A 57671-nucleotide genomic window follows, 5' to 3' on the forward strand; every position below is an offset into this window, starting at 1 on the left:
CCCGCGTTATTGAACAGCACGTCGAGCCGGCCATAGCGCGCGCGAATCGCGTCGAAAAGCGCCGCCACGCTGGCTTCATCCGTGACATCGCACGCGACGGCCAGCGCGTCCTCGCCGCGTTGCGCCGCCGCTGCCGCGATGTCGTCGAGCGGCGCCTGCCGGCGGCCCGCCAGCACGACGCGATAGCCGCGCTCCAGCAGCCGCTCCGCCGTCGCGCGGCCGATACCGCTGCCCGCGCCCGTGATCAATGCGACCTTACCCTGCTTCGTGTCCGTACTCACAACGTTTCTCCCCATGTTTGCGCGCCGGACGTGAAGCCTCGATCGAAGCGCCCGCTAGTCGAGCGCCCGGTCGTTCGGGTTCGCGAGCAGCGACTTCATTTCCGACGACAGCGGATAGTTCAGGTTGATTCCCTTCGGCGGCACCGGCTGCGTGAACCACTTCTGATAAAGCGCCGCCGCTTCACCGGAAGTCTGCATCCGTGCGATCACACCGTCAGCCAGTTTCTTGAAGCCCGGGTCTTCCTTGCGGAACATGCACCCGTAGACTTCGGACAGCGGCGACGTGCCGGTGATCACGTATTCTTCCGGGTCCGCTTCCTTTGCCTTCGCACCATACAGCAGCGGATCGTCCATCACAAACGCAACCGCGCGATCGCTCTTCACGTTGAGAAAAGATTCAGCATGATCCTTCGCGCTGATCAGGCGCATGTTCATGCCCTTCTCGTTATTCATCTGCCGCAGCAGGCGTTCTTCCGTCGTGCCCGCCGTGGTCACAACCGTCTTGCCCGCAAGGTCAGGAAAGTCTTTCACGCCCGAGGATTTTTTCACGATCATCCGCATGCCGTACTGGAAGAAGCTGTTCGAAAACGCCACCTGATTGTCGCGCTCCTTCGTGTGCGTGGTGGAACCGCATTCGATATCGACCGTTCCGTTCTGCACAAGCGGAATCCGATTCTGCGACGTGATCGGAATTTCGCGGACCTTCAGGTCCGGCATCTTCAGTTCTTTCTTCACCTCATCGACGATCTTCAGCGCGATGGTCTGCGAGAAGCCGATCACATGCTGCTGCTCGTCGTAGTACGAAAACGGCACCGACGATTCGCGCACGCCCAGCACGATCACGCCGGTGTCGTGGATTTTTTTCAGTGTCTGGCTCTGCTCTTCGGCGTGTGCGCCTGCGCCCAGCGAGCAGGCGATGGCAAGCGACGTCAGTGTGGCTACCCGTTTCATGGTGTCTCCTTTTATCAGCAGTGTGTGGATTGTGCGTGTTACCGGTTCAATGCATATGCCGCCATATCGACTGACGGCGTGCGTCCGGCCAGCGTGTCAGCCACCGCACGCGCGCTGCCGCAGGCGAGCGTGAAGCCGAGCGCGCCGTGTCCTGTGTTGAGCCAGACATTGTCGTGGTGCGTAGCACCGAGAAGCGGTTTGCTGTCCGGCGTGGCGGGACGATGACCGCACCACGTAGCTGCGGCGGCGTAGTCGCCGGCCTCCGGGAAAATCTCCTGCGCCTGCTGCGACAGCAATGCGAGCCGGCCATCGCGCTGCGAAACCTTCGTCCCCGCAATCTCGACCATGCCGGCGATCCGCAGACGGTCGCCAAGCGGCGCGTAGACAATCTTGCGATGCAGATCCGTCACGCTGACGCGCGGCGTGCGGCCCGGTGCTCCGGGAATCGTCAGGCTGTAGCCGGTCAGCGGATAAATGGGCAGGCGGATGCCCAGCGAGGCCACCAGCGGCACACTGCCCATGCCGAGCGCGACAACGAACGCATCGGCTTCCACGTCGCCATGCGGCGTAATCGCAGCCACTGCGCGCCGCCCTTCTATCCGGATCCCACGCACAGGCGTTTCGTACTGGATCGCGACGCGATAACGCTCCTCAAGCACACGGGCAAGTGCGACGCCGAAACGATGACAGTCCCCCGCTTCTTCCGCCGGTGTGTGAATGCCGCCCGCGAGCAACGGCCGTGCGCGTTCGAGCGCAGGCTCCAGCGCGACACACGCAGCTGCGTCGAGCGCGCGCTGCGCCGAACCCGCGGCAACGAGAGAGTCCATCTTGCGGCGTGCGTGATCGAACTCCCGCGCGTCGCGATAAACAACGAGCTTGCCGTTGTGCACGTAATCGAAATCGATCGACTCGCGCTGCACGAGTTCATGCATCGATGCGCGGCTCGACGCGCCCAGCGCCAGCAGTTCCATCGCGGTCTGCCTGCTGCGCGTGGCGCGGCAGGCGCGCAGAAACGCGACGCACCAGCGCCACTGGTCAACGTCGAGGCGAGGCACGAAACGCAATGCGGAATCGCGCGCGAGCAGCCACGCAGGAAGTTTCGGCAGCACGGCAGGGTCGGCGAGCGGCGCGACGTAGCTGTAGCTCAGTTGACCGCCGTTCGCAAAGCTCGCTTCGAGCGCAGCGCCCCCGCGGCCTTCGAGCAACGTCACCTCGTGGCCGTCACGGACCAGAAAATAAGCGGTCGTTAGCCCTACGACGCCCGCGCCGAGTACACACACGCGCATGAATCATCACCGTCTGCAGAATCTGTTCGACGCAGTGTGACGCAACGAAAATGCGTCATCAAATGAGCAGAAGCGAGGCTGCATAACCCAGGGTTAAGTCGTCTCAAAGCGCGAACGGTGCCCGCAGTACATCGAGAAACGCCCGGCCTGCCTGCGAATCGAGGCCCCCGTCGCGCCATAACGCGAACACCCCCACCGACATCGCGGGCTCGACTGGACGGATCGATACCGGCTCACCACCCGCGCGCGCGGTCAATTCGTCGAGCAGCACGCAACCGACGCCGCGCGCCGCCAGCGCCCGGGCGACGTACCACGTCTGCGCTTCTATGGTCGCGACGTGTCCGTCGAGCCCTTGCGCCTCCAGCGCGTTACCGATCAATTCTCCGAGCGGATCGGTGTTGCCGATGCTGATCCAGTCACCTTCCACGATGGTTGCAAGCGCAACCGGTTCCGCTGAACTGTCCGGCCCGTCATGACCAGGCGGCCCGACGCACACCACTGCGGCACGACCGAGTTCCACGGCCGTAATGCCTGGACGCGCAGGCGGATTCAGCGCGACGGCGAAATCGAGATCACGCGTGAGCAGTGCGTTGAGCAGTTCTTCCGTATGGCGCGTCTGGATCTTCAGCGACACATTGGGGAACGCCTGCCGGAACGCCTGCACAGCCTGCGGGATCAGCCTCAAGCCGAGGCTCGGCAAACAGCCGATCCGCAGATGACCTTCCGGCTGCAACGCAAGGTTGCGCGCCAGATCACGAATGCTGTCGAGGTTGTTCTGCAGCTTCTGCGTTTCGGAAAACAGCAGTTCGGCTTCACGCGTCGGTTGCAGGCGGCCGTGCACGCGGTTGAAGAGCTCGATGCCGACGCTGCGCTCCGCGTGCGCGAGGATCTTGCTCACGGCGGGCTGCGAGACGCACAGCAGTTCGGCCGCTTTCGACAGCGACCCTGTGCGCATGATGGCGTGAAAGACTTCGATGTGACGCAGACGCATGACGTGTGGGGTATTGAGTCGTGAAAGACCGCATGAACCAGACGTCAAGGATAGCGTTTTCCGTCATGCCCCTTTCTGCACTGCGACTTCGACTGGCGTGGCCAGATAAAAAGAGCGGGCGATGGCCGCACGCCATCGTTTCGACTGGAACACAGTGACGTCTCCTTTTTGTTCGGAACGGGCTATCAGAGCTATCAGGACTGGCAGGGCTGCCAGGACGGGGCAAAAACCAGGCTGCAGGCCGGATTGCGGCACGCGAAGCCGGGCCATGACGAAAACAGGGAAACCGCAGGAACAACGTGGAACCGGAGAGGCAGAGGGATGCAGCGGAACGGCGCAAAAACGGTCTGAGGGAAGGTACGCGACCGGTATGGCGGAGATGTGTCGGCGTGGTCCGCCGCGCGCAAATGGTATCTTTGACAGTTCAGCGCAGTTTCGCGCGCACTCGCAGCCTTTCCTGGAAGGAGGAAGGCGGACAGAACGCATCATGATCGAATCCAGACCGGCCCTGCCACGCGGGCCACATCCCTCTTCCGCGCGACGCTGGCGGTACGATGGCTTTCCGCCGATGCTGAAGGCCACTATCGCCTGGCACGCACTCGCGCTCGCCGGTGTTCTCAGCGCGCCCCATGCGTGGCCGTGGTGGCTCGCGTTCGTGATGATCAATCACGTGATCGTGACGGTCGCCGGGCTGTGGCCGCGCTCATCGCTGCTCGGGCCGAACTGGACCCGGCTGCCCGACAGCGCGGGCAATGCGGACGCGATCGCACTCACCATTGACGACGGGCCTGACCCGGTCGTCACGCCGAAAGTGCTCGACCTGCTCGATGCCTGGGGCGTGCGCGCGACGTTCTTCTGCATCGGCGCCAACGCGCAACGTCATGCTGTGCTGACGCGCGAGATCGTCGCGCGTGGACACGCCGTCGAGAACCACTCGCAGGTACACGTTCACACGTTTTCGGTGACGCCGCCCGGCGCACTCAAACGCGAGATCGAAGCAGCTCAGCAGACATTCGAAACGCTCACCGGCGAGCGTCCGTACTTTTTCCGCGCACCCGCCGGGCTGCGCAATGTCTTTCTCGAACCGGTGCTGGGAAAACTCGATCTGCGCCTTGCCGCGTGGACGCGGCGCGGCTTCGACACGCGCGAACGCGATCCGGAAGTCGTCGCGCGCCGGCTGCTCGATGGACTCGCCGCCCGCGACATCCTGCTTCTCCACGACGGCAACGCCGCCGTGACCGATGATGGCGAACCGCTGGTGCTGGCAGTGCTGCCGCGCGTGCTCGAAGCGGCACAGCGTCAGGGGCTGCGCTTCGTTACCCTTCGTGAAGCACGCAACTGAAGCACGTAACTGAAGCACATAACTGAGGCGTACAACTGAAGCGCGCTACGCCACATGAAAAAGGGCGCGCGAGCCGCCGTCTGGATCAGACGACGCCATGCGCCCCAACCGACGCCCTACATACGTTTTTTGACGAAGCCGACGATCACAAGCAGGATGATCGCCCCGATCACCGAGGCGATCCATCCCGCCGCCTGGCCGGGCTGATACCACCCGAGCGCACGGCCCAGGTAACCCGCGATCAGCGAACCGACAATGCCCACGACGATAGTCATGATGATGCCCATGCTGTCATCGCCGGGCTTCACCGCCCGTGCGATCAGCCCTACGATCAGACCCACAATCAGCGTACCGATGAGCGAAAGCATGCGAATCTCCCAGTGAACAAGCTGTTACACACGAATATTGCCGGCCGGGAAACGCCACGCGACTGATTTGCCTTGCGCGTCGTGTGCCCGCGTCCGGCCGGACTACACGCGAAAATCGGCGGCCATGTCTTCGTCTGTGCGCGCTTCGAGATCGCCATTGCGGCACGCGTCAAGGAATACCTCATAGTCTTTTTCGACCTGATCGGCGTACGCGAAAGCATAGTCGGCCAGTGCTTCCGCAAACTGGTCACTGCGGCCAATGTAGGCGCTGATCTCGATCGCCTTGCCGCCTGCCTTTGCATGCGCACGCGCCATGATCCAGCCGCACAGCCGCGCGTACCCTTCAAGCAGGTCGTTGTCGAACAGTTCGATGTTGGCGGACACCTTCATGTCGCGCAACTGTCGGAAGTAGAAGTGTCGCCCTGAAGGACCCGTTGCCCAGCCGAGGAAGATATCGCTGACGGCCTGTAGCGCGCGCTGCCCGCGCACGACGCGCTCGCCATGATGCTTGATCCCCGACGATTTGAAGTGCTGCGGCGTCTTGTAGTACTGGCCGATGACCGACTGGCGCGCTTCCTTGATCTGGAGGAACAGGGGTTTATCGTGGGGGTCGGTGTTGAGCATCACAAGACACCGCGTGCCTACACTCCCCACGCCCACCACCTTGAACACCAGATCCTGCGGCACGAAGTGGTTGAGCAGTTCGCGCCGGTCGTGCGTCAGCGTCTTCATGTACTCGCCGTACATGTCGTCCACCAGCTTGTGCCAGTCGCCGAGCCTGAACCAGTCGTCTTCTGCGTCGAACAGCGTGTTGCTGCCGTGCACGTGAAAGAGACCCGGTGGTGCATCGCGTATCTGCCACGCATCGCCGACGCGTTCGGCCATCTTCTCCATCACGCTTTCCTGCGTGCGCGACGCCGCCTTCTCCATGCCGCGCCGCGTCTGGCGGCGGCGCTCGGGCGTAAGCGCCGTCTCGATCATCCGGTCGAAGGTGATGCGCTCGTACCAGAGTTCGAGCGTGCCGTACTCCGAATATTTCTGCATCCAGTCGCGGTACATCGTTACCGCTGACATCACGAGCCCGTGCGCCATGCCGCGGCTCAGCCGCATATGCCGGGCCGCGACGACGAGACTCGCCGTCAGACGCTTCAGGTCCCATTCCCACGGGCCAAAAGCGACTTCGTCGAAGTCGTTCAGATCGCAGACCAGTTGCCGTTCGGGGGTTGCGAAGCCGCCGAAGTTCATCAGATGTCCATCACCGCAGATCGGGATGGCGATGCCCGTGTCCGGCACCTTGCTGAGGTCATGCGCCTGCAGGATTGCAGTGCCGCGAAAGAACGTGAATGGCGACACCGCCATACGTCCATAACGCAACGGCACGAGACGGGACACACGCCCTTCGCTGCTCTTCTTCAGCAACGCAATGGGGTCGCGGTCGAGATCGCCGATCGCGCGGTGACTGGACCGCCTGCTATGTTCCCGCGCGGCACGACCGGCCGCTTCCCGTTCAGCGATGGTGCTCGACGTCATGCATTTCTCCGTTTTTTCGAATCATCATGGACTGGCATGCGCCGGTCGCGCGTCCGGCTGTGTACGGATAGCCGCGTTCGCGCTATCGCCATCGGGCGCCTCCCGGGTTCGGAAAGCGGCCGGAATGCGCTGACATCCTGGCGGCGGGCATCGCCTGTATTAAATCCTGCGACGGACGCCAGCGCAAGGGGCCGGAACATGGCGCCGCACTTTATGACAATCGAGCCCTCTCGCTATGCGCTTTCGCACAAAGATCGATGTGTTTTTTTCGATTGTTTAGAATCGACACCGGACGGGACGAAATCAACCGATCAGGACAAACCCTTTCTCATGCGAGCGCCCTTGCCTTTTCGGACACATCTCATTTCACAATCACGTCGTCTTGCCGACACTTCGACCTCTTTTGAGAACCGTATGCAACGTGGCGCATCGCACCAGGTCTGCATCCATCGAACCGGCGAGCCTTTAACGACGTGAACCTTTCCCTCTTCGCCCGCAGCGGTGCACTCAGCTGCGTGATGTTGCTGTCGGCCTGCTGCTTCTTCCCGAGCTATCGGCACAAGACCGACACGATTCCTCCCACGACGGGCTCACTGAGCGTCGCGCCCGCGTCCGAATTCGCGTATCTGCCCGCGCAGGCCGGCCAGTTGTCGCCGAACCGCATCCAGAACACCGCAGTGTCCAGTATCACGCTCAAGAGGAACGTCGATGCCAGCGTCCGCGATGCTGTCGCCAGAACGCTGACGCGCGCGGGCGTCGATACCGCCGACACCGCGCGCATCCTGAGCGCGCGCATCGAAGCGTTCTCAGTGGAAGACGCGCGCTCGCCCGCATGGTGGACGCTGAAGATGCACTACGTCCTCATCGAGGCCGACACGAACCGCGAACTCTACGCGTCGACGAAAACGGTGCGACGGCAGTTCCATACGTTCACCAACAACACGATCGCGCTCGAAGATACTGTCGCGGCCAATGTGTCCGCGCTGCTGGTCGATCCGGATTTCGTCCGCGTTCTGCATTGACCCGGCATTGACCCGGCATTAACCCTGCATTGATCCTGCATTGATCAGGCGCGGCGTCGCCAGTTCGGTACAATCGGCCAGACCTGCCTTATGGCCGGTTGCTTCCCCAGCGGAAGCAACCGGCGTTCATTCAGCGAGCCGCTTATGTCACTCACCGCCTGGCTGTTCTTCCTGCCCGCCTGCTTCGCGCTGAATATGGCGCCAGGCCCGAACAACCTGCTCTCGATCAATGTCGCAGCGCGTCATGGCTTTTTGACGTCCGTCATCGCAGGCACCGGCCGGCTCGTCTCGTTTGCCGCCATGCTCGCGCTTACCGCTACCGGGCTTGCCGCCGTACTGCATGCTTCTGCATGGGTATTCCTTGGCATCAAGCTGGCAGGCGCGGGTTATCTCATCTGGCTTTCGATCCAGTTGTGGCGCAGCAAAGCGACATCGTTCGAGTCCACGAAACACGAAGAGGCATCGCTCTGGCGCCTCGCGCGACACGAATGCCTCGTTGCCGCAGGCAATCCGAAGGCGATTCTGGTTTTCACGGCCTTCCTGCCGCAATTCGTCGACATCACGCAGCCAGTGCTGCCGCAGTTCACTGTGCTCGGCGCGAGCTTTCTCGTACTCGAATGGATTGCGATTGCGCTCTATTCCGCGGCCGGCATGTGGCTCGGGCGATGGCTCACGCGTGCCGATGTGCGCCGCTGGTTCAACCGCTGCTGCGGCACATTTCTGGGTGCGATCGGCCTGAGCTTCCTGCTCGTGCGCCACAGCTGACCCTGATGGCCGCACACGACGCACCAAAACGACAAACCATAAGTCTTTGCTAATGCTTCAGGTCAGCAACTTTAACTATCATCAATCGATGCATCCTTTTATTCTCGAATCATCGCCTGAGCTGGCCGCGTGATCGCGCATCGCTGACGTAACGGCACTTCCCGCGCGGGCACGCTGAATTTGCAGCAACGGGCAGACGGCTTTCAATCGTCACTGGGGCAAACCATGAAGATCTGTGTCTTCGGAGCGGGAGCAATAGGCGGGCTGATGGGGGTGCAACTGGCGCGGGCAGGCGCCGATGTGAGTTTTGTCGCGCGTGGCCCGCATCTCGCGGCGATGCGTGAGCACGGCGTGCGGTTGCAGATGGACGGCGAGGAAATCTCCGCCAAAGTCCGCTGCACGTCGGATCCGCGCGAACTCGGCGTGCAGGACTACGTGATCATTACGCTGAAAGCGCATTCATTGCCCGGTGTCGTCGAATCGATGCAGCCGCTGTTCGGCAAGCACACGGCCATCATCACCGGCACGAACGGCATCCCTTACTGGTACTTCTATCAACACGGCGGCAAGTTCGCGGGCACGCGTCTGAATAGCGTCGACCCGGACGGTTCGCAGTGGTCACGGCTGGGCCCTGAACGCGCGATTGGCTGCGTGCTCTACCCTGCCGCGGAAATCGCTGAACCGGGCGTGATCAAGCATGTGTACGGCAAGAAGTTTCCGATCGGCGAACCCAGCGGCGAACGTACGCCGCGTATCCAGCAGTTTCACGAGATGATGCAGGCCGCCGGCTTCGATGCGCCGATTCGCGAGAACATCCGCGATGAAATCTGGCTCAAGCTGTGGGGCAATCTGTGTTTCAACCCGATCAGCGCGCTCACGCACGCGACGCTCGATGTCATCACGAGCGATCCTGGCACGCGCGCGTTGTCGCGCGCGATGATGATCGAGGGAAAGCAGATCGCGGAACAGTTCGGCGTGCATTTCCGCGTCGATGTCGAGAAGCGGATTGATGGCGCAGGTGCTGTCGGCGCGCACAAGACCTCGATGCTGGTCGATCTGCTGCACCGGCGGCCGATGGAGATTGACCCGCTGCTGACCGTCGTGCAGGAGATGGGGCGTCTCGTCAACGAACCCACGCCGACCATCGACATCGTGCTCGCGCTCGTCAAGCAACGCGAAAAGATGGCAATGCAGGGCGATTGAGTCCGTAGCGTGGCCGTTACCTTACGTTCGTGAAGATGGGGTCCGGATGCGTCGCATCCGGGCCCCTTTGCTTTTGATCTCGGAGAATCAACGAACAGCGACGCTCAGTGATCGAGCGAGAGCCACACGCTTTTCGGTTCCGTGAAGTTCTCGATTGCAACGTCGCCGTGCTCGCGACCGAAGCCCGAATCGCCCGAACCGCCCCACGGCAGACGTACATCGGTATAGCCGTACGTGTTGATCCACACCGTGCCCGCCCTCAGCTCATGCGCGACACGATGCACGCGACCGATGTCCTTGCTCCACACGCCTGCGGCAAGGCTGTAAAGCGTGCCGTTCGCAATGCGGATCGCGTCGGCCTCGTCGTTGAAACGAATCACGCTTGCCACCGGCCCGAAGATCTCCTCCTGCGAAATACGCATCTCGTGTTCGACGTTCGCAAACACGGTCGGCTCGACGAAGAAGCCACGCTCACCGATCCGCGCGCCGCCCGTTACCAGCGAAGCGCCCTCTTTTTTGCCCACGTCGACGTAATCCAGCACGGTCTTCATCTGCGTGGCCGACACGAGCGGGCCCATCGTCGTTTCGCGTTCAGTCGGGTCGCCGACGCGGATCGATTTCGCACGCGCCGCCAGCCGTTCGACGACTTCGTCATACACATTGCGATGCGCAAGAATGCGCGAGCCGGCCGAACACACCTGCCCCGTGTTGAAGAAAATGCCTGACGCAGCGGCGCGCACGGCGTTGTCGATATTCGCGTCGTCGAAAATGACATTCGCCGACTTGCCGCCGAGTTCGAGCGTCACACGCTTGAAATTGCTCGCGGCGCCCTGCAGGATGCCACGACCCACTGAGGGCGAACCCGTGAACGTCACCTTGTCGATGCCCGGATGCGCGACGAGCGCGTCGCCCACCACGCGTCCCTTGCCCGTCACGATATTCAGCACGCCGGGCGGCACGCCCGCTTCGAGCGCGAGTTCGCCGATGCGCAATGCCGAAAGTGGCGTGATTTCAGCGGGCTTCACGATCATCGTGCAGCCGCACGCAAGCGCAGGCGCAATCTTCCACATGCCGATCATCAGCGGGAAATTCCACGGCACGATCGCGGCCACCACACCGACCGGCTCGCGAAGCGTGTACGTGAGCGCGTCGGGACGCACCGGCACGACCTGACCGTTGATCTTGTCGCACCAGCCCGCGTAGTACGTGAGCGTATCGATGGCAGCCGGCACGTCCTGACGCATCACCGACGCAACAGGCTTGCCCGCGTCCAGACTTTCGAGCGCGACGATTTCATCCTGATGCGTGCGCAACAATTCGGCGAAGCGGTTGAGGATGCGTCCGCGTTCCGCCGCGCGCAGCCGGTTCCATACCTTGAGCGCAGCACGTGCTGCCACGACCGCCGTATCGACATCCGCCGCGCTGCCCTGCGCGACCAGCGCGATCGGTTCCTCGGTGGCGGGGTTCAGGTCCACCGAGTATTCGCCCGTACCCGGCGGCAGGCGCTTGCCATTGATCAGCAGATCATGACGTTTGAGGTCCGCTGTTGTTTGAGTGTCCATTGTCGTGCTCCTTGCAAAAGATGATTCATTGCGCGTCCCGAAGCACAGGACCGCGCGGGCTACGGCATCCTTAAAGGGGTGCTTAAGGCCGTGCCATTGCCCGGCGTCACCGCGGATGCGCGGGCGCCGATGCCGGGCCACGCCGAACCATTGGCGTGACCTTGGGGATGAGCTTCCTTGAAAAACTGCGACCAGACGGCTTCTGCGTTCGGTCGGAGTGAGCGGTTCTTGCGACGCACGAGCATCGTCGTGAGCGCGACTTCAGGTAGTAACGGGCGCGACACGGTACGGCCCGAATGGGCGGGCCAGTGCGCATCGACCGGCAGAATGCCGACGCCGAGCCCCAGTTCGATCATGCGCAATACGGCAGCCACGTGTCCCAGTTCCTGAATTGGACGCCCACGCGTGCGCAGCGCACCGAGCGCGCGATCCACGCTCGCGCGGCTGCCGGCATCCGCATTCAGCGTGACGAGCGGTACGTCATCGAGCGCGGTCCACAAAAGCGTCGGACGGTGTGCAAGCGGATGGGCTTCGGGCAACACCGCGCAGAGCGGCGTGGAAAACAGCACCTGCGCATGCATGCCGGTGCACGCGGCAGGATCGAAATCGGAGACGACGCCGAAATCGACCTCGCCATGTTCGACGCTCGCGAGCACGGCCGCCTGCGGCACGTCCTTGACGGAGATGATCAGATCGGGGAAAACCGCCGCGCAGCGCGCGAGACCGCCCGGCAGCCAGCTCGACGACAACACCGGATTGCTTGCGATCACAACGACCCCGGTGTGGCTCTCGTGCGCGGCGCGACCCTCGCGCAATGTGATGTCGATTTCGTCGAGTAAACGGCCGATACGGCGTTCGAGACTCGCGCCGGCCGTCGTCAGCTCGACCTGACGCGTCGTGCGGTCAAAGAGTCTGAGCTGGATCGCGTCTTCGAGTTCGCGCACGCAGCGGCTCACCGCCGACTGCGTCAGATCGAACTCGCGCGCCGCGCGAGTAAAGCTCCGCTGGCGCGCGACGGCGACAAACACCTTCAATTGATGCAGCGAGATATTCATGGCGCGAGAGGCCGTGCGTTATTCACCCGTCTGCTCCGGCCAGTGGCTCAGACGCGAGGCACTTTTGGTGTGCACGACCGGGTTGTCGCTCGCATCCACCCAGCGGGCGCGCATCGGCGCGAGGATGAACTTTGCCGAGATACCCGCCGCAATCGTGATGACCGCCGCGACGATGAACACCAGGTTCCATCCGCCCGTCGCCGATAGCACCGAAGCGATCGGCACGATCAGCGAAGCCGTTCCCTTCGCCGTGTACAGCGTGCCCGCGTTGGCGGCCGCATATTTGCTGCCGAAGGTATCGGCGCAGATCGCCGGGAAGATCGAAAAGATTTCACCCCAAAAGAGGAAGATCAGCGCGGCGAACGTCATGAACGCATACGGATTCGTGCCATATTGCATCAGCCCGAGCAGCGCCAGCCCTTCGCCGATAAAGATAAAAAACATCGTGTTTTCACGGCCGATCTTGTCGGAAATGAACCCGCAAAAAGGACGCGTGAAGCCGTTGCAGATGTTGTCGATCGACAGCGTTGCGGTGAGGAGCGGCAGCGTCATGCCGAAGAATGTCATCGGAAGTTTGGCGAGGCCCCAGTCTTTTGCGATGGGGCCGATCTGCGCGGTTGCCATCAAACCGCCAGCAGCTACAGCGACGAACGATGCGTAGATGATCCAGAAAACCGGCGTCTTGATCATCTGGCCCGGCGTGTAATCGATTTTCGATACTGTGAAGTTCTTTCTCGGCGCAGCGGCTGCACGCGGCTTCGGTTTCTTGAGCAGCAACGCCAGCACGAGAATGCAGACGCCCTGGAAGATGCCGAAGAAAAAGAACGTGTCCTCGTAGCCCTTGCGCGTGATCATGGTCGCGATCGGGATGACGGTAACAGCAGCGCCCGCGCCGAAGCCTGCCGCTGTCAGACCGGCAGCAAGCCCGCGCCGGTCGGGAAACCACTTCAGCGCATTCCCCACACACGTACCGTACACACCGCCCGCGCCGATCCCCGCGATGACCGCCGCCACGTAGAGTTGCGGCAAAACGGTCGCATACGAGTTGATGACCCACGCGACGCCTGCGCACACCGCGCCGACGGCCACCACAGGGCGTGGACCGAACTTGTCGACGAGCCACCCTTCCACCGGAACAAGCCATGTCTCCGTCAGGATGAAGATGGTGAAAGCGAGTTGAATCGAGGCTTCGCCCCAGTGATGCCGCGCGTTCATCGGCGCGACAAAGAGTGTCCATGCATATTGCAGGTTCGCCACGAGTGCCATGCACACCATGCCGATGACGAGTTGAGTCCACCGGTTCCCTATAAAAGAAGGGGCCGGCGGTTGCTGGGTGAGGTCGTCCATTTGCCTTGTCTCCGCTATCTATTCAGTGCAGCAGGCCTGATCGCCATACTGTATGCATTTCACCTTATAGTTATGACCCGAAAAGTAATGTCTTTTGGGGAGTATTCAGCACCTGCATTGCCATAATTAAATTCCATATAAAAAGCAATGCAAAAATCGTCAAACTGGCAGGACGGTCTTTCTTTAATCCGACTTAACCCGGTTTCGCCTTGCTACGTATGCTCCAGACCCCTACACGTTAACCCGGTGCGCTCGCACGGAAAATCGCCGTCTTACAGAACCCATGCTAGGGTCATTGCTCAATAACTAATAATTAAAGTTTGTTATTATGTAGATTCACCTTTGCTTATACATCGGCCATGACGATGAGAAATGCAACACTTCGCCAGTTGAAGGTCTTTGAGACCGTTGCCCGGCACCTCAGCTTTTCGCGCGCCGCGGAGGAATTGCATCTCACGCAGCCCGCCGTTTCCACCCAGGTGCGCCAGCTTGAAGAACACGCGGGCCTGCCGCTCTTTGAGCAGCTCGGCAAGAAGATCTATCTGACGCCGGCAGGCACCGAGATGCTTCACTACAGCCGCGCGATCATCCAGCAGTTTCATGAGGTCGACGAAGCGATGGGCCGGCTCAAGGGTGTATCGGGCGGCACGCTCAACGTGGCGGTGATCAGCGCCGGCGACTATTTCTTTCCCCGCCTGCTCGCCGAATTCACGCGGCGCTATTCGGGCGTCGCGCTCAATCTTGCCGTGCATAACCGTGAAGAATTGCTGCATCAACTGTCGACCAATCAGACCGATCTTGCGGTCATGGTGCGTCCGCCGCACGAAATGGATTCGATCAACGAGCCGTTCGCGCCGCATCCGTATGTGATCGTGGCCGCGCCCAATCATCCGCTCGCGAAAAAACGCAACATCAAGCTGAACCAGCTGGCCAGCGAGGCGTTCATCGTGCGCGAGCGCGGCTCGGATACGTGGAATTCGATGGAAGAAGGCTTCGCCGGCCGTCTGACGAATCTCAAGATTGCGATGGAGATCAAGAGCACCGAGACCATCAAGCAGGCGGTCATCGCGGGCATGGGCATCGCGTTTCTGTCCGCCCACACCATCAGTCTCGAACTGCAGGTCGGCAATCTGGTGGTGCTCGACGTCGAGGGCTTTCCCGTGATGCTCAACTGGTACGTGGTGCACCGGAAGAACAAACGCCTGCCGCCCGTTGCCGAAGCGTTCAAGCGCTTTCTGATGGAAGAAGGCGCGAACCTGATCGAGCAGATCACGAAGCTCAAGGAATCGACCGTGTATACGCGATAGCGTATGGTTTTCCAATAAAACTTTAACTATTGCCGATCGGTGCTCATGCCTATGCTTGAGTCGAGCCATTTCACTCGACCGCCTGGGAGCACGATGATGATCAACCACGCTTCGGTTCTGTCTCATTCCACCACGCGTGCTGCCCGCACCATTGCGGACAGTCCTGACGATGCGCACCTGAGCGCCTGGAACGCAGCATTCAGCGACCTCGGACTGCGGTTTCGCTGGGACCGCGACACGCTCGATGCGCTCAATGAGTTCAGCAGTGAACTCGCCCGCATTACCGCGTACATCGAGCGGTTTCACGCCCATCTGCACAAGGCATACGACGCCGACTTTCTGGCCCAGTTGATCCTGCAGAAAAAGAGCCAGTACTTCGCTGCTTTCACGCCGCAACGGAGCGCTTGATACGTACCAGCACATGCCTTGCTGCACGCGCTTGAATGATTGCGCGTGCAACCTTTCCCTGCCGGTCACCTTTCGACCGGCGTCCCCACCGGGTGACGCATTGCGCGATAACGCTGCCTTCCGCGATAGCGCCACTCGACGCCGCGCCGGTATGCACCCGAGCGCTGCACATCGCAATCGTCGCGCAGCGACCAGCACGGCGTCGAGAAATCGTCGCCCGCTACGATGTGCGAAGGATCGCCGCGCAATTCGATGCGCTCCAGGATGCCGCGCCGGTGAATGACGCCGCAGCGTGCATGAACGCGCGCACCTGGCGTCGCGAATGCGTGCGCGTGCGGCTCGTCGTCGGCGGCGGTCATCATGTGTGCGCCAAGCGCAGCGGCCAGCAGACTCATCGCGAGCAGCGCGGCCACGTCGAAGTTATGAGTGTCTTCGGTGACGAACGCGTAGCCGAGCCATGCGCATAGCAGCAGCGCGACGACGTTGACAATCTTGTAGCCGGGAAACGCGGCGTTGCGATCCACCAGCAGGCCGCGCAACTTGAAGAAGGCGATCACGGAGCCCGCAAACACAAGGCCGCCGATGAATACCGCGACGCATGATTCGACCCGCTCGATCCCGACGGGCATCGCCGAAAGCAGGTATCGCGCGAAGCCCGCGCCGATCACCATCAGCCCGACACCGCTGCCCAGCAACGTCAGGAAACCCGGCCGATGCAGCAGATCGCGGCGGCGAACCGTCCGCGCACAAAAAGTTGCGCCCACAACAGTCAACAGGATGCCGAGAACTGCATAGACGGCATTGCCCAGTGCTTCCGGCATGTCTCCTCCTTCCCCGACGCCGTTGTACGGCGTCGCCCAGATCAGACGGAAATACTCGCGGCCGTGATAGCGGCCTGTACTGTGCTCGCGCCTGCAAGCGCGAGCGTATTGCTCAACGTGCCAATGCCCTCGATCGAAATCGACACGGTCGCACCGTCCTTGATTGACCCGACGCCCAACGACGTTCCGCAGGCGATCACGTCGCCCGGTTCCAGCGTCAGGTCATGCGAAATCATGCTGACCTGTTCCGCCGGCGAGAACACCATGTCCGACAGCGGATAGTTCTGCCGCTCCACCCCATCGACGGTCGTCACGACATGGCACGCGTGCCAGTCGAGACCCGACACAATCGCAGGACCGACACAACAGAACGTATCGAAGCCTTTCGCCCGGCACCATTGCGGAAAGTGCGGATTCTCGTTGAGCAGCTCCGCGGCCGTCACGTCGTTGATGATCGTGTAACCGAAGATCGATTCGGCGGCTTCTTCGACGCTCGCTGCACGACAGCGCCTGCCGATTACGATACCGAGTTCACCTTCGTACGCGATCTTGCCGCTGTAACTGACTGGCCGCTGGATCGGATCGCCTGATCCGATCACCGATTCTGCCGGCTTGATCAGAAAAAGCGGATGCGACGGTACCGGCTTTTCGAGCTTTGCAGCCAGCGCGTGGAAGTTGTTCCATAGCGCGACGACCTTGCCAGGCGCACAGGGCGCGATCTGCGTGAGTGCGCGCGTCGATAGCACGGCGCCTGTGGGCACCGGATGATGAAGGCCCGCGTACTCGTGCAGGTAGCCGTTTTCAACACGACCGAAGACGATGTTGCCGTCGTTCGACTTGAAGCGCATCCAGGTTTCCACGGTCAGTTCCTCGTGAGTGAGTGCAATCTTCTCGTGTGAACGAAAAGCGTCAGATGGCGCCGGCCACGCGCAACGCGCTGATCTGATCCAGCGAGTAGCCGAGTTCGGCCATCACCTCTTCGGTGTGTTCACCGAGCAACGGCGAGCGCGTCACTTCAGTGGGACTGTCCGACAGCTTGATCGGATTGCCGACCGTCAGATACTTGCCGCGCAACGGATGATCGACTTCAACGATCGTGCCCGTCTTGCGCAGCGACGGCTCCTCGGCGATTTCCTTCATCGAGAGGATCGGGCCGCAAGGGATGTCGTACTTGTTGAGGATTTCCATCGCCTCGAACTTGGTCTTCGTCATCGTCCAGCGCTCGATTTCAGCGAAGATTTCCTTCAGACGCGGCAGACGCGCGGCGGGTGTCGCGTATTCGGGATCGGTGGCCCATTCTTCCTTGCCGATCACGTTGCAGATCTTCGCCCACACGGGCGCCTGCGTGATGAAGTAGATGTATGCGTTGGGGTCGGCTTCCCAGCCCTTGCACTTCAGGATCCAGCCTGGCTGGCCTCCACCTGACGCATTGCCGGCGCGCGGCACCGCTTCGCCGAACGTGCCGTTCGGGTACTGCGGATACTCCTTCATGACGCCGGTGCGCTCGAGGCGCTGCTGGTCGCGCAGTTTCACGCGGCACAGGTTCAATACGCCGTCCTGCATGGCGGCGAGCACCCGTTGACCGCGGCCCGTCGACACCCGCTGAAAGAGCGCCGTGACGATGCCCAGCGCGAGATGCAACCCGGTGCCGCTATCGCCGATCTGCGCGCCGCTGACCACCGGCGGACCATCGTCGAAGCCCGTTGTCGAGGCCGCGCCGCCCGCGCATTGCGCGACGTTCTCGTAGACCTTGCAGTCCTCGTAGGGTCCCGGGCCGAAGCCCTTGACGGACGCGACGATCATCTTCGGATTGAGTTCCTGGATGCGCTCCCAGGTGAAGCCCATGCGGTCAAGCGCGCCCGGCGCGAAATTCTCGACCAGTACGTCGCATTTCTGGATCAGCGCTTCGAGAACCAGCTTGCCTTCGGGGTTCTTCGTGTCGATCGTGACCGAGCGCTTGTTGTGATTGAGCATCGTGAAGTACAGGCTGTCGACGTCTGGAATATCGCGCAGCTGCTCGCGCGTGATGTCGCCTGCACCCGCCCGCTCTACCTTGATCACATCGGCGCCGAACCATGCCAGCAACTGCGTGCACGTCGGACCCGATTGCACATGTGTGAAGTCGAGAATCCGCACGCCGTCGAGCGCTTTGCCCATGTCATGTCTCCTTCAATGATGTCTGCGTGTTACGTGCACACCGGTTCGTCGTGCGTCACTGCGTCTTTCGTGAGATCGACCTGCCTTGACCGACACGGTATGTGATATATCACATTCATTCAAGCGTAATTTCGATGCTGTTTTTGTGGCCGGATATCCGCTTCAGCGGCTTGTGGCGCGGGTTTCAGACTCAAATCCCACCGCAGAACCGCGATGCGACTGAGGGAAAATACCGAGCCGCATTCATTCACGATCCGTTGTGATATATCACATACCGGATTTCATGACGCGTCAAGGGGAGCTTTCCCGGCTTTTCGGTCGGAGAGACGCGGAACGGGCCAGGTCAGGAAGGAAGGAACGAAGGTCAACGCGGACACGGATACGTCGACAGGAACGCACAAAGACAACAGGGCCAGCGGTGAAGCCACCGCTGGCCCTGTTGTCTTTCACTCACCGTCAATGAAACCGGTCAGTCGAGAAAATCGCAGTTCGCTTCGACAAACGTGGCGAGATCGAGCGAATGCTGGCGCGTGAGACGCTCGGCCAGTTCGGTATCGCGCTTTTCAAGTGCCTCGATGATGCGCAGATGGTCGACGATCGAACGTGCCGCACGGTCACTCTGCGAAATCGTCATACGACGGATCGCGCGCACGTGGATAAAGATGTTCTTGATCGTATCGAGGATGATCTGCGACTTCGACAGCTCGACAATCGCCTGGTGGAACGCAATATTCGCGTCCGAGTATTCAGCGATGTGCTCGGCCGGCGTGGCGTCGCGGAAATTGTCGAACATGTGCCGCAGCCGGGCGATTTCCGCGTCGGTCGCGTTCTGCGTGGCGAGGCGCGCGGCCATGCTTTCGAGCGCCGCCCACATCTGGATCATCTCGACAATTTCACGCTTGCTCTTGCGCACGATATAGATGCCACGCCGCGGCACCATGCGCAAAAAGCCTTCCTGCTCCAGCAACGTCATCGCTTCGCGAACGGGTGTACGGCTCACGCCGAGCGTTTCGCTCAGCACGCGTTCGTCGAGGCGGATTTCCTCGCGCGACTGGTAGATGTCCGCGTCAGCAATCGCCTGACGCAGCATTGCGTAGGCCTGATCGCGCAGGCTGGCGGTCGCATTGATGGGCTGGAGTGACAGCGTCAACGATGCGACCGGATGTGCAACCGCGGGTGTAGCCACTGCTTCAGTTTGAAGTTCTGACGACATTCATCGCCTCTTGTTGAACACGCGCACGATGCGGCGTAGCGGCGGGGGCCGTTTCACCGAGGCCGACGTAACGGCCATGCAACGCGGCCAGTTCGGCAACCGGCTGCGGAATCCATTTTGTCAGTAAAACCGTGGCAGCGGAACCCAGACCAACCATACCGATGGCAAGCAGCGATAGAGAAACAAAATCCATTTGAAGCTCCGAATGATTGAGTGAATGACTCAATCATATGCTGCATCGCCGCAAAAATCAATATTTGGTATGTGATATATCACAAAACTGTTGCTTCCAGACATCACCGCACACGGTAGCACGGGCGGGATAGTGCGCAACGGCTTCGCGCCTCTTGCGCGGCGCACGCCGAAGCGGGCGCGCGCAGACGCGCTCGACATCATGCAGCCGCGCTGGCTTCGAGCCGGAATACAGCGACCGCCTCCTTCAGCAGTTTCGACTGCGACCTCAGCGATTCCGCGGCCGCGGCCGCCTGCTCGACGAGCGCCGCGTTCTGCTGCGTCGACTGATCCATCTGCGTGACCGTGACGTTGATCTGTTCGAGGCCGTGATGCTGCTGCTCAGCTGCGTTCGATATCTCCGACATGATGTGCGTCACGCGCTGCACCGAAGCCACGACATCGCTCATCGTCACGCCGGCGCGTTCGACGAGCGCTTCGCCGGACCGGATCCGCTGCACCGAACTGCCGATCAGCGACGCGATTTCCTTCGCCGCTGCGGCCGTGCGCTGCGCGAGGCTGCGCACTTCGGCGGCCACGACGGCGAAACCCCGTCCCTGCTCGCCCGCGCGCGCCGATTCGACGGCTGCATTGAGCGCGAGGATATTCGTCTGGAACGCGATGCCGTCGATCACGCCGATGATTTCAGCAATCCGCTGGGAATCGCGCGAAATGTCGCGCATCGTACTTACCGCTTCGTGCACTGCCCCGCCGCCCGCGACCGCCGTTTCCGATGCCTGCTGCGCGAGCTGGTTAGCCTGCTTCGCGTTGTCGGCGTTCTGGCGGACGGTGATCGTCAACTGTTCCATGCCGACGGCGGCCTTCTCTAGCGCGGCGGCCTGCTGCTCCGTACGCGAAGACAGATCCGTGTTGCCATGAGCGATTTCCTGCGCGCCCGTGTGAATCACGTCGGTGCTGCTACGCACCGTGACCACCGTGCGGCGCAAACCATCCTGCATCTGTCTGAGCGCGCCCAGCAGCGCGCCCATTTCATTGTTGCGCTCGTTATGGATTTCGCCCGACAGATCGCCGCCCGCGATCAGACGAAACTGCGCGATCGCGTGCTCGACCGGACGGATGATCGCGCGCATCAGCGTCATGCGGCCAGCGATGCTCACGGCCAGCAGCAGCACCGTGACGCCCACCAGCACTTCCACGGTCAACGCAAAGCGGCTTTGCGCCTGCAGGAAACGCCCTTCCTGACGCTGCATCAGACGCGCTTCGAGCGCGGCGACCGCGCGCGCATATTCACCGGCTACCGCTTCGGTTTCCTTGCCCTGAAGTGTCTTGAAACTGATGAAGTCGTTGGTATCGAGTGCCTTGAAAGCGGGCAACAACGCCTGCGAAACGAGCTTCGCACGCGTGCCGCCGAGACGCTCCACGTCAGCACGTAGATCGGCGTCTTCCTTTGCGATGCCATTGAAACGTTTGAAGGCAGCATCGGCGACCGTCACGGCACGATGCGACTCTACGAGCAGTGCCGGATCCGGCTCGCCGAGACCATAGAGTGCGTAATAGCTGTTCATCAACAGACGCGCGCGCAGTAATTCTTCCGAACTCTGATGCAGGGCGACCAGCGCACCCGTGTCATCGCTATACATTTTCTGTAGCGCAACGTTGCTCATGCGCGTCCCCGCAATGCCCATCGCGCCGATCGCAATTGACATGAGTGACAACACGCCGATAACGGCGGTCAATGTCGCCCGGATAGACAGTTTTCTGAACATGCGCTTCCTCGCAGGATTGGTCTTGCACGCCTTGCTAGCGACACGCGCCCGACAAACTGCATGCTCGGAAACCCTAACCGTCCTGGTATCTGAATTCATCCCCGAAAATAAGGCTCAAAACACACTATGTGGGTCGAAAAATCAGCGCGCAGCCCACTGCCAGCAAGGCTTTAGTCGAGCAGCGAACATCTACGGGCAAACCAGTTATGCATTCCCGTCTCATATTGCCAACGCGAGCCACACCTCATATCGTTGAGCGCGCAACTTCGAGGCCCCGCTAAAGAACCAGCGAAAAAGAGCCGATAACAATCAATTACCCTTTAGAGAGACCGACCATGAGCAGCACGACCGACCACTCGGGCAGTCCGGACTCGTCCGGCTTCTTTTCCAAACAGGCTACCGTCGCACGCGCGGGCTTCTCACGCTGGATGGTTCCGCCCGCGGCACTCGCCGTCCACCTTTGCATTGGCCAGGCCTACGCGTTTTCGGTATTCAACGGTCCGCTCACGAAAGTCATCGGCATCACACAGTCCGCCCCGGACGACTGGTCGCTCACGACACTCGGCTGGATCTTCTCGCTCGCCATTGTGTTCCTCGGCCTGTCTGCCGCGTTTGCAGGCAAGTGGCTCGAACATGTCGGTCCGCGTCGCACGATGTTCACTGCGGCGTGCTGCTTTGGCGGCGGTTTCATCGTGTCGGCAGCGGGCGTATGGCTGCATCAGATCGCACTGCTCTATCTCGGCTACGGCGTGATCGGCGGCATCGGACTCGGGCTCGGCTATGTGTCGCCGGTGTCGACGCTGATCCGCTGGTTCCCGGACCGTCGCGGCATGGCAACCGGCATGGCGATCATGGGCTTCGGTGGTGGCGCAATGATCGCTGCGCCGCTGTCGGTCGCGCTGATGAACCACTTCAAGAGCGCAACGAGCAACGGCGTCGCCGCGACGTTTGTCGTGCTCGGCATCGCGTACTTCATCTCGATGACGATCGGTGCATTCGCGATCCGCGTTCCGGCAAAGGACTGGAAGCCGGCTGGCTGGACGCCGCCAGAAACGTCGCACAAGATGATTACGCGCAATCACGTGCACATCGACCAGGCGTTGAAGACGCCGCAGTTCTATCTGATCTGGCTCGTGCTGTTCCTGAACGTGACGGCCGGCATCGGCATTCTTGGCCAGGCATCGGTGATGATCCAGGAGAGCTTCAAGGAAACGGTCACGGCTGCAGCCGCGGCGGGCTTCGTCGGGCTGCTGTCGCTCTTCAACATGGGTGGCCGCTTCGTGTGGGCGTCGACCTCGGACTTTATCGGTCGCAAGACTACGTATTTCATCTTCTTCGCGCTCGGCGCCGTGCTGTACTACGCGGTGCCTGGTTTCGCCGCGTCGGGCAACATCGCCCTCTTCGTGCTTGCTTATTGCCTGATCCTGTCGATGTACGGCGGCGGCTTCGCGACCGTCCCCGCGTATCTCGCAGACATGTTCGGCACCGTATTCGTCGGCGGCATTCACGGCCGTCTGCTGACGGCGTGGGCCGCTGCGGGCGTAGCTGGCCCGGTGCTGGTCAACTACATCCGCGCATATGAAGTGGCCCATGGCGTGGCCAGGGCCGACGCGTACACGATGACCGTGCACATCATGACCGTGCTGCTGGTGGTGGGCTTCGTCTGCAACCTGCTCGTCAAGCGCGTCGACGACAAACATCACATGAGCGAAGCGCAGCTCGCCAGCCAGTAAGGAGACTGACATGACCCAATCGAACGCCACGCATCCGACCAGCAAGGGCCAACTGGTCATCTTCTGGGCCTACGTGCTGATTCCCCTCACGTGGGGCGTCGTGAATACGCTGATCCAGGCCATGAAGCTGTTCAGCTAGGCACCCTTTGAAGTTTTCTTACAGAAAAGCCAGGCGCGATGCCTGGCTTTTTTATTTCGAATTTTTCCCCATAGTTCCGCACGAAAAGTCTTAAATATTCTGGCATTTGCAGCTCAACTGCCAAAAGTCAACCTCGCCTGACCTTCACCTTGACGCAATACGCCGATTTCGAAATAATCACCAAGATCATTTAAGCTTTCGATAGTGTTACAAATTATTCGTGTAACGCTTTGGAACGTTTGTTAGTATTTGCAAACCGTCGGGACATACGAACCCATTTTTATTCGCCGCATCAAGTGCTGTCTATCCTTTAAGGAGGCTCTCTGTATGTGCGTGAGAACGGTTCTACCTACACCCTCGTAGCGGGTATGCCGGTTATGTCCAGACCGGCCTGCGGTCTCTTGTTACTGTTGCTGGAAGTTTATTCTGCCGTGTCCTCGGCGGAATGGATCTTGTCCGGCCACTAATCAGTCCAGTCAATATGCTTAATGCGTATTCCGGTTTGCGAAAGCAAAGGGATACACACGCCCAACGCAGTTGTCTTTTTTATTGAATATATGAACCTTGCTCAACGATTTATCCGGGTGGCGTTACTTTCAATATTATTTTCCGCTCAGGGCGCGCAAGCTCAGACCGCGGAAGACGCCAACAAGAGTAACAACCCGCTCAATCTTGCTGCATCGTTCAATGTCCAGAACTATTACACGCCGAGCGTTTTCGGCACGAGTGCACACACAAACGATCTTCTGCTGCGTCCTACCGTGCCGGTCGCGCCAGGTCTGATCGGTGTCCCGCAGATCTTCCGCGGCACGCTGCCGATCAGTACCCGTCCTGACCCGACGGGCGGCTATAACACCGGCCTCGGCGACATCAATCTGTTCGACATCTTCCTGCTGAGCCAGGGCGACGTCCAGATCGGCGTCGGCCCGCTGCTGACCATGCCGACCGCCACCGACCCGAGCCTCGGCACGGGCAAATGGCAAGCCGGCCTTGCCGCGGTCGCCGTGAGCGCGACGAAAGCCCGGCTGCTTGGCGCGCTGGTTCAGTGGCAGCACTCGTTCGCCGGCCAGAGCGGCCGGCCGACCACGCAGTCGCTTACCGCGCAGCCCTTCGGCATCTTCAACCTGCCCGGCGGCTGGTATATCCGCTCGACCGACACGTGGACCTTCGACCTTCAGCACGGCAGCTATTACATCCCGGTCGGCCTCGGCGCCGGCAAGGCATGGAAAGGTGGTTCGACCATCTACAACGCGTTTATCGAACCGCAGTACTCAATTGCCCACTCGGGCGCAGGGGTTCCGCAATTCACGATTTTCGCGGGCCTGAACATGACCTTCGGCAAATAGCCACCGAGCCACCGTATCTCACAGGATGATCGGAACGATGAAATTTTCGACTGTCATAAGCGCCGCAGCGCTCGGCTTAAGTCTCACGATGGGCAGCACCGCAAGCGCTCAGGCGCAGGACACGGCCTCTCCGGAAGAAGCACGCGCGATCGCGAAAGACGCGTTCATCTACGCGTATCCGATGCTCTTCAACTACAAGACGATGTACCAGCAGGCCATCGATCCGAAGTCGAAGTCGTACGTCGGTGGCTTCGGCAGGTTCAGGAATTACTCGCATCCCTACGGTCCCGACAACAAGGAAATCGTCACGCCGAATAACGACACCCCGTATTCGTGGGCGTGGCTCGATCTGCGTCGCGAGCCGTGGGTGCTGACGGTGCCCGAAGTGCCGGACAACCGCTACTACGTCTTCCAGTGGATCGACTTGTTCACGTACAACTTCGCGTACGTCGGATCGCGCACGACCGGTAACGGCGCGGGTCATTACCTGCTCGCAGGTCCGGGCTGGAAAGGCGAAACGCCGAAAGGCATCGACAAGGTGCTGCGCCCGGAAACCGACATCATCCTCACGCTGGGGCGCACCGCGCTTGGTGGCCCGAGTGACGTCAAGAATGTGCAGGCGATCCAGGAAGGCTACAGGCTGACACCGCTGTCGTCGTTCGAACACACCGCGCCGCCACCCGCCGTGCCGAAGCCGACGTTCCCGAAATGGGACGAAGCAAAAGCGACCTCGATCGATTTCATTTCATACCTGAACTTCCTGCAGACGTTCACGCAACCGCCCGCGCCGTCCGAAGCGGAACTGCTCCAGCGTTTCGCGAAGATCGGCATCGCACCGGGCAAGCCGTTCGATGCAGCGGCGTTGCCGCCCGAGACGCGCGCGGCGATCGAAGCCGGTGTCGCCGACGGCAAGGCGGCGCTCGCCGACGCCGAAAAGCACACCACGAGTTCGTTCGGCATCTTCGGCACCCGCGAGGACCTGAATGGCGACTACATGAAGCGGGCCGTCGCGGCTGCGATGGGTATCTACGGCAACACGAAGGAAGAGGCGGTATACGTCGGCGCCCACGTGGACGCGGATCATAAACAGCTGGTTGGCTCGCAGCCCTACGTCCTCCATTTCGACAAGAAGGATCTGCCGCCGGCAAAGTTCTTCTGGTCGATGACGATGTACGACCTGCCGGGCCGTCACCTGGTGCCCAATCCGCTCAACCGGTATTCGATCGGCGACCGCACCCAAGGCCTGAAGTACAACGCCGACGGCTCGCTCGACATCTACGTCCAGCACACTTCCCCCGGTACCGACAGGGAAGCGAACTGGCTGCCCGCTCCGCAAGGCGCTTACGACGTGATCATGCGCATCTACGGCCCTGGTCAGGCGGTGTTCGACGGCACGTGGAAATTTCCCGAGCCGAAAAAGGGATGACGTCGCATGGACGCCGCGGAGCACAACGCGAACCGAAAGGCTGCAACGTGGCTGACCGCCACGGTGCTCGCTTCGATCGCCGCTCCTATTCTGGCGAAACCTCAAACCGGCATGGCCGTGGCGCAGCGCGTCGCCGCGGTGCCGGCGCCGGTGGCGGGTTATTCGGTCAGCGAGGCTTACGTGCGGCTCGTCGCGCGCCAGATCTACGTGTGGGCCTGGCCAATGCTCAGTATGTATAACCGCGTTTCCGTTCTGAAGCAGGTGTCGAAAGCCGGTCGGGCTGGCGGCGTCGTGCCCGTCGCCCCGGTAAATCGCCTGGCGATGCTGCACGACTACGTCGATCCGCACGCGCGCCATGTCGCCTGCCCCGATCAGGATGTCGTGTGCGGGTCGGCGATGCTGGATCTCGACGCGTCGCCGGTGGTGATCCAGGTGCCGGAATTTGGCGAGCGCTTCTGGATTTACCAGCTGGTTGACATGCGCACCGACGGCTTCGCCGCGCTCGGGCAGATGTACGCCACGATGTCCGGCTTCTATCTCGTCGTCGGGCCGCACTGGCAAGGCACCGCGCCGAAGGGCATCAACAAGGTGCTGCGCGCGACGACGTCGATAGCGGCGTTCGTGCCGCGCGTCTTCATGGAAGACACCCATGCCGACCGCGTCGCCCTCCGGTCGGTCATCAACCTGATCGCCGTGTATCCGCTGGCGGACTACGACGGCGCGATGAAAAAGACCGACTGGTCCGCGCTGCCTTCGCTCCCTGCCGTCGTTCCGGCAACCCCCCTGGCAACCCTGTCATCGAGCGTCACGTTGGCCATGTCGCAGGGCGACGACGAAATCCGCTGGGTCATGCCGGAACATTTCCTCGACCAGTTGCCGCTCGTGCTCGACCGCGTGCCACCTCTGCCCGGCGAGGACGCGTTCTATACGCAGGCGCGCGCGCTGCTCCACGCGACGCAACGCAACGCGACATTGAAAGCCGCCGCGCAGGACGAAGCAGTCCAGACGCAAGCCGACGTGATCGCGCCGGCCATCCGCTTCAGTGCGTACGGCACGAAGCTGGCCGGCAACTGGACCACGCTCGAGAACGGCGCCGCGTTCGGCACCGACTATTACACGCGCATGGCAGCGGCGAAATCCAATATTTTCGTCACCAGGGCGAACGAAGCGCGCTACTTTTATCTGGACGACGATGCATTGGGCGCGCCGTTGAACGGCGCGAACGCTTACGCAATGACTTTTCCCGCGGGCAGAACTCCACCCGTCAAAGGGTTCTGGTCACTGACGCTCTATGACGCACGTCACTTCCTTTCGCCGAACACCGAAGAACGCTACTCGCTCGGCACCCGGAACCGGGCGCTGCACTACAACGAGGACGGCTCACTGACGCTTTACATCCAGGCGACGCCTCCCACCGAAGACAGACAGCCGAACTGGCTTCCCGCTCCCGAGGGAAAGCCTTTCTCGCTGTCGTTGCGGGCCTGGTGGCCACCAGCAGACGTGACGACGGACGGCACGTTGACGCCGCCGCCTGTCACGCGAATCAGTCAGGGTGTAGTCGACATCATCGACATTGTCGATATCAATGACAACGCCAATAGCAAGGAGAAGGAAACTTGAAACGTGTACCGATTGCGGTCATGCTCGTCACGGTGAGCTGCGCCGTATTTGCACAAAAGCCCCCGGTTTATCCCGCGAAGGGACAAAGCCCCTCACAGCAGGCATCGGACGATAGCGCCTGCTACAGCTGGGCGAAACAGAACACCGGTATCGATCCGGCGGTCGTTGCGCAGACACCACCGCCGCCGTCCGGGCCGACAGGCGCGCGGGTCGCTGGTGCGGCGCGCGGCGCGGCGGCGGGTGCAATCGTCGGTGATGTTGCGAATGACAACGCCGGTCACGGCGCGGCTGTCGGCGCTACGGCCGGCGTGCTGGCCGGTGGCGCAAGAAGCCGCCGCCAGCACGCAGCACAGGCGCAGGCGGCGCAGAACACCCAGCAATCAGAGTTGACGACCTACTGGCACGCGTACGGCGCGTGCATGCAGGGTCGCGGCTATACGGTCTCGTAACGTTGCCGACACGGAAAGCTCACAGGGAGTCAACCAGGATGAAAAATTTCATTCAACACTTCGGACGGCCGATGCGCCACGCACGACGCTCCGGCGCGACCGTCACGCTCGCCGCCGGGCTCGCGGGCCTCGGCTTCGCGCCGCTGGCTCAGGCAACGGAAGGCGGCGTCGGCCGGCCGATTACAGGCATGCAGGTCACACCGTACGCCGGTGTCGTGCCACCGACCTCCGACTGGATCGTATCGCTGTCCACGATCTACTACCAGGGCTCGCTCGGCGCGAGCAAGACGCTGCCGGTCGCGGGCACCGTCACCGCGGGTCTGAACTACCAGATCGTGTACACCATTGCCAATGCGGTCAAAACGTGGGGCATCACGGCGGGCGGATGGAACTTCGCGTCGTCGTTCGGTGTACCGGTGCAGTACACGAACGCGTCGTCTTTCCACGGACGTCTGCCTGACGACCACGCCACCCAGTTCGCCGACATCTTCTTTGTGCCGGTCGTTGCGGGTTATCACCTGACGAAGACGGATCACATCGCATTCAGCGTGCAGATGTATGCGCCGACCGGCGCCTATAACACCAGCCGTCTTGCCAACGCCGGCCAGAACACGTGGACGTTCACGCCAACCGTCTCGTACACGAAGCTCTTCCCCGCTCAGGAGATCGAACTGTCGGCGAACTACGGCGTCGAGTTCTACACACCGAACGACAAGACCCACTATCACAACGCGCCGATCAGCGTGCTCGACCTGCTTGCGCTCAAGCGCTTCAACGGCGGCTGGGGCGTCGGCGTGGTCGGCGGCTGGATCCAGCAGCTGGGCGACGACACCGGCGGCATCGCCAGTCTGACGGACGGTGCACGCGGTCGGTATCGGTCCGATCGTGACGTGGTCCGGCAAGGTCAGCAAGACGCCTGTATCGGCGTCGCTGCGCTGGGTCAATGAGTTTGCGGTGCAGGCGCGCCCGAAGGGGAACGCGGTCCTGCTGTCGGTCAGCGCCACGTTCCAGTAGAGGTGACTCGTGCGCGAACAGCACCTGCACCTGCATCTTCTCTCGCAACACAACGCAGTAACGTAAAAGGAGTAGTCATGAAGTCAACCCTGAAAACCGGTCCGAAACGCACGACGATCAAGGCAGCCATGCTGTTGACGGTGGCCCTGTCTTATCCGGCGTTCGCGCAGAACGCCAGTTCAAACGACGCGCAGAAGGCCGTCGGCGCCGCCGCGCTCGTGCACGTTCAGGCAACCGTCATCGGCATCGACCCCGTGTCGAACAGCGTCTCGCTGCGTGGCCCGCGCGGCAACGTCGCGGTGATCGACGTGGATCCGCAGGTCGGCGACGTGAAGAAGCTGCAGATCGGCGACAAGGTCGACATCGCGTACAGGAACGCGATCCTGCTGGCCGTCGACAAGACGAAGTCGAACGGCATTCGTGAGCGCGTCGAGACGAACGCGGCGTTGCCGGCGTCCGATGGCGTTGTGGCGTCCGCGCGCCGGGTCGAAGTGCTGGCCACCGTGCAGAAGATCGATCGCAAGAAGCGACTCGTGACGCTGCGCGGGCCGGTTCGCACGGAAGTGCTCGAAGTGGGGCCGGACGTGTCGATCGACAAACTGAAGGTCGGCGATACCGTACACGCCGTGTTCGTCTCTGCTGCGGCGGCCGAAGTCATGCGCGGTGGCACCCAGGTGAAGTAAGTGCGATGCCCGGTGCTGCGTCGCCGGGCAGCTGTTCGCCATGTAGAAAGGGGCGCGGTCGACGCGCCCCTGATTCGCCGGTCCGCCGGGCCAGTTGCGGCTTGCCCGTTCGCCGGGTTCCGACGGTCAGTCGACTACGCGGGCCATCGGCCGGACACGGTCCCGCCAGCGCGCCGCAGCAGCCGTTCCCGCGGGCGCGTTCTGCGCCACCGGTTGTGCGCGATGCATGCGCCCCGCGATCGCTTCGCACATCGCGTCGCCGGCTTCGCCGTAAAGGTCATGCATTGCACGCTGCAGCACGCCTGATTCGAACCACACCTTGAAGCGTCGGTGGCAGGTGCGGTAGTCCGGGTAACGGGTAGGCAGCGCGGCCCACGCGGCGCCGCTCGACAGCACCCAGAGCACGCCGTTCAACACCATTCGCGTGTTGCGTGGCGGTCGCCCGCGCGGATCCTTGCGGGCGCGAAATGCGATAAAGAGCGCTTCCACGCTGCTCCATTGCGCGTCGGTCAGGTCGCGGTGCAGTGCCATCTGAACTCCGTATCTGAACAGTTCAATCACAATACCGGTTGCCTCACCGGTGTGACATCTGGCGAATAGGAGAACTGTGGTCTGGCACGCATTAGGTGCGCGCGATGTGCGGCCCGGCGAACATTCGTCCTTTTAGCCGCCCGGGATTCTGCTCAAGTGTCTCAATCCCAGCGGCCTGCTTCCCCCTCAGGCATGAACGACGCGAACGCCGGATCAGCCGCCCTCTTCCAGCACGAGCAGATTCTCGTGAGAAAAGCCCAGCGCGACAGGCTGGCCACGCTCCGGCAAGCTGCGATTCGGATCGTTGAATACGTCGAGCGAGATGACCGCTTCCTGCACGCGTGCGCGAATCCGCACAACGGCGCCAAGAAAGCTGACGTCCTCGACCGTCGCGGCCAGCGTGTTGCGGCCCGGCGAAGGCGCTTCGAGCACGATTGCCTCGGGCCGCAAGGCGAGCATGCGCTTCTTTCCGGCGTCATCCGGTGCCAGCGTTTGAGTCGTGGTCAGTTCCTGTCCGTCGACGGCCATTCTGCCGCTCGACGGATCCACGACATGTCCCGTCAGGATGTTAAGCGTGCCGACAAACGACGCGACAAAGCGCGTGCGCGGATAGTTATAGATTTCCGACGGCGTACCGACCTGCTCGACGCGCCCTTCGTTCATGACGACAATCCGGTCGGAGATCGACAGCGCCTCTTCCTGATCGTGCGTAACGAAAATCGACGTAATACCGAGCTCGCGCTGCAGCGTGCGAATGTCCTGTCGCAGCGAGATACGGATCTTCGCGTCGAGCGCCGACAGCGGTTCGTCGAGCAGCAGCACCTGCGGTTTGCCGGCGAGCGCGCGCGCCAGCGCCACGCGTTGCTGCTGTCCGCCCGACATTTGCCACGGGTAACGGTCAGCGAGATGCGGCAGCTTGATCAGTTGCAGCATTTCGTCGACACGCTCGCGGATCTCCGCGTCAGGCCGTCCCCCGACACGCAGACCAAAGCCGATGTTGTCCGCGACCGTCATGTTCGGAAACAGCGCATACGACTGAAACACCATGCCGACCTTGCGTTGACGTGTGCGCAGATGCGTGACATCGCGTCCATCGAGACGGATCGTGCCGCGTGTCGGACTTTCGAAACCCGCGATCATGCGCAGCACGGTTGTCTTGCCGCAACCGGACGGCCCAAGGAAAGTGATGAATTCGCCGCGATCGATCTGCATGTCGAAGTGATGCAGGGCCGTGTTCGATCCGAACGTCTTGTGCAGGTTTGCTATTTCAAGGAATGCCATGACGGGCGCCTTCATTCATCAGGGTTTCTGTGCGGCGAGCGCCGGTCCACGGGGCGCTGTACGCGCGGATCCGAACACCTGGATCAAACCCATCGACGCCCACGTAATGGCAAACGCAATGATCGCGAGCGCCGAAGGCTCATACGCGCGATTCGCACCGATCAACTGCAGATACGGGCCGAACGCCGGCCGGTCGAGCAGACTCGCGATCGTGAATTCACCGATCACCACTGCAAACGTCAGGAACGCGCCCGACAGAATGCCCGAGCGGATATTCGGAAAGATCACCTTGAAGAGGATCGTCGGCCAGTTTGCGCCGAGACATTCGGCGGCTTCCGTCAGCGAGCGCACATCGACGGCGCGCAGACCTGCATCGACCGCGCGATACATGTAAGGCAGCGAGAGCGTCACGTACCCGAACACGAGCAGCACATCGGTCGCACGCTCGTTGCTGGTAAGCGGCAGAATCGAACTGCTGTTGTACATGCGCAGATAACCGAACACGATCACGATCGCCGGAATCACGAGGGGCAGCAGCGTGATGAATTCGACGATCGGCCGCAGCTTTGGCAAACGCAACTGAACCCAGTACGCGGTCGGCACCACCAGCAGAATGCCGACGACAATCGTCAGCAACGCCATCAGGATCGAGTAGCCAAACGAAGCCTGAAAATGCGCATCGGCAAGTACGACGCGATACGCTTCGAAGCTATACGTGCCGCGCTTCATGCGCAAACTGAACTCGAACGTCGCGATCAACGGAATCAGGAAATACAGCGAACCGACGATGATCGCGATCCACGCGCCTGCTCGTGACTGGGATTTCATCGACGCCCCCTTTCCGCGCGCGAACGCAGCCAGATATAGCCACCATTCGAAATGCCCGTTACGAGGATCATGCCGAGTGCGAGCGCATAGCCCAGGTTCGGGTTATGCAGCACGTCACCACGAATCTGCGCGTACAACAGGATCGTCACGATGTTGAGCGAACTGCCTGTCAGCGCATACGCAGTCGCCACCGCGCCGAACGAGTTCGCAAACAGCAGCAACGCGGCGCCCAGCACGCTCGGCCACAACACCGGCAACGCCACATAGCGCCAGTACTGGAAAGCCGTGCCGCCGAGGCAATCGCAGGCTTCACGCCATTCGCGCTTCAGGCCATCGAGCGCGGGTGTGACGATCAACACCATCAACGGAATCTGGAAGTACAGGTATGTTAGCGTCAACCCCGAAAAGCTCAGGATGCTGAAGCCGGTCGAATACAGATTCAGGCCTGTGTATTTTTTAAGCAGCACAGTCACAAGCCCGACGCGCCCCAGTGTGCAGATAAACGCGAACGCAAGCGGCACGCCGGCAAAGTTCGACGCGACGCCGGAAAACGTCATCAACGTCGGGCGAATCCAGCCGGGCAGCTGGCCATGCACGGCGGCCCACGCGAGCAGCGAACCGATCACCGCACCGCCGAACGCCGATGCGGCGCTGACCTTGAAGCTGATCCAGTACGCGTCGATGACGCCCTGCGAGAAGAGGTCGCGGAAGTTCACCAGCGTGAAATGGCCCTGCGGATCCTGGAACGCACCGACCATCAGGAAGGCGGTTGGCAGGATCAGAAACAGCAGCGCGAATACGAAGAACGGCAGCACGCCGATCCACGTCCACAACGACGCGGACTGTCCCGCGCCCTTCGCGGGCGGCGATGGCGTCAGCGCAAGCGGCGCCTGCAACTCCGGCGGCACAGAGCCAACATTCGGTGGACTGCTCATAGGTCAGGGAACCCTCAGACAAAGAAGCCAGCGCGCGTCGCGATGGTTGCGGCCGCAACTTGACGACACACTCCGGATGAGCCACGGCCACGGGCGACGCAGACCGCGCGCCGCCCGCTGCTTCCGTCGCCGTGCTGCGCTAATACTATGACGGCGGGCGCTCGTGTTACTTCACGTTGGCGCCGACTGCGGCATCCCACTGCTTCGAAATCGTCTCCTTGTACGCGTCCTGTTGCTGGAGCGTCGGGAACACGGCGTTCTTATAGAGCGCTGCGGGCGGCAGTTTGTCGAGCAGCGCCTGCGGCACCTTCTTCGCAGCCGTCAGTTCGTTGTAGCGGATCGGATGGCAGTAGCCTGTCAGCCAGCCGATCTGGCCTTCGTCCGAGTACAGGTATTCCATCCACAGTTTCGCGGCGTTCGGATGCGGGGCGAATGCGCTGATCGCCTGCACATAGACGCCCGCGACAACGCCCGTCTTCGGCACCACGACCTGCACCTTCGGGTTGCCCTTCAGTGTGTCGCGGTCGGCGAGCGCGTTGTAGTCCCATCGCACAATGATCGGCGTCGTGCCCTGCGCAAGCGATGCGGCCTTGCCGATCACAGGCACGAAGTTGCCGCTTTTGTTCAGATCAGAGAAATACTTGAGACCGGCCTTGTCGGCCTTCGATGCATCGCCCTTCGAAGCCGAAAGGCCCGCTGCATACACGCCCATGATCGCCTGATTCGCCGAGCGCGGATCGCCCGCAAGCGAGACTGCGTTCTTGTACTCTGGCTTCTGCAGATCCGACCAGTCGGCCGGCGCCTTGTCGATCATGTCCGCGTTGATCTCGAAGGCCAGCACGCCGTAGTAATCGCCATACCAGTTGCCATCAGCGTCCTTGACCGCGTCGGGAATCGACTTCCACGTCGACACCTTGTACGGTTGCAGCAATCCAGCCGCCTTTGCCGTGGGGCCAAACGACAGGCCGACGTCGATTACATCAGGCGCCTGGGGACCCTTGTTGCCCTTGTTCGCCTTGATCGCTTCGAGTTCATCGCCTGAACCCGCATCGGGATTCAGCTCGTTGATCTTGATGCCATATCTGGCCTGAAAGGCCGCGATCATCGGGCCATAACCACACCAGTCGTGCGGCAGGCCAATCACGGTCAACTGACCTTCCTGCTTTGCGGCCGCGACGAGCGCGTCAGGCGGCGCAGCGGCGGCGCTGTTCATGCAGATTGCCGCAGCGGCGGCGATTGCCGACACCGAAATAAAAGAATGTGCCCAGGTCCGGTTCATGTTTTTTCCACCCTTTGCCGACATTGCTACGTTGGGAAAACTGCTATACGTATGGGTCTTCGGTGCTGCGTCGCGCCTCTTTTGCGCGTGTCGCGTCTATCCCGCGGCCGGCGCAGCAGCCGCGCCGGCCCGGATGATATCGATGCGATCTGTACAAATTATGTCAACGCCCCATTCAGTCAGTTCGCTCGCGCGCAGCGGTCCGTTGACCGTATAGGCGAGCACGCGCAGACCAGCGGCGTGAATATCCGCAACCAGTCGCGCGTTCAGGTGCCGATGGTCGGCATGCAGCGATACGCATTCGAGTTCACGAACGATGTGTAGCCAGTCTTTGGGCACCGCTTCGAACAACATGCCGCGCGGCAGTTCGGGCACGGCATCGCGCGCGGCGGCAAGCGCTTCGATAGAAAACGACGACAGCAAGGGCTGTGTCTGCGTACGCCAGAGATCCAGTGCGGCGCGCGCGACAAGATGTCCCGTTTCCACTTCCCGGCCTGGGCACGGTTTGATTTCTATATTAGCGGCGAGGGTGTCGCGCGCACAACGCTCGGCCGCTTCGGCAAGCGTGGGAAGGCGAACACCCGAAAATTGCGGATTGAACCACGCGCCCGCGTCGAGTTGTGCAAGTTCCTGCCAGGTGCGGTCGACGGCCGGACCGAAGCCGTTCGTGGTGCGCTCCAGCGTATCGTCGTGGAGCAGATAGATTTCGTCGTCGGCAGACAGCTTTGCGTCGAACTCGACCATGCGATAACCGTAGCGCACGCATGCGTCGAACCCGGCAAGCGTGTTTTCAGGCGCCAGCGTGCCACCACAGCGATGGGCAACCAGCGGCGGATATGGCCAGCTCGAAGAACCAGCGCGATCGTTCGAATTTCCCAAGTCTCTCTACCTTCGTCTACCTTCGCCTACATTCGATCCACCAGCCGCGCCGGCACTCAGACATGCGACATGTTCCGGGTTCGGAGCAAGGCTAGGAGCAATTACACGAATTTGCAAGCTGACAAAAAAATGCAATATTGGTCGGGTAAAACCGGTTGATAATCGAGCGCGCGGATGCCCGCTCACCTTTCCAGACGCGCTTTAAACGTCGTGGCTGAAGGCGTCTGGACAGATTCTATTGCCGGGGAACAGAATGTGGCAGGAAGACCGACATCAGCGCATTCGCGCACTGCTCTCGACGCTGCAACGGGTATCGACCGAACGCATCATGGCCGATCTCGGTGTCTCGCGGGAGACTGTGCGGCGCGATCTGCTCGATCTCGAAGCGCTCGGCGAGCTAAGGCGCGTGCACGGCGGCGCGATCAAGCCTGCGGACGAAGCACCGATCGCCGAACGCGCCCAGACGCACGTCAAGTCGAAGACGGCTATCGCGCGGGCGGCCACGGGCATCATCAGCAGCGGGCAGACGCTCTTTATCGATGCCGGCACAACCACCGCGCTCCTCGCCGAGGAACTGGCCAAGCTCGCCAATCTTACGATCATTACCAATTCGATCGATGTCGCGCTCAAACTGCGCGGCGCGACTGAGTCAGGCGAAAGTGCGAATGAAGTCATCCTGCTAGGTGGCACGCTTAGCGAGCGCGCGCTGGCAACCATCGGCGGCACGACGATCGCGGAGATCCAGCGATACCGCGCCGATGTTGCATTGCTGTCGCCCGTAGGCATCGACCATCGCAGTGGCGCAACCAACTTCGATCATGCAGAAACGGAAGTGGCGCGCGCGATGGTCGGCAACGCGGACCGCGTGGTAATTCTCGCGGACTACAGCAAGATCGGGCAGCGCAGCCGCATCGCGTATTGCCCCGTCAACCGTATCGATCTCTTGATCACGAATCGCAAGGCCGCCGAGGCGGCGGGGTTTTCCGCGCTGAAAAAGAAGCTGGAGCAGGTGATGCTGGCGTAGGCGCCCGACTCGCGCGGCCTCACTCGGCGGCAACGTGGATCGCATCGAGCGTGCGCTTGCGAAGTCTTGTATCGTGCAACGCGCCGGCTGCATCCAGCACCGGATACGCCGTCGAACAGAACAGCGAGTTCAGGCGTTTCATGTCGCTGATCATGTCCAGATGCAGCGCGCTGGTCTCGATGCTGCGCACCGTCTGGCCCGAAAGACGGTCGAGATGCTTATAGGAATAGGCACGTTCAAGATCGCGAAAACGCTCCTTCTCTGACAACAGCAACTCCGCGCAGCGCAAGTCGCTGTTCAGGAACACAGACAGTCCGAGTTGCAGGTTGCTGACAAGCCGCCCATGCAGGTCTTCCAGTTCGCCCAGCCCTTCCTCAGAAAACGCAAGACGGTGCGAGATTTTCTTCTCTTCGATATCCGCGACGATCCGCTCAATGATGTCGCCGGCGTGCTCCAGATTGATCGTCAGCGAAATGATGTCGGTCCAGCGGCGGCTGTCGGTCTCGTCGAGCTGCTCGCGTGAGATGCGCGACAGGTAGTCCTTGACGGCTGCGTAGAGAAAATCGACGTCGTCGTCCATGCGTGCGGTGTCGCGCGCCTTCTGCAAGTCGTTGCGATGGATGAGATCGGCGACATTGTCGAGCATCGTGCGGACGATATCGCCGATACGCAGCACTTCGCGGGCCGCGTTTGCCAGCGCGAGCGTCGGTGTGGGCAGCGCTGCAGGATCAAGGTGAAGCGCACGCAGTTCGCCGTTCGGATCGGGCCGGTCTGGCAACACGCGGCAACAGAAGCGCGCGACTGGATCGATCAACGGCACGCAGGCCAGACAGCGCAGCGTGTTGTAGATCAGGTGAAACCCGACCACAGCTTCGCGCGGCAAGCTGATCAACATAGGCAAACCGGCTGCGAGCGCCGAAGTGAACGGCAGGATCAGTAGCGCGCCAGCCAGCTTGAACGCGAGGCTGCCAAGCGCGAGCCGGCGCGCGGCAGCATTCTGTGCAATCGTGCCCGTGAGCGCAAGAAGCCCGCTTCCGAGGTTCGCGCCGATCACGAGACACAGCGCCACCTTCAGCGAAATGACGCCCGACGATGCCAGCGTCGCAGTCAGCAACACCGCCGCGAGGCTCGAGTATGAAATCATCGCGAAGGCTGCGCCGACGAGCGCGTCGAGCAGCGTATCGCCGGTGAGCGCGCCGAACATGACCCGCACGCCGGCGCCATGCATCATCGGCTGCACGGCTTCGACAATCAGATGAAGCGCGAGCAGGATGAGACCGAGACCGATCGCGGTGCGGCCGATCTGGCCGGCGCGCGTCTGCTTGCGCGTGAGGAAAAGCGGCACGCCGACGAGGACGAGAATGGGGGATAACCACGAGAGATCGAGCGTTAGGATCCGCGCCATCAACGCAGTGCCGACATCGGCGCCGAGCATGATCGCGAGACCGCTGGTCAGCGGCAGCAGCCCTTGAGCCGCAAAGGACGTCACGATGACGGCCGTTGCATTGCTGCTCTGCACGAGGCTCGTAACCGCGACGCCGGCCCCGAACGCCCTGAACCGGCCGTTAGTGCTGCGGCCAAGCACGCGCCGCAGGTCCGCGCCCAGCACCCGCAGGATGCCCGTGCGCACGATGTGCGAGCCCCAGACCAGCAACGCCACACCCGACAACAGGTTAAGAAGAATCAGCATAAGGCAGTACGATGCTCAGGCAGTGCGACGCGAGAACGGCTCCGGTCATGAGCCCTGCCTCCCGCGCAAGCGCGCCGGGCGCAGCGCTCATAGCTGCTAGTGTTGCACAATTTTGCCTTTTTGCGATTTTGTGTATTTAAAACCACGCCCTGCCCACTCTATCGACGGCCACGGTCGAGGCAGTGATCGAAGCTGCTGTTCGCATTCTGGAAACGGGAGGCTTCGAGGGCTACACGTGAAGCAGCACACGATGTGCTGGCGATCGCCTCGCCTCGCCGCTTGCGCACGCCAAAGACACGGACCGCTAATGAGGCATCATGGCGATTCATCGCCGCAAGTCCGGCGCAACAGACAGACATCGCAATGAACCCGGAACACCTGGAACTTCTCGTCACCCGCGTGATGCCCTATGGCAAATACAAAGGCCGGCTGATCGCGGATCTGCCCGGCCCTTACCTCAACTGGTATGCGAACAAAGGGTTTCCGCGGGGCGAGATTGGCCAGTTGCTGGCGCTAATGCAGGAAATCGATCACAACGGCCTTTCTTCGCTGCTGGAGCCGTTGCGCCGGCGTCACGCGAGCGGCCGTGAATCGCGCGGTGGCTGATGGGGACCTGGCACGCCAGCGTATGGACGTCAGGCAAAGTATTCCGCTTCATACAGCAGCTTTCCGGCCGCGTCTTTGGGCGCAAGCACCGGATCGAACTCGATCGGCCAGTCGATATTGATTTCCGGATCGCACCACAGGAGGCTGCGTTCGTGTTCGGGAAACCACACGTCCGTCGTCTTGTAGACGAACTCCGCCGTCTCCGATAACACAACAAAGCCATGTGCAAACCCGGGCGGCACCCACATCTGCCGACGGTTTTCCGCACTGAGATGCGCACCCGTCCATTTTCCGAAGGTCGGTGAACTGAGGCGAATATCCACCGCCACGTCGAATACTTCGCCAGCGATCACGCGGACGAGTTTTCCCTGCGGATGCTGGATCTGATAATGCAAACCGCGCAGCACGCCGCGTGCCGAGCGCGAATGATTGTCCTGCACGAACTCGACGCCACTGGCGACGTTCTCCGCAAAGTCGCTGGCGTTAAAGCTCTCGAAGAAAAATCCACGCGCATCACCGAACACATTCGGCTCGATCACCTTGACTTCGGCAAGCGCAGTGGGGATCACCTTGATAGCCATGCCGACCCCTCCGTTCAAAGGTACTGGATTAACATTCCGCTGAGATTCCTCATATCGCGCGCAATACGTGATGCGTTCCGTTCGCTTGAGCACTTTCGCCGCGCCGTTACGCACTTTTCGCGTAATGGGTTTCCACCCATTTGCGGTAATCGCCCGACGCTACCTCGCCGACCCAGTGCGGGTGATCGAGATACCACTGCACCGTCTTCGCGAGGCCGCTTGCAAACGTCTCGGCTGGCCTCCAGCCGATTTCGCGTTCCAGCTTGCGCGCGTCGATTGCATAGCGCCGGTCGTGACCCGGCCTGTCCGGCACCCATGCGATCTGGTCCTTGTAAGAGCCGACGCGTTTTGGCCTGAGCTCGTCGAGCAGATCGCACAGCGTACGCACGACCTCGATGTTCGTTACTTCGTTCCATCCACCAATGTTGTACGTTTCGCCCGGATGCCCCTTCGACAGAATCGCTCGAATCGAGCTGCAATGGTCGCCGACGTAGAGCCAGTCGCGGACGTTCTTCCCGTCACCGTAGACGGGCAGCGGATCGCCAGCCAGCGCCCGCGTGATCATCAGCGGGACCAGCTTTTCCGGGAACTGGAACGGTCCGTAGTTGTTGGAACAATGGGTCGTGAGCGTGGGGAGTCCATAGGTGTGGTGCCACGCACGCACCAGATGATCCGAGCTGGCCTTTGAGGCCGAATAAGGACTATTGGGCGCATACAGGGACCGCTCCGAAAACGGCGCGTCGCCGGCGTCGAGCGAGCCGAAAACTTCATCCGTCGATACATGCAAAAAGCGGAACGTGCTCTTTTCGCCGTCCGGCAACGTGCTCCAGTAGTGGCGCGCCGCTTCGAGCAAGGTGAACGTGCCCATCATATTGGTCTGCACAAAGTCTGCGGGTCCGTGAATCGACCTGTCCACGTGGCTTTCTGCCGCGAAATGCAGGATTGCGCGTGGCTGGTATTCGGCGAGCAGTACATCCATCGTCTCCCGATCGCAGATGTCGGCACGCACGAAGATATGGCTGAGATCACCATGTAACGACCTGAGCGTGCCGAGGTTGCCGGCATACGTGAGCTTGTCGACATTAACGACAGCTTCGTCCACGCCGTCCAGCCAGCCGATTACAAAGTTTGCGCCGATGAAGCCGGCTCCGCCCGTCACGAGAATCATGAAATTCCCCCTAAGCCTGTGGTGAGCCTCAAAAGAATGGCCAAAGAATCCAGTCGGCCCGCTCCGGCACCCGGGTCCGGCGAGACAGCAGACCATTTCGCATCCTTCGTTCTGAATCGCCCGCTGAAAAGCGTGTACGCAACCGCACAGAACGATGTTGCCCCGCTACCTAGCATCAACTCCAATTTTCCGACTTAAGGAGGACATGATTTCCACAATGGAATTCTTACGGGTGGCACGTCCCTGTGCGGAAGCGTCACAACCGCCTGGTCCGACGTTTCCGCTTTCTGCTTCCTGATCCCTTGAACGCATACTTCAAGCTGCCAGCTCACTTCGGGGCCTGCCGTGGCAATATCGACAGAAAAACTTGAATTTGAAGAACAAACCCGATCCTCCGGGCCACTAAGCGACGAGCAGCTGCGAATCCTGAATGAACAGGGATTTGTCACGTTGCCCTCAATCGCGCCCGCAGCCGACGTTGCAAAGATCGACGCGACGATCAAGGATCTGCTCGCGCGCAAAGTCGGGTTCAAGGAAGGCGCGCGTCGCGATCTCGTCGACCCGGACGACGGACCTGGTTCCGACAAGCTGACCGAGCTGGTCTGGCCTCACAATTACGCGCCCTCGCTGCATAAGAGCGATTACTTCAAGGCAGCGCTGGCGATCGCACGTCAGGTGCTTGGCCCTGATGCAACCTTCGCTTTCGATCACGCCATCTTCAAGCCGCCGCATCACGGCGCCGAAACGCCGTGGCATCAGGACGAGGCCTATCAAACCGATCTCGACCGCGGCCGCCAGCAGGTCGCCATCTGGATGCCCACCAGTGAAGTCACCCCGGCAAACGGATGCATGCGCTACATTCCGCGCTCTCATATGATCGGCGTCCTCGCGCATCAGCCGCTTAACCGCGACGAGCGCATTCATGGACTCCAGTGCATCGGCGCTTTCAATCCGGCAGACGCTGTCCATTGCTCGATGCCCGCCGGCGGCGCTGTCATTCACGCCGGAAGAACCCTCCACTCGGCCGGCCCCAATCTGACCGCGCACCCGAGGCTCGCCTACATTCTCGTATTCGCCGGCCCGCCGCGTCGTGAAGGCGCACCCCGTGACTTCGAATGGCACAACCGGCGGCAGGAGACCTCGGCCCGCCGGCGTCGGCAGTGGCTGCGCCGCGGCGGTGCGGTCATCGAGTTCGTACGACATGCGCGACGTTACCGGTACTACGATCCCGTGACGCTGATACGAAGGGTCGCCCGCGTTCTGCGGCGCTCTGACTAAACGCCCTGATCAAACCCGAGCGGCGTGAGCGCCGGGCCCGACGGCCTTTCTGCCACCCGGCTGGCGTTCCAGCACGGCCTGCAACTGTCGCGCGGTAAGTTCCCAGCGAAACGCCGCGGCATGCCTGTAGCCGCGCGCGCGCCAGACGTCACGCAACGCGGCGTCCCCCATCATGTCCTCGATCTTGCTGGCGATGTCTTCGACTGAGCGCGCGTCGCAATACATCGCGGCATCTCCGCACACTTCAGGCAGCGCCGCTTCACGCGACGCAATAACCGGGCACCCGCAATACATCGCCTCCAGCGGCGGCAGCCCGAAACCCTCGTAAAGCGACGGGAAAACGAAGCACGCCGCGTTTTTGTACAGAGATTTCAATTCGCTATCCGTAACAAATCCTGCGGCGACGATATTCGGAGAGACGTCACACCCTGCTTTCGCTTTCGAATTGAAAACCCGTAGATCGCACCCACCCACAACAACGAATTTCCAGTCGTGCCTCGCGCCCAGACGCTCGATAGCCGCGAGAACGCGCGCAAGATTCTTGCCCACCGAAAGATTGCCGACGACCAGCACGTAGCCGTCGCTTCGCACATCCAGTCGCGTCAGGATCGAGGTATCGGGCTCGATCCTGTCGAAGTGATCCACACCATTGCGGATCACCGAAATGCGCGAACCGTCGACACCCAGACGCGTCATGATTCTCTGCTTTGAAAACTCCGACACGGTCACGATATGCGTTACCGTCTGCTTCAGGATAAAAAACGCAACGCGATACCAAAGCCTGAATTTCCACGAATAGTTTTCCGGCAGATCGTAGACCGCGACGTCATGCATCAGCACGAGTTGACGGCGCGCCAGTAGCGGGCCGATGTTGCAGAGACTCAGCAGCATCCGGCCGCCCGTCGCGAATGGGAGTGCCAGTTGCTCCCATAGCGGTCCCGTGAGCCAGCGGAACACGGTTCTCGATCTGGGCAGCACGACATCGGCGTGCGCATCGGCGGGAAGCAGCGTCGGCAGATCCGTGTCGTCCGGATACAGCCGCTGAAATGCGACAGCCAGTTCGTAGCCAACGCGCTGCACACCCGTTATCCGCTGTGACGCAAACTTGCCATTAATGGCAAACCTGAGCGTGCTCTGCGGCATGTTCCGGTCATGCGACATCTCTCCAGCCGTCACTGGCACCGCGCCGTCGACGATCGCGTCCACAGGACCGGCTTCCGGCCGGTTCAGAAACTGGCTCATCAGGTAACGCTCCCGTCCATGACATCACGTGTGGCAAGATCACCGTACGTTCTCGTCGAGCGGCGTAGAAGCCGCGTGTCGTACGTGTAAACGTGATGTCATTAGGCTATCGCGCCCGGAACCCAATCAGTACGGTTTCACACACATCCTCACGCGGGTCGTCACAGGCTGCGCGCCCCAGCTGCCTTTGCGGTCAGCGACAATAAAAGAAGGCCGCCTTAAAGTTCGGTTCCGCACTGAGCGGGGCGCCCGCTCACCCTACTTTGAGACGATGCTGCTGTCGAAGAGGGCGCGTGCCGGCTTCCGTCCCCGATCCACGCTGCGAAAATTCCATGACTCGAGCGCACGAAAGGCGCCGGAGATGCCAATGTACGCAAAAGTCGTCTCGATGCTTTTCTACATGTTCTTTACCTGTGTGATTTTCAATCCACAGGTTTCTGGCGTCACGATCTACCTGTATGTCCTGATCCCGTTTCTCGACCCGGGATTCAGCGCGTTTCTCCTTGCCACGTCTCGCCGATGGGGCGTCCCGGTTGTCATCGCCGTCGCGGTCTGTCTGCTCAGCTTGCCGATGGCCGCGGCCAAGGTCGTGTCCGTCGCGATCTGTATCGGCTACCTCATGTACACGTTTTCACGGCGTATCGAATATCTGCACGTGTGGATGGCGATCAATATCGTCTTCGCGCTTGCGCAATTCGTTCTCTACTACGTTGATTACGATCTTGCCGTCCAGTTGGGGCCTGACCAGGTTTCATCCATGCTGTGGGGCGATTCGGCGACCCAGACCAACACTAATTTCTACGAAATTCTCTACTTCGCACGCGTCAGCGGCTTCTCACGCGAAGCGGGATTTTTTGCGTCGCTGCTGGTCGCGTCGTTCATGATCTATCTGATGGAGCGGCGGCCCATCAACCGGGCAATGGTCGTGTTGTACGGCATCGGGCTCGTCATCAGCTTTTCCAAGGCGTCGATGGTGCTGCTCGTGTTCGCGATCCTGTACGGCTTTCGCCGCCAGCTACGGGCGATCCATCCGCTGGTTTCGTTGGTGTTGTTCACCGGCGCTTCCATGGCGGTCGCGCTTTACATGAGCCAGCATAATTTCTTCGGATCCGAGACGTTTGCGAGCCGGCTATCGGGATACCCGTTCCTGTTCGACGCGCGGTTCTCAGACATCCTGAAAGGTGTCACAGCACGTCAGCTCAACGCCGAATATGGGTACCTGTCCTACATTTCCATGAGTCAGGCGCTTTACGAAATCAACGATGTCACCTTCACAAGCGTCCCAGGGATGATCACCGATATGGGCCTTGTCGGCGGTCTGCTGCTGCTTGGCGTACTGGCATTCACGGCCAGCGACGGCTTTGTTATCCTGCTGTTCCTGCTCCTCACGGCAACGGTCAGCCTGATCATGGTGACGTCGTTCGTGCCCCTCGCCTGGCTGATCTGTTACTGGCCGCGATTCGAGGCATTTCGTGCCGCCACGGCGCAACGCGCGTTCGTGCTCAACCAGCGAAGAGCGGTCGTACGGAGTAGACGATTGAGCAACGCGCGCGGCCGCCCGGCGGCTACGTGACGCCATCATGCGTCGGGACATGACCCGGTTCTGCCGTCCGGAAAACGCGGAGCAAACCAGAGGGCGTATGCGCGCGACCTGGCCTCGCCCGCATGGTTTCAATACGCCTGCGCGACGCCTTCGCACACTGCTGTGCGCCTCCCTGCTGTTCACTGCTTCGATCCCGTGCATCGCGCAGACCTCCATTCGAGTGGGCGATCCTGCCGGATCGCTGATCGTTTCAGGCGGCGGGAAAAAATCGGTCACATTGCTTGTCGCGCCGTCGGCCGATGCGGGCACGGGAACGTTGACCGTGCGCGTTTTGCCCTATGACCAGAACGGCAGGATCGCGGACGTTCCGCTCGCCTCGTATCAACGTCAGATCAGCGATATGTCGCGTGAGAACACGATCAGCATTCCCGTGGCGATCGACCGTCCGGGCCTCGCGCGGATCGACTCAACGCTGACCACCGCCGACGGAGCGACGCGTGGACACATGGCAGTCGATGTTGCCGTCGTGCAGGAGCGCAAGACGATCGGCCCCCCCGACTTTGGCGTCGTCACGCACTTTGCGCAGAACCAGGGATCGCCCGCGGTGGTGCTTCCGCTCGTGCGGCAAGCCGGCTTTTCGTGGATCCGCGACGAACTCTACTGGGATGCAATCGAGAAGACGCCTGGGGAGTTTCGCTTTCCCAAACAGTTCGACACCTACATTTCCGCGTGCGCGAAACTCGGTATCTCACCGCTCGCCGTCCTGAGTTACGGCAATAAAGGTGCTTACCCGGCGTTGTTCTCCAGTTCCCTCTTTCCTGAGTCGCCGGAAGCGCGCGCGCGATTTGTCCGCTACGTCGACGCGGTCGTCGAGCGATACGGCAAGACTGTGAAGTCCTGGGAAGTGTGGAACGAACCGGACTTCAACAAGGTCGGCTACACGCAGTATCTGGATCTTCTGAAGGACACGTACCGGACCATCAAGCAACGCAGCCCCGACTCGACAGTTATTTCGTGCGGCGGCGGAGGCGCAGGCGGCGGCCCAGGAGCGGACTGTATGGTGGCCCTCATCAAGAACGGTGGGTTGAACGACCAGGACGGCTTCAGCGTTCATCCGTATATGCCGCCCAATACGCCCGAGAAGGGATACAAGGCGGTCGGCGCGCCCATCGACGCGGTCAGCATCCCGACAACGTGGCCGTACCTGAAACAGTTTGCCGCCGATCATGTGAAGGCGGACGGACGGCAACTTCAGGTATGGGTGACGGAACTGGGCTGGCCCGTCAATCCGAAGGTGCCGGGGCAGGATGAAGCGACGGAGGCGGCCAATCTGGCGCGCAGTTACCTGCTGTCCCGGCGCTATGCCACCGTTCGCGTTCTATTCTGGTACGACTTCATCGACGACGGCCCGGACCCGAACAACCCCGAGCACAACTTTGGAATCCTGCGGCACGATCTTTCGCCGAAGCCTGCGTTCGTTGCAGCTTCCGTGTTGAGCAGCACGCTGGGTAATCGCTCGTGGAGCAAAACGCTCGTCGACACGGATGACACCAAGGCATATCAGTACGGCACCGATAGCCCGGTGATCGCCGGCTGGACGATCGGTCCGGACGAACGGATCGCGAGCATCAGCGTGCCTGCGGGTAACTATATCCAGCGCGACTGGCAAGGCATCGAGACGCGCACGACGATCACTTCGCAGCCTTTCAGCTGGCGAGTGGGGCCACTTCCCCGCTATCTGGTTCCCGCGCGATCGCCGCAGTGAAACGGCAGCGGCGACGGCGGAACACGACGCGACGCGGGTGGTCATCAAGGTGCGGGACGCGCGGGAACACTTCGTCCCACGCGGGCTCACAGCAGGACGATTACGTTCACACCGGATTGGCAGCGACGAAGTTCTTGAAGGATGCGTAGCACGCCTTGCGTGTCGTGCCGTCGGCGGCCAGCAAACCGTACGTATCGGTGCCCGTATCGAACAGCTGATACATCATGACGGACTGCAGGTTGTAGGTGCTCCGCATCGTGTAGTACTCGTTCAGCGTCGTGGTGACGTAGGTCGCCTGCGTCGCCGCGTCGTCCGACAGCTGATAGCCCCATTCGGTCAGCCAGATCGGCAGGCTGAACGAATCCCTCAGGATCTGCAACACGTCGGTGAGACCCTGGGAACCGGCGCGACGGATGTCGCCCGAGCTTTCGTACCAGTGGAACATTGTGACGTCCCAACGCAGGGGCGTCGCGCCGGATTGACCGGTCGACGTGCCATTCGGCTGCACGCCATTCCACAGCATCTGCAATGCCTCATAGGCGAGCGGCACACCCACGTTGACGCCGCATTGAATGGTCGGATCAACTGATTTGACGCCGTCGATCAAACCTCGAAGCACGCCACGGAATGCCGGCCAGATCGCCGGATCGTAATCGGTCGCGAGGTTACCTCCGCCGTGGATCAGGCCATTTGAATCGAGTTCGTTGCCGCATTCGATGTATTTGACGAGACCCTTCAGCGGCGTAGCGATCGATACCGCGAGCTGGTGGCCGAGGTTGTACGCATCGGATTCCGAGGCGTGCTGGTTATACGTGTTCCACACGTTGATACAGGGCAGGATCGAGATGCCCGTGCCTGCAAAGGCGCCCTTCAGTGCGTTGGCGACGGTCTGCGCCATGCCGGCATCGGCCACGTCGGCGCGATAGTTGGTCACGCCCAGATCCTGGAGGATCGCGACCTGCTGCGCGGGCGATATGGTCTGATAGGCCGTGGAAGTCCACGCCATGTGGCCGTTCATTCCGTAGAAGAGCTTGGTGGACGTCGCAGCCGCCGCGACAGTCGTCGGGTCCGGCGTAATCGCCCAGCCACCCTGCGAATAAACGCTCCAGGTGTTGGACGCGTCCTGCGCATAGACCACGTGATTCAGGTACACGAGCCATGTCGGGCGGATGTTGCAGCCGGTATTGACGCCGTTACGCAGCACGACTGCGTCGCCTCCGATCGTCCACTGGTTTTGCGCGCTGTCGACAATGCTCGTCGCTGGCGGTAGCCGCGTGCCGTTCGCCGATTCTGCGGCGGCGCTTTGTCCGCGCACACCCGGGGCGGCGGCAGAGTTGCTACCCGCGCCGTCGGAGCCGCCACCGCCGCCGCAGGCGGAAAGCGCCACGCTACCCGCACCGGCCAGCAGGCCGGCGAGAAATTTGCGCCGCGGAACGCGGGACCCGCTCACGGTGTGAACCGGTTCCGTCATTGCCGAAATGGAAGAAACGATGCCGTTATTCTGATCCCTGCGTTTGACCTGATTCATTTGTCCGAGTTTTAGTTTCGTCAAAGCGATGCAGTATAGCGGTATCTTTTTGCTGATTTTTAAGTGCTGCAGGCAAAACTTTCCAATAAGCAAGAAACGCCCTGGTTCGTCAGAGGATTGAGGAAAACGGGTTTCGCAGAATATTTGCAGATTTGCCAAACGTTTATGCGGCAAATCGAACAAAATCAGTCATTTGAGACGGAAAAACGAACCGACGGCGGGAGCATGTCCAGATCTGAACGGGGTCGGAAGGAGGAAATTTTTCTCCTTTCCAGGAGGCATCGCATGAGGATACGAAAGCGCGAATGGGTATAAAAATTACAATAACAATTGCATTTATATTATGAATTACCGCATACCCTGATCAATACAACATATATTCGGTAAATTGTTTAATTATCATATAAATAAACAGGTATGCCTTACCTGACATAATGCACCACGCGGGTGCTTTTCGCGATCGCGTGGCGGCCACCGCATCACCCGACTCCTGAGTCGCCGGTTAATAAGCGCCGTCGCGGCGCAACACGACACCAACCGTCTTGAACAGGATCGCGATGTCATACCAGAGCGACCAGTTCTTCACGTACCACGCGTCAAGAAACACACGCCTCGCGTAGTCGGTGTCGTTGCGCCCGCTCACCTGCCATAGACCCGTCATGCCCGGTTTAGCGAGCAGATAATAGGCAGCCTCGTCGCCGTATCGCTCGATTTCCTTTTCGATGACCGGACGCGGCCCGACGAGACTCATGTCGCCTTTCAATACGTTCCAGAGCTGCGGCAGTTCGTCGAGACTGGTCTTGCGCAGCAACGCGCCGATCGATGTGACGCGGATATCGTTTTTCAGCTTGAAGTCCTTCTCCCACTCGGCACGTGCGACAGGGTCGCGTTCCAGCAACGACTTGAGCACCTTGTCGGCGTCCGGCACCATCGAGCGGAACTTGTAGCACTTGAACCGCCTGCCGTTCTGGCCAATTCGCGTATGACCAAAAAACGCGGAGCTGCCGTCCTGCGCCACGAGCGTCATCAGGATCGCGAAGAGCGGCAGCAACATCAGCATCAGGAACCCGCCAACAGCCAGATCGAAGGCCCGCTTCACCACAATGGCTGAAAAGCGCGCGAGATTGTTCTGCACGCGCAGCATCATGACTTCATGACCGAAGAAGTACGACATGTCAGTGCCGGACAGGGGCACACCACGCATCGACGCCATGACGGTGACGTCGCGAACACCATTCTGTGTAAGCCCACGAACCCAGGCGTCGCGCAGCGCGCGATGATCGTGTTCAAGCGCGATGACGACCTGCACGCCGGGCAACGACCTGAATGTGGCGGGTGTCACGCCGTGCACGACGGGCGCATCGGACACCGCGATGTCTTTCGTGTTCACTTCGGGCGCGACATAGGCCACCACGGCGACGCCCAGAAATGCCTGGCTCGTCAGCGCCTGCTTTGCCTCCATCGCGTTTTCACCGCAGCCTATGATCAATGTCGGCCGCTTCCAGAGACCCGCATAGTCAAGAGCACGCTTCATCAATGACCGGCACGCCGGCACGAGGACGAGCGCGCAACTCCAGATCAATGCCCACCATCCTCGCGAGAACAGGCCTTTTGTCAGCGTGGTGAGCGCCAGATGAATGACGGCCAGCACGATCAGCGTCCGGAAAATTTCCTGGAACTCACGCCACATCGGCTTGCGGCACGTGTAGTGTCGCAGCCCTCCCCAGAACCAGGCGGTTCCCGCCACCGCGAGCAGCAGGTAAATCAGCACCGGCTGGTTCGCGAACGTCGCCCGAAAATCGGATAGATCGGCAGACTCGAACGTACCGAGAAAATGGGTCGTGACGAGCAGTGCGAGCGTGTAGCCCAGCAAGTCGGCTGCAGCGAGCGAGAACTTGTTCGCAAGTACAGGGAAAGGACGTACGCCCAGTCTGGGTAATAGCGGATACCCAATGCTAATGGTGGAGTTCACTTGGCATGTCCTCGTATGAAGTGCCGCTGACTTTTTTATATGAGCCTGTAAAACCGTTGCATCGTCGTGTTCGTTCGGGCGGGAAGGCTCGCTCCGTCGTTCAGGTGTGCGCTAGACAGATTGCATATCGATCTCTTCAAGGGTGCTGGACGCAGGCACATGATGCGCAGGCTGCATAAGCGACAGCCGGATCTTCTGCCACACCGGCAACTGCTGTCGCCCTTCCGCCGCCTTAAGCACCGCCGCCATGAAGCCCGCGCGGAAAGCGGCCTTCGAAAACCGTTCCGCGTTGGCCCGACAGTGTTCAGGCAGGAAGCGCTGCGCACGTTCCTCGAAATGTCTGACGGCGGCCTGCACCGCCTCGACGGTCTGCTCTTCGAAAAAGACGCCGGTCGGCATGGGTCGCGATGCGTCGATGACGGTCTCGAGCGCGCCACCCTTGCCGAATGCAATTACCGGTGTGCCGCACGCCTGCGCTTCGACAACCGAGATGCCGAAATCTTCCTCGGCGGCAAATACGAATGCCTGCGCGCGCTGCAGATAGTCCTTCAACACAGCGAAGGGTTGATGTCCCATGATCTTCACGTTCGCGCCAGCTTTGGCTTGCACCTTCGCCATATCCGGGCCGTCGCCGATCACAACCAGTGTGCGATCCGGCATGCCGGCGAATGCTTCGACAAGCAGATCCATCTTCTTGTACGGCACCATGCGCGAGACCGTGACGTAGAACGATTCCTTCTCCGTGCACAGCTGGAACGCTTCGATGTCGACCGGCGGATAAACGACAGTTGCCTCGCGCCGGTACACGCGCTGAACCCGACGGGCAATGAAATCCGAATTGACGACAAACGCGTCAACGCCGTTCGATGTGCGTGTGTCCCACGTACGCAGGTAGTGCAGCACAGCGCGCGCAAGCGTGGCGCGCACGCCCTTTGTCAGACCCGCTTCCTTCAGGTACTGATGCTGAAGATCCCACGCATAGCGAATCGGCGAGTGCACATAACTCACATGCAACTGGTCGGGGCCCACGATCACACCTTTTGCCACGGCATGCGAGCTCGAGATGATCAGATCGTAGGCCGACAGATCGAACTGCTCGATCGCGAACGGGAATAACGGCAGATAACCGCGATACCGCTTTTTCGCAAATGGAAGCTTCTGCACCAGCGAAGTGGTTGCCGTCTTTCCCTTAAGAAAAGTGCGATCCGACAGGAAATCGACAAGGCAGAAGATGTCCGCATCAGGAAAGCATTCGACAATTTCCTCGAGCACTTTCTCGGACCCGCCGTAGGTAACAAGCCAGTCATGAACAAGTGCAACCTTCATCGAAAATCTCCCTGATCGGACAGATGCACCGCGGCTGGATATGATTGCCGTGCTGCGACATTAGTAACGATCCTAGGCGGGTGTTATCCCTGGTTCGGTTCGGATTCGCACAGAAGGCCGGCCGGGTGACGCGCGACCAGACACCTGTTGCACGGGGTTATGCGGGGACGGCAAACGCCTCTTCGCCGGGCCACGTCACCCGGTCGGAGAGAAGGCTCAGAAGGTACTTGCCGTAAGCATTTTTAGTGAGCGGTCCGGCGAGCATCTGCAATTGCTCCGCATCGATCCAGCCCTTGCGAAAAGCGATTTCCTCCGGGCACGCAACCATCATTCCCTGACGCTTCTGAAGCGTCGCAATGAAGCTTGCCGCGTCGATCAGCGAATCATGCGTGCCGGTATCGAACCAGGCATGGCCTCGCCCCATGATCTCGACGTGAAGCTGCTCGCGGTCCAGATAGCACGTGTTGACGTCGGTAATTTCCAGTTCGCCGCGTGCGGACGGACGGATATCGGCCGCGATATCGCAAACCTGTCTGTCGTAGAAGTAGAGACCCGTCACCGCATAATTCGAGCGTGGATTCGATGGCTTCTCTTCGATTGAAAGTGCCCTGAATCGCGGATCGAACTCGACAACGCCGTAGCGCTCCGGATCCTGCACGTGATACGCGAACACGGTCGCACCTTCGGCACGCTGGTTCGCGCGCTCCAGCAGCGCAGCCTGATCGTGGCCATAAAAAATGTTGTCGCCGAGAATCAGTGCGCTCGGGCTATGGCCCACGAACGAGCGGCCGATCACGAATGCCTGCGCAAGTCCGTCCGGCGAAGGTTGTGCCGCATACTGCAGGTTCATGCCCCAGCGGCTGCCGTCGCCGAACAGCGCAACAAAGCCGGGCAGGTCGCGCGGCGTCGAGATGATGAGCACGTCACGGATACCCGCCACCATCAGTGTCGAAAGCGGGTAGTAAACCATCGGCTTGTCATACACCGGCAGCAGCTGCTTTGAAACCGAATGAGTGATCGGATAGAGCCGGGTGCCGGAGCCTCCGGCCAGAATGATGCCTTTGCGCGTCATGATCGCCTCTTCGAAGGACGGTTTGTCTGCCTGGTGTTGTGTCTATGCTGCTGTGTCTGCCATTCGCACGCTCTAACCGCGTCGGCCCGACCCCTGTCAGGCGAGGCGCATCCCCGCCACGATTCCGCGTATCACGCTTTTGCGCCCGGCCGGCGTGAAACGCGGGCATTTCGCAAGCATGGCGATCAGCGAGTACCCCGCGGCAATCACGGAGTATGGAAAGCCCAGGTTCTTCCGGCTGAAATAGATGCGATTGCGGGTGCAATAGAAGAGGCTGAAAGGCGTCTCGTCACCACCCGTCGAAAAACTGACCTTGTGCCCTACCTGCGACACGGGAACATAAAGCAGATGAATGTCGGCGTGGTTCATTCGCCAGACAAAGTCGGTGTCGTCGTAATAGACAAAATATTTTTCGTCCATCATGCCGACGCGCTCGAACACACTTCGATCAAGCATCATGAAGCAGGTCGGCGCGTACTCGGAGAACAGTTCATCATCGAACTGCCCGGTATCTTCGTCGCCGTCACCGACATGCGCGGTGATTGCCTTCAGGCGGGAGATCGAACCGCCCGCGCACCAGATACGATTGGTGCCGTGGTACATGATCTTCGGGAATGTGGCCAGCGTCGTGCCGGCGGCAACGGGGGCAAGTAGTTTCGCGATCGTCATCGGGTCCCGAAACTCGACGTCGTTGTTAGCCAGCAGCACATAGTCGCAGCCGTCCGCCAGCGCCATTTTGATGCCCTGGTTATTGCCCCGGGCGACACCGACATTCGCGTTGTTAAACACGATCTGCGTATCGATGCCGGCCTGATCGGCCATCCGGCGCGACGTGATGCTGCCGCTTTCAGTTGCGCTGTTGTCGATCACATACAGCTTGAGATTGACGTGCTGCTGCACTCCAAGACTGGCGAAAAAATCTTCCAGCACACCATCGGACTGGTAAAGGACCGTCACGACGCCGATCAAGGGTCGCGCATACCCGGAATTGGCGTTCATATTCAGGCTCCCGTTCGTCACGCCGCTGCTTCCTGACTCGCCTGGTACAGTCCACGCGATTTCATTTCGACGATGCTCTGCTCGTAGTGATCCGGCTGCACTTCCTGCCCTTCTACCCATGCGGCGAAGCGCTCGATACCTTCGGCGAAACTCACCTTGGGTTCGAAGTCGAGCAGTTCGCGTGCCCGCGTGAGGTCCGCGTAGTTGTGCCGGATGTCGCCAAGGCGGAACGCGCCGGTCACCGCGATCGACACGTCACTTCGATACAGCGCCCGCAGTTTTCTTGCGACATCGATCACCGCCGTTCTCTGGCCCGAACCGATGCCGAAGACGCGATCGTCCGAATTCGCATTGAAGAGCGCCGCTTCTGTTGCATCGACAACGTCATCGATAAACACGAAATCGCGGCTTTCGAGTCCGTCTTCAAACACGCTGATGTCATTGCCGTTCTTGATACGTGTCGAGAAGATAGACAGGATGCCCGTGTAGGGATTGGACAGCGACTGCCCCGGACCGTAGACGTTCTGGTATCGCAATGCGCTGGCGCCGATACCGATCGAACGGCACACGGTCATCACCATCATTTCCTGATCGTATTTCGTAATGCCATATACCGACGATGGATGGATCTTCGAGTCTTCGTCCGTCGGCAGGCATTCCATCGGCTCACCGGACTGCGGACACAGATAGTCGAATCGTCCCGCGCGCAAGTCCTTTTCTTCACGCGCATCGGGATAGACGACGCCAAGCGCGGGAGATCGATACTTGCCCTCGCCGTAAATCGCGCGCGACGACGCGACGACCACCTTGCGAACCGTGTTGCTTTTGCTCTTCACAAGAATGTCGAGCATCAGCGCGGAACCGCCCACGTTGACATCCACGTAGCGGCTGACTTCATACATCGACTGACCTGTGCCTGTCTCCGCTGCGAGGTGGACGATCGCGTCCTGCCCCTCCATGGCACGCTCAAGCACAGCACGATCGGCGACCGAACCCTCGATAAAGCGGACCTTTGGGTCGAGCGAAAGGAATAGCGCCGACTTGTTATAGGGATCGTCTCCGTGAATCTGCGGAGAGAGATTGTCGAGCACGGTCACCGTCGCGTTAGCGGCCACCAGCTTTTTCGCAAGGTTCGAGCCAATGAAACCCGCACCTCCAGTGATGAGTACTTTCATGATTCGCACCGCTCCCAAGTTTGCGTTTGCCAGCTGTAGCGCTTGATTACCCTCGCCGGATTGCCAGCGACGACACAGTGATCGGGCACATCACGCGTGACGACGGAATGACTGCCCACCACCGAATGACGTCCAATCACGACATTCGGCAAAATCATCGAGCCGAAGCCGATAAAGCTGCCTGCGCCAATCACCACGCGGTTACCTTTCGTGCGGATACGCCGCCCGATGCGAACGGGGTCGTACACATCCTCATAGGGATGCTCGACATCGACGATTGCGCAGTTGCCGATGATGGTGACGTTGTCGTGGATCTCGATAGACGAGCCGCACACAATGTGAACGTTCTGCTCGATATTCACGTCGTTGCCGATCGTCAGCGAAGGCAGCCGATCCGGGTCGGTGACGATCAGTTCGATACGCGCGCCCTGCCTGATCAGCACGCGACTTCCGATCGAGGCATGGCGCACGTTCGAGAGCAGCATCGGCCGATAGATCGCCGTCTTCTCGCCGACCGAGGCGAATTCGTGCGCGTACCAGACGCGGGCCTTGATCCGGTACCAGGCAAGTTGCAGCAGATTCCATCGGTCAAGCCACTGCAGCCTGCCTATCCGTGTAAAGGTATCGGTGAGGACGCTCATACGCGCACCGTCGGAGTTCGGCCGATCATCTGCTTCGCGAAGGTGTACGAACGGCGCAGCGTGCGCGGCCAGTGCCGCATCGCATGCAATCCCGCCTGTTTCGAACTGATCCTGCCGAAGCGCATGCTGGTCGCGATGCAACGCTCGAATTCCGGGTAGTGGCCGGTTTCCAGATACATGATTGCCGAGCCGAGATAGAGGCGGGCCCGTCCGCGATCCACGACGCCCTTGTCCATGCCGAGCTCTTCAGCCATGCGGTACGTCTTCATCATATCGCTGATATTGGTCTCGTGTCGCGCCGGATTCTTGATGACCGTCGACGTAAATCCTTGAGGATTGACGCGGTAAAGCCCCATTTCCTCATCGAGATAGCGGGCGCGCGTCCCATAGAAGGACTGCATCAGGTTCGCGACATCGGCGACCGCCTTGAGATCCAGATTGACCGGATAGCGCCTGCGTAACTCGCCGCGAAACATCGCGGAGCTGGTAAAAAAGAACGGACCGCGTTCGATCAGGTACTCGGCGTCGAAAACCGCTGGTTTCGCCCTGGGCAACGGGAAATCTACGGGCTCTTCCGTCTTTGAATTGATAGTGCGCATCTTGTGCACGACCATGCCGAAGTCCCGCTGGGTTTCGAGGAAATCGAGCTGTCGCGCGAGTTTTCCCGGCAGCATCATGTCGTCGCCGTCGATGCACGCGATGTATTCACCTGATGTTTCGGCAATCACATCTGCAAAGTTGCGCGAGTAGCCCACGTTACTTTCGTGCCGCACCAGTTTGATGATCCCCGGATAGCGGGCACAAAACGACTCGATCACCTCGACAGAGCCATCTTTCGATCCGTCGTCGCCGATTACCACCTCGAACGGCACGTCGACCTTCTGGGTCAGAACACTCTGCAGACACGCGCCGATATAGTCTTCCTGGTTGTAACAGAGGACTACTATGGACAGAACCGGATTCGTCACGTGTGGTACGGAATTCGAAGCCATGTCTAGCTCTCAGTTGAAGACAAGTCGCCCCGCAAAATCGCGGGCCTTGCGTTGTGCGATGGGCGAAACCGCGACCGTCGCGGTTACCATGGCGAGCCACATGAAAAAGAGGAAGAAGAACAACACGATCCGTGGCGGATCCGACAGGTCGACGAAGTGAAAGGCATAGGCGACCAGCGCGGCAGCCGCGACCCGTGCGGCCATTCCCTTGTACCAGCTCAGATTGATACCCGGCAGGAACTGCCGGTGCACGATGCCAACCCAGACAAGCAGCTGAAAGAGGTTCATCGCGAGCCATGCGTAGGCAACGCCACGCGCACCGCCGTGGAACGCCCCATACAGAATTGCGGGCACCAGCATGACGAGGAATATCAGGTTTCCCTTGATATGCAGCGACAGATTTCCCTTTGCGTACTGCAGGAGAAACGACAGGCCCGCAATCGCCGAACAGGCGTTGCCGATCGCATAGCACTGCAGGATGCGCCATGCCTCCGGGGTCGACGGCGCAGACAGCGACCATAGCCGCAGGACAAGTTCAGGCACGGCCGCAAAAATGACGGCGACTGGAATCACGGCGATCATCGTGATCTCGCTCGCAAGGAAATAGCTCACGATCGCGCGCTCGCCATCGCCGATGCTATCGGCAGTAAAGCGTGGAATGAACGACTGCTGGATCGGATTGGCCAGCAGCAGGATGCCACCCGCCAGCAACGTCGCCATGCTGAACACGCCAAACGCGGGCAGCGTCAGCATCTTTGACAGAATCACCTTGTCGATCTGCGTCGTCGTCGCCCATACGAGCGCCGAGAATGCAATCGACAGCGAAAGTTTCGCGCGTGACATCAGGAGCGCGCGGGAGAACGTCGAGACCAGCATCGGGGCGTGGATGACGCGCCCCAGCAGGAGCCGCATCGTGAGCCCTTCGCCCACGATCGCGCCGAGCTGCCACAGGAAGAAGACCTCGACCCGCGGCCATATCATGATCACGGGCACGACCAGCACGGCCCGAACGATCGCGAAGGTCACGACGACGACGTTCAATGTCGCCTGCCGGTCGATGCCGACGAGCCCGCCTCTGTAGAGCGAAGACAGCCAGCGTGCCGAGACGGTCAGCACCATCAGCATGAATGCGATCTGTATCTCGCGATCGGGCAGCGCCTTCGCCTTGAGCCAGTCCTGCGCAAAGAACGGCGCCGCGAACAGGGACAGTACGATGAGCAGCACGCACATGCCGGCGACAAACTTTTCCAGCGACTGCAACAGCACCCGCACTTCTGCTCTCGCTGCATCGTCGCGCATCCGGGCGAGCTCACGGCACAGCGTTGGCGAGAGGCCCAGATCCAGCACCTGGACCCACGC

52 protein-coding genes and 1 pseudogene (2 of these 53 cut by a window edge) are annotated in these 57671 nt (G+C 60.9%); 19 read left to right on the forward strand and 34 right to left on the reverse strand.

Translation table 11 applies throughout. The features are described 5' to 3' along the window. The 4 genes from P3T21_RS23785 to P3T21_RS23800 all read right to left on the reverse strand — a co-directional run. Positions 1-281, reverse strand: partial view of an SDR family oxidoreductase gene (locus tag P3T21_RS23785; RefSeq protein WP_429258403.1) — the start only. Its footprint begins 487 nt before the window's first position; 281 of the gene's 768 nt are visible here — the first part of the coding sequence; it begins with the start codon at positions 279-281; the stop codon falls past the left edge of the window. A gap of 54 nt (positions 282-335) precedes the next feature. After that, on the reverse strand, positions 336-1232 hold the full coding sequence (locus tag P3T21_RS23790; protein WP_429258404.1) for a glutamate/aspartate ABC transporter substrate-binding protein: 897 nt from the start codon (positions 1230-1232) through the stop codon (positions 336-338). Between the two features lie 38 nt (positions 1233-1270). Continuing rightward, complete coding sequence (locus P3T21_RS23795) at positions 1271-2518, reverse strand: D-amino acid dehydrogenase (protein WP_429258405.1); 1248 nt, start codon at positions 2516-2518, stop codon at positions 1271-1273. A gap of 103 nt (positions 2519-2621) precedes the next feature. Beyond that, positions 2622-3509: a LysR family transcriptional regulator gene (locus tag P3T21_RS23800; RefSeq protein ID WP_429258406.1), complete on the reverse strand. Its 888-nt coding sequence runs from the start codon at positions 3507-3509 to the stop codon at positions 2622-2624. 487 nt (positions 3510-3996) lie between these two features. On the opposite strand from P3T21_RS23800, the gene P3T21_RS23805 reads away from it, so the two are divergent. Then, positions 3997-4851 (forward strand): polysaccharide deacetylase family protein, encoded by an 855-nt coding sequence (locus tag P3T21_RS23805; RefSeq protein WP_429258407.1) that lies wholly within the window; start codon positions 3997-3999, stop codon positions 4849-4851. A gap of 116 nt (positions 4852-4967) precedes the next feature. Here the strand turns inward: P3T21_RS23805 and P3T21_RS23810 are convergent, their stop codons facing one another. Together P3T21_RS23810 and P3T21_RS23815 are read right to left on the reverse strand one after the other, a co-directional pair. Then, complete coding sequence (locus tag P3T21_RS23810) at positions 4968-5219, reverse strand: GlsB/YeaQ/YmgE family stress response membrane protein (protein ID WP_429258408.1); 252 nt, start codon at positions 5217-5219, stop codon at positions 4968-4970. Positions 5220-5321: 102 nt separating this feature from the next. Then, on the reverse strand, positions 5322-6749 hold the full coding sequence (locus P3T21_RS23815) for a DUF2252 domain-containing protein (protein ID WP_429258409.1): 1428 nt from the start codon (positions 6747-6749) through the stop codon (positions 5322-5324). A gap of 473 nt (positions 6750-7222) precedes the next feature. On the opposite strand from P3T21_RS23815, the gene P3T21_RS23820 reads away from it, so the two are divergent. The 3 genes from P3T21_RS23820 (at position 7223) to P3T21_RS23830 (ending at position 9739) form a co-directional block, all read left to right on the forward strand. Next, complete coding sequence (locus tag P3T21_RS23820) at positions 7223-7771, forward strand: hypothetical protein (RefSeq protein ID WP_429258410.1); 549 nt, start codon at positions 7223-7225, stop codon at positions 7769-7771. 144 nt (positions 7772-7915) lie between these two features. Then, positions 7916-8536 carry a LysE family translocator gene (locus P3T21_RS23825; RefSeq protein WP_429258411.1) on the forward strand — a complete coding sequence of 207 codons (621 nt, stop codon included), beginning with the start codon at positions 7916-7918 and terminating at the stop codon, positions 8534-8536. A 225-nt stretch (positions 8537-8761) separates the two neighbouring features. Further along, the gene (locus P3T21_RS23830; protein ID WP_429258412.1) at positions 8762-9739 is read left to right on the forward strand and encodes a 2-dehydropantoate 2-reductase; all 978 of its coding nucleotides are present in this window, start codon (positions 8762-8764) and stop codon (positions 9737-9739) included. Between the two features lie 104 nt (positions 9740-9843). Here P3T21_RS23830 and P3T21_RS23835 read toward each other — a convergent pair whose 3' ends face one another. The 3 genes from P3T21_RS23835 to oxlT are packed head-to-tail and all read right to left on the reverse strand — an operon-like array spanning position 9844 to position 13703. Beyond that, positions 9844-11301 carry an aldehyde dehydrogenase family protein gene (locus P3T21_RS23835; RefSeq protein WP_429258413.1) on the reverse strand — a complete coding sequence of 486 codons (1458 nt, stop codon included), beginning with the start codon at positions 11299-11301 and terminating at the stop codon, positions 9844-9846. Between the two features lie 59 nt (positions 11302-11360). Further along, entirely contained in the window at positions 11361-12356 is a 996-nt protein-coding gene (locus P3T21_RS23840) for a LysR family transcriptional regulator (protein WP_429258414.1), read from the reverse strand. Positions 12357-12374: 18 nt separating this feature from the next. Beyond that, positions 12375-13703 (reverse strand): oxalate/formate MFS antiporter, encoded by a 1329-nt coding sequence (gene oxlT, locus P3T21_RS23845; protein WP_429258415.1) that lies wholly within the window; start codon positions 13701-13703, stop codon positions 12375-12377. 359 nt (positions 13704-14062) lie between these two features. Between oxlT and P3T21_RS23850 the strand changes: the two genes are divergently transcribed. Both P3T21_RS23850 and P3T21_RS23855 read left to right on the forward strand, forming a co-directional pair. Further along, the gene (locus P3T21_RS23850; RefSeq protein WP_429258416.1) at positions 14063-15010 is read left to right on the forward strand and encodes a LysR family transcriptional regulator; all 948 of its coding nucleotides are present in this window, start codon (positions 14063-14065) and stop codon (positions 15008-15010) included. A 99-nt stretch (positions 15011-15109) separates the two neighbouring features. Beyond that, entirely contained in the window at positions 15110-15418 is a 309-nt protein-coding gene (locus P3T21_RS23855; RefSeq protein ID WP_429258509.1) for a hypothetical protein, read from the forward strand. A 65-nt stretch (positions 15419-15483) separates the two neighbouring features. Here P3T21_RS23855 and P3T21_RS23860 read toward each other — a convergent pair whose 3' ends face one another. The 6 genes from P3T21_RS23860 to P3T21_RS23885 all read right to left on the reverse strand — a co-directional run bounded on the left by P3T21_RS23860 (position 15484) and on the right by P3T21_RS23885 (position 21567). Then, a complete protein-coding gene (locus P3T21_RS23860) occupies positions 15484-16239 on the reverse strand; it encodes an NAD(P)(+) transhydrogenase (Re/Si-specific) subunit beta (protein WP_429258417.1) in 756 nt (251 codons plus the stop codon). 41 nt (positions 16240-16280) lie between these two features. Continuing rightward, complete coding sequence (locus P3T21_RS23865; protein ID WP_429258418.1) at positions 16281-17099, reverse strand: fumarylacetoacetate hydrolase family protein; 819 nt, start codon at positions 17097-17099, stop codon at positions 16281-16283. Positions 17100-17148: 49 nt separating this feature from the next. Beyond that, a complete protein-coding gene (gene frc / locus P3T21_RS23870; protein WP_429258419.1) occupies positions 17149-18396 on the reverse strand; it encodes a formyl-CoA transferase in 1248 nt (415 codons plus the stop codon). A gap of 469 nt (positions 18397-18865) precedes the next feature. Further along, on the reverse strand, positions 18866-19609 hold the full coding sequence (locus P3T21_RS23875; protein ID WP_429258420.1) for a GntR family transcriptional regulator: 744 nt from the start codon (positions 19607-19609) through the stop codon (positions 18866-18868). Next, positions 19587-19802: a hypothetical protein gene (locus P3T21_RS23880; protein ID WP_429258421.1), complete on the reverse strand. Its 216-nt coding sequence runs from the start codon at positions 19800-19802 to the stop codon at positions 19587-19589. The genes P3T21_RS23875 and P3T21_RS23880 overlap by 23 nt, the downstream gene beginning before the upstream one ends. A gap of 199 nt (positions 19803-20001) precedes the next feature. Further along, a complete protein-coding gene (locus P3T21_RS23885) occupies positions 20002-21567 on the reverse strand; it encodes a methyl-accepting chemotaxis protein (RefSeq protein ID WP_429258422.1) in 1566 nt (521 codons plus the stop codon). Positions 21568-21902: 335 nt separating this feature from the next. Between P3T21_RS23885 and P3T21_RS23890 the strand changes: the two genes are divergently transcribed. The 8 genes from P3T21_RS23890 (at position 21903) to P3T21_RS23925 (ending at position 29977) form a co-directional block, all read left to right on the forward strand. After that, entirely contained in the window at positions 21903-23300 is a 1398-nt protein-coding gene (locus tag P3T21_RS23890; RefSeq protein WP_429258423.1) for an L-lactate MFS transporter, read from the forward strand. A 10-nt stretch (positions 23301-23310) separates the two neighbouring features. After that, positions 23311-23439, forward strand: a complete 129-nt coding sequence (locus P3T21_RS23895) for an MFS transporter small subunit (protein ID WP_429258424.1) — start codon at positions 23311-23313, stop codon at positions 23437-23439. 584 nt (positions 23440-24023) lie between these two features. Continuing rightward, entirely contained in the window at positions 24024-24785 is a 762-nt protein-coding gene (locus P3T21_RS23900) for a hypothetical protein (RefSeq protein WP_429258425.1), read from the forward strand. A 37-nt stretch (positions 24786-24822) separates the two neighbouring features. Further along, entirely contained in the window at positions 24823-26211 is a 1389-nt protein-coding gene (locus P3T21_RS23905; protein ID WP_429258426.1) for a DUF1254 domain-containing protein, read from the forward strand. Between the two features lie 6 nt (positions 26212-26217). Next, on the forward strand, positions 26218-27831 hold the full coding sequence (locus P3T21_RS23910; protein WP_429258427.1) for a DUF1214 domain-containing protein: 1614 nt from the start codon (positions 26218-26220) through the stop codon (positions 27829-27831). Next, entirely contained in the window at positions 27828-28280 is a 453-nt protein-coding gene (locus tag P3T21_RS23915; RefSeq protein WP_429258428.1) for a glycine zipper domain-containing protein, read from the forward strand. Before P3T21_RS23910 ends, P3T21_RS23915 begins: the two co-directional genes overlap by 4 nt. Positions 28281-28318: 38 nt before the next feature. After that, entirely contained in the window at positions 28319-29227 is a 909-nt protein-coding gene (locus P3T21_RS23920; protein ID WP_429258429.1) for a SphA family protein, read from the forward strand. 144 nt (positions 29228-29371) lie between these two features. Next, positions 29372-29977 (forward strand): hypothetical protein, encoded by a 606-nt coding sequence (locus tag P3T21_RS23925; RefSeq protein WP_429258430.1) that lies wholly within the window; start codon positions 29372-29374, stop codon positions 29975-29977. 126 nt (positions 29978-30103) lie between these two features. Here the strand turns inward: P3T21_RS23925 and P3T21_RS23930 are convergent, their stop codons facing one another. From P3T21_RS23930 to ugpQ, 6 genes are all read right to left on the reverse strand, one after another. Further along, positions 30104-30508: a transposase gene (locus tag P3T21_RS23930; RefSeq protein WP_429258431.1), complete on the reverse strand. Its 405-nt coding sequence runs from the start codon at positions 30506-30508 to the stop codon at positions 30104-30106. A 213-nt stretch (positions 30509-30721) separates the two neighbouring features. Beyond that, positions 30722-31789 carry an ABC transporter ATP-binding protein gene (locus tag P3T21_RS23935; RefSeq protein ID WP_429258432.1) on the reverse strand — a complete coding sequence of 356 codons (1068 nt, stop codon included), beginning with the start codon at positions 31787-31789 and terminating at the stop codon, positions 30722-30724. An 18-nt stretch (positions 31790-31807) separates the two neighbouring features. Continuing rightward, entirely contained in the window at positions 31808-32617 is an 810-nt protein-coding gene (locus P3T21_RS23940; protein WP_429258433.1) for an ABC transporter permease, read from the reverse strand. Further along, positions 32614-33552: an ABC transporter permease gene (locus tag P3T21_RS23945; protein ID WP_429258434.1), complete on the reverse strand. Its 939-nt coding sequence runs from the start codon at positions 33550-33552 to the stop codon at positions 32614-32616. Before P3T21_RS23945 ends, P3T21_RS23940 begins: the two co-directional genes overlap by 4 nt. A gap of 166 nt (positions 33553-33718) precedes the next feature. Next, positions 33719-34831, reverse strand: a complete 1113-nt coding sequence (locus P3T21_RS23950; protein ID WP_429258435.1) for an ABC transporter substrate-binding protein — start codon at positions 34829-34831, stop codon at positions 33719-33721. A 96-nt stretch (positions 34832-34927) separates the two neighbouring features. Next, on the reverse strand, positions 34928-35710 hold the full coding sequence (gene ugpQ, locus P3T21_RS23955) for a glycerophosphodiester phosphodiesterase (protein WP_429258436.1): 783 nt from the start codon (positions 35708-35710) through the stop codon (positions 34928-34930). A gap of 253 nt (positions 35711-35963) precedes the next feature. Here ugpQ and P3T21_RS23960 point away from each other — a divergent pair, with 253 nt between their 5' ends. Next, positions 35964-36734 carry a DeoR/GlpR family DNA-binding transcription regulator gene (locus P3T21_RS23960; RefSeq protein WP_429258437.1) on the forward strand — a complete coding sequence of 257 codons (771 nt, stop codon included), beginning with the start codon at positions 35964-35966 and terminating at the stop codon, positions 36732-36734. Between the two features lie 19 nt (positions 36735-36753). Here P3T21_RS23960 and P3T21_RS23965 read toward each other — a convergent pair whose 3' ends face one another. Further along, the gene (locus P3T21_RS23965) at positions 36754-38424 is read right to left on the reverse strand and encodes a Na/Pi cotransporter family protein (protein ID WP_429258438.1); all 1671 of its coding nucleotides are present in this window, start codon (positions 38422-38424) and stop codon (positions 36754-36756) included. 363 nt (positions 38425-38787) lie between these two features. On the opposite strand from P3T21_RS23965, the gene P3T21_RS23970 reads away from it, so the two are divergent. Beyond that, positions 38788-39030, forward strand: a complete 243-nt coding sequence (locus P3T21_RS23970) for a DUF3820 family protein (protein WP_429258439.1) — start codon at positions 38788-38790, stop codon at positions 39028-39030. Between the two features lie 29 nt (positions 39031-39059). On the opposite strand, the gene rfbC is transcribed toward P3T21_RS23970, so the two are convergent. Beyond that, positions 39060-39611: a dTDP-4-dehydrorhamnose 3,5-epimerase gene (gene rfbC / locus P3T21_RS23975; protein WP_429258440.1), complete on the reverse strand. Its 552-nt coding sequence runs from the start codon at positions 39609-39611 to the stop codon at positions 39060-39062. A gap of 106 nt (positions 39612-39717) precedes the next feature. Further along, positions 39718-40779, reverse strand: coding sequence for a dTDP-glucose 4,6-dehydratase (gene rfbB, locus P3T21_RS23980; protein WP_429258441.1), 1062 nt, complete (start codon positions 40777-40779; stop codon positions 39718-39720). A 345-nt stretch (positions 40780-41124) separates the two neighbouring features. Between rfbB and P3T21_RS23985 the strand changes: the two genes are divergently transcribed. Next, positions 41125-42057 carry a phytanoyl-CoA dioxygenase family protein gene (locus tag P3T21_RS23985; protein WP_429258442.1) on the forward strand — a complete coding sequence of 311 codons (933 nt, stop codon included), beginning with the start codon at positions 41125-41127 and terminating at the stop codon, positions 42055-42057. A gap of 9 nt (positions 42058-42066) precedes the next feature. On the opposite strand, the gene P3T21_RS23990 is transcribed toward P3T21_RS23985, so the two are convergent. Continuing rightward, positions 42067-43299 carry a glycosyltransferase family 4 protein gene (locus P3T21_RS23990; RefSeq protein WP_429258443.1) on the reverse strand — a complete coding sequence of 411 codons (1233 nt, stop codon included), beginning with the start codon at positions 43297-43299 and terminating at the stop codon, positions 42067-42069. 367 nt (positions 43300-43666) lie between these two features. On the opposite strand from P3T21_RS23990, the gene P3T21_RS23995 reads away from it, so the two are divergent. Then, a complete protein-coding gene (locus P3T21_RS23995) occupies positions 43667-44872 on the forward strand; it encodes a hypothetical protein (RefSeq protein WP_429258444.1) in 1206 nt (401 codons plus the stop codon). A 67-nt stretch (positions 44873-44939) separates the two neighbouring features. Beyond that, positions 44940-46607 (forward strand): beta-glucosidase, encoded by a 1668-nt coding sequence (locus P3T21_RS24000; RefSeq protein ID WP_429258445.1) that lies wholly within the window; start codon positions 44940-44942, stop codon positions 46605-46607. 106 nt (positions 46608-46713) lie between these two features. On the opposite strand, the gene P3T21_RS24005 is transcribed toward P3T21_RS24000, so the two are convergent. The 9 genes and pseudogenes from P3T21_RS24005 to P3T21_RS24045 form a co-directional block, all read right to left on the reverse strand. Beyond that, positions 46714-48135, reverse strand: a complete 1422-nt coding sequence (locus P3T21_RS24005; RefSeq protein ID WP_429258446.1) for a glycosyl hydrolase — start codon at positions 48133-48135, stop codon at positions 46714-46716. 502 nt (positions 48136-48637) lie between these two features. After that, on the reverse strand, positions 48638-50107 hold the full coding sequence (gene wbaP, locus P3T21_RS24010) for an undecaprenyl-phosphate galactose phosphotransferase WbaP (RefSeq protein WP_429258447.1): 1470 nt from the start codon (positions 50105-50107) through the stop codon (positions 48638-48640). A 144-nt stretch (positions 50108-50251) separates the two neighbouring features. After that, a pseudogene (locus tag P3T21_RS24015) lies at positions 50252-51436 on the reverse strand (glycosyltransferase family 4 protein); the annotation flags it as partial. A gap of 154 nt (positions 51437-51590) precedes the next feature. Next, entirely contained in the window at positions 51591-52505 is a 915-nt protein-coding gene (rfbA, locus tag P3T21_RS24020) for a glucose-1-phosphate thymidylyltransferase RfbA (protein WP_429258448.1), read from the reverse strand. 96 nt (positions 52506-52601) lie between these two features. Continuing rightward, positions 52602-53504, reverse strand: a complete 903-nt coding sequence (locus tag P3T21_RS24025) for a glycosyltransferase family 2 protein (RefSeq protein ID WP_429258449.1) — start codon at positions 53502-53504, stop codon at positions 52602-52604. 17 nt (positions 53505-53521) lie between these two features. Continuing rightward, a complete protein-coding gene (locus P3T21_RS24030) occupies positions 53522-54679 on the reverse strand; it encodes an NAD-dependent epimerase/dehydratase family protein (RefSeq protein ID WP_429258450.1) in 1158 nt (385 codons plus the stop codon). Beyond that, a complete protein-coding gene (locus tag P3T21_RS24035; protein WP_429258451.1) occupies positions 54676-55320 on the reverse strand; it encodes an acyltransferase in 645 nt (214 codons plus the stop codon). The genes P3T21_RS24030 and P3T21_RS24035 overlap by 4 nt, the downstream gene beginning before the upstream one ends. Beyond that, positions 55317-56312, reverse strand: a complete 996-nt coding sequence (locus tag P3T21_RS24040; protein WP_429258452.1) for a glycosyltransferase family 2 protein — start codon at positions 56310-56312, stop codon at positions 55317-55319. Before P3T21_RS24040 ends, P3T21_RS24035 begins: the two co-directional genes overlap by 4 nt. Before the next feature lie 9 nt (positions 56313-56321). After that, positions 56322-57671 carry the 3' portion of a lipopolysaccharide biosynthesis protein gene (locus tag P3T21_RS24045; RefSeq protein WP_429258453.1) on the reverse strand. It continues 138 nt past the right edge of the window, so 1350 of the gene's 1488 nt are visible here — the last part of the coding sequence; its start codon lies off the right edge, out of view; the stop codon is at positions 56322-56324.

The organism is Paraburkholderia sp. GAS334 (assembly GCF_050436625.1).
GTDB lineage: Bacteria > Pseudomonadota > Gammaproteobacteria > Burkholderiales > Burkholderiaceae > Paraburkholderia.

What these genes read in the sequence shown, in the direction of transcription:
- oxlT (WP_429258415.1), bottom strand. Translation starts at nt 13,703, where the DNA reads ATGGACGACCTCACCCAGCAACCGCCGGCCCCTTCTTTTATAGGGAAC.
- P3T21_RS23800 (WP_429258406.1), bottom strand. Translation starts at nt 3,509, where the DNA reads ATGCGTCTGCGTCACATCGAAGTCTTTCACGCCATCATGCGCACAGGG.
- P3T21_RS23940 (WP_429258433.1), bottom strand. Translation starts at nt 32,617, where the DNA reads ATGAAATCCCAGTCACGAGCAGGCGCGTGGATCGCGATCATCGTCGGT.
- P3T21_RS24040 (WP_429258452.1), bottom strand. Translation starts at nt 56,312, where the DNA reads ATGGCTTCGAATTCCGTACCACACGTGACGAATCCGGTTCTGTCCATA.
- P3T21_RS23895 (WP_429258424.1), top strand. Translation starts at nt 23,311, where the DNA reads ATGACCCAATCGAACGCCACGCATCCGACCAGCAAGGGCCAACTGGTC.
- P3T21_RS23925 (WP_429258430.1), top strand. Translation starts at nt 29,372, where the DNA reads ATGAAGTCAACCCTGAAAACCGGTCCGAAACGCACGACGATCAAGGCA.
- P3T21_RS24025 (WP_429258449.1), bottom strand. Translation starts at nt 53,504, where the DNA reads ATGAACGCCAATTCCGGGTATGCGCGACCCTTGATCGGCGTCGTGACG.
- P3T21_RS23990 (WP_429258443.1), bottom strand. Translation starts at nt 43,299, where the DNA reads ATGAGCCAGTTTCTGAACCGGCCGGAAGCCGGTCCTGTGGACGCGATC.
- P3T21_RS24000 (WP_429258445.1), top strand. Translation starts at nt 44,940, where the DNA reads ATGCGCGCGACCTGGCCTCGCCCGCATGGTTTCAATACGCCTGCGCGA.
- P3T21_RS23995 (WP_429258444.1), top strand. Translation starts at nt 43,667, where the DNA reads ATGTACGCAAAAGTCGTCTCGATGCTTTTCTACATGTTCTTTACCTGT.
- rfbB (WP_429258441.1), bottom strand. Translation starts at nt 40,779, where the DNA reads ATGATTCTCGTGACGGGCGGAGCCGGCTTCATCGGCGCAAACTTTGTA.
- rfbC (WP_429258440.1), bottom strand. Translation starts at nt 39,611, where the DNA reads ATGGCTATCAAGGTGATCCCCACTGCGCTTGCCGAAGTCAAGGTGATC.
- P3T21_RS23960 (WP_429258437.1), top strand. Translation starts at nt 35,964, where the DNA reads ATGTGGCAGGAAGACCGACATCAGCGCATTCGCGCACTGCTCTCGACG.
- P3T21_RS23935 (WP_429258432.1), bottom strand. Translation starts at nt 31,789, where the DNA reads ATGGCATTCCTTGAAATAGCAAACCTGCACAAGACGTTCGGATCGAAC.
- P3T21_RS23930 (WP_429258431.1), bottom strand. Translation starts at nt 30,508, where the DNA reads ATGGCACTGCACCGCGACCTGACCGACGCGCAATGGAGCAGCGTGGAA.
- P3T21_RS23805 (WP_429258407.1), top strand. Translation starts at nt 3,997, where the DNA reads ATGATCGAATCCAGACCGGCCCTGCCACGCGGGCCACATCCCTCTTCC.
- P3T21_RS23875 (WP_429258420.1), bottom strand. Translation starts at nt 19,609, where the DNA reads ATGTCGTCAGAACTTCAAACTGAAGCAGTGGCTACACCCGCGGTTGCA.
- P3T21_RS24035 (WP_429258451.1), bottom strand. Translation starts at nt 55,320, where the DNA reads ATGAGCGTCCTCACCGATACCTTTACACGGATAGGCAGGCTGCAGTGG.
- P3T21_RS23905 (WP_429258426.1), top strand. Translation starts at nt 24,823, where the DNA reads ATGAAATTTTCGACTGTCATAAGCGCCGCAGCGCTCGGCTTAAGTCTC.
- P3T21_RS23830 (WP_429258412.1), top strand. Translation starts at nt 8,762, where the DNA reads ATGAAGATCTGTGTCTTCGGAGCGGGAGCAATAGGCGGGCTGATGGGG.
- P3T21_RS23840 (WP_429258414.1), bottom strand. Translation starts at nt 12,356, where the DNA reads ATGAATATCTCGCTGCATCAATTGAAGGTGTTTGTCGCCGTCGCGCGC.
- P3T21_RS23825 (WP_429258411.1), top strand. Translation starts at nt 7,916, where the DNA reads ATGTCACTCACCGCCTGGCTGTTCTTCCTGCCCGCCTGCTTCGCGCTG.
- P3T21_RS23950 (WP_429258435.1), bottom strand. Translation starts at nt 34,831, where the DNA reads ATGAACCGGACCTGGGCACATTCTTTTATTTCGGTGTCGGCAATCGCC.
- P3T21_RS23885 (WP_429258422.1), bottom strand. Translation starts at nt 21,567, where the DNA reads ATGTTCAGAAAACTGTCTATCCGGGCGACATTGACCGCCGTTATCGGC.
- P3T21_RS23890 (WP_429258423.1), top strand. Translation starts at nt 21,903, where the DNA reads ATGAGCAGCACGACCGACCACTCGGGCAGTCCGGACTCGTCCGGCTTC.
- P3T21_RS23880 (WP_429258421.1), bottom strand. Translation starts at nt 19,802, where the DNA reads ATGGATTTTGTTTCTCTATCGCTGCTTGCCATCGGTATGGTTGGTCTG.
- P3T21_RS23965 (WP_429258438.1), bottom strand. Translation starts at nt 38,424, where the DNA reads ATGCTGATTCTTCTTAACCTGTTGTCGGGTGTGGCGTTGCTGGTCTGG.
- P3T21_RS23795 (WP_429258405.1), bottom strand. Translation starts at nt 2,518, where the DNA reads ATGCGCGTGTGTGTACTCGGCGCGGGCGTCGTAGGGCTAACGACCGCT.
- frc (WP_429258419.1), bottom strand. Translation starts at nt 18,396, where the DNA reads ATGGGCAAAGCGCTCGACGGCGTGCGGATTCTCGACTTCACACATGTG.
- P3T21_RS23835 (WP_429258413.1), bottom strand. Translation starts at nt 11,301, where the DNA reads ATGGACACTCAAACAACAGCGGACCTCAAACGTCATGATCTGCTGATC.
- P3T21_RS23810 (WP_429258408.1), bottom strand. Translation starts at nt 5,219, where the DNA reads ATGCTTTCGCTCATCGGTACGCTGATTGTGGGTCTGATCGTAGGGCTG.
- P3T21_RS24030 (WP_429258450.1), bottom strand. Translation starts at nt 54,679, where the DNA reads ATGAAAGTACTCATCACTGGAGGTGCGGGTTTCATTGGCTCGAACCTT.
- rfbA (WP_429258448.1), bottom strand. Translation starts at nt 52,505, where the DNA reads ATGACGCGCAAAGGCATCATTCTGGCCGGAGGCTCCGGCACCCGGCTC.
- P3T21_RS24005 (WP_429258446.1), bottom strand. Translation starts at nt 48,135, where the DNA reads ATGAATCAGGTCAAACGCAGGGATCAGAATAACGGCATCGTTTCTTCC.
- P3T21_RS23910 (WP_429258427.1), top strand. Translation starts at nt 26,218, where the DNA reads ATGGACGCCGCGGAGCACAACGCGAACCGAAAGGCTGCAACGTGGCTG.
- P3T21_RS23850 (WP_429258416.1), top strand. Translation starts at nt 14,063, where the DNA reads ATGACGATGAGAAATGCAACACTTCGCCAGTTGAAGGTCTTTGAGACC.
- P3T21_RS23860 (WP_429258417.1), bottom strand. Translation starts at nt 16,239, where the DNA reads ATGCCGGAAGCACTGGGCAATGCCGTCTATGCAGTTCTCGGCATCCTG.
- P3T21_RS23815 (WP_429258409.1), bottom strand. Translation starts at nt 6,749, where the DNA reads ATGACGTCGAGCACCATCGCTGAACGGGAAGCGGCCGGTCGTGCCGCG.
- P3T21_RS23790 (WP_429258404.1), bottom strand. Translation starts at nt 1,232, where the DNA reads ATGAAACGGGTAGCCACACTGACGTCGCTTGCCATCGCCTGCTCGCTG.
- P3T21_RS23970 (WP_429258439.1), top strand. Translation starts at nt 38,788, where the DNA reads ATGAACCCGGAACACCTGGAACTTCTCGTCACCCGCGTGATGCCCTAT.
- P3T21_RS23945 (WP_429258434.1), bottom strand. Translation starts at nt 33,552, where the DNA reads ATGAGCAGTCCACCGAATGTTGGCTCTGTGCCGCCGGAGTTGCAGGCG.
- P3T21_RS23920 (WP_429258429.1), top strand. Translation starts at nt 28,319, where the DNA reads ATGAAAAATTTCATTCAACACTTCGGACGGCCGATGCGCCACGCACGA.